36 protein-coding genes (2 of these 36 cut by a window edge) are annotated in these 42,329 nt (G+C 65.6%); 21 read left to right on the forward strand and 15 right to left on the reverse strand.

Translation table 11 applies throughout. The features are described from left to right. Nucleotides 1-504, forward strand: the 3' portion of a protein-coding gene (locus D3877_RS25800) for an AMP-binding protein (RefSeq protein WP_119834034.1). Its footprint begins 1,137 nt before the window's first position; the window shows 504 of its 1,641 coding nt (coding positions 1,138-1,641); its start codon lies beyond the left edge, outside the window; the stop codon is at nucleotides 502-504. A gap of 12 nt (nucleotides 505-516) precedes the next feature. Here the strand turns inward: D3877_RS25800 and D3877_RS25805 are convergent, their stop codons facing one another. After that, complete coding sequence (locus D3877_RS25805) at nucleotides 517-2,640, reverse strand: ATP-binding protein (protein ID WP_238475089.1); 2,124 nt, start codon at nucleotides 2,638-2,640, stop codon at nucleotides 517-519. A gap of 229 nt (nucleotides 2,641-2,869) precedes the next feature. On the opposite strand from D3877_RS25805, the gene D3877_RS25810 reads away from it, so the two are divergent. The 4 genes from D3877_RS25810 (at nucleotide 2,870) to D3877_RS25825 (ending at nucleotide 5,944) form a co-directional block, all read left to right on the forward strand. After that, on the forward strand, nucleotides 2,870-3,310 hold the full coding sequence (locus D3877_RS25810) for a response regulator (RefSeq protein ID WP_119833682.1): 441 nt from the start codon (nucleotides 2,870-2,872) through the stop codon (nucleotides 3,308-3,310). Nucleotides 3,311-3,461: 151 nt separating this feature from the next. After that, nucleotides 3,462-4,121, forward strand: coding sequence for an exopolysaccharide biosynthesis protein (locus D3877_RS25815; protein WP_119833683.1), 660 nt, complete (start codon nucleotides 3,462-3,464; stop codon nucleotides 4,119-4,121). 25 nt (nucleotides 4,122-4,146) lie between these two features. Then, a complete protein-coding gene (locus tag D3877_RS25820) occupies nucleotides 4,147-5,448 on the forward strand; it encodes a hemolysin family protein (protein ID WP_119833684.1) in 1,302 nt (433 codons plus the stop codon). Nucleotides 5,449-5,491: 43 nt separating this feature from the next. Then, nucleotides 5,492-5,944: a MaoC/PaaZ C-terminal domain-containing protein gene (locus D3877_RS25825; RefSeq protein ID WP_119833685.1), complete on the forward strand. Its 453-nt coding sequence runs from the start codon at nucleotides 5,492-5,494 to the stop codon at nucleotides 5,942-5,944. 14 nt (nucleotides 5,945-5,958) lie between these two features. On the opposite strand, the gene D3877_RS25830 is transcribed toward D3877_RS25825, so the two are convergent. From D3877_RS25830 to D3877_RS25840, 3 genes are all read right to left on the reverse strand, one after another. Next, a complete protein-coding gene (locus tag D3877_RS25830) occupies nucleotides 5,959-7,992 on the reverse strand; it encodes a methyl-accepting chemotaxis protein (protein WP_119833686.1) in 2,034 nt (677 codons plus the stop codon). A gap of 255 nt (nucleotides 7,993-8,247) precedes the next feature. Continuing rightward, nucleotides 8,248-9,174 (reverse strand): response regulator transcription factor, encoded by a 927-nt coding sequence (locus D3877_RS25835; protein WP_119833687.1) that lies wholly within the window; start codon nucleotides 9,172-9,174, stop codon nucleotides 8,248-8,250. 4 nt (nucleotides 9,175-9,178) lie between these two features. Then, nucleotides 9,179-12,574 (reverse strand): hybrid sensor histidine kinase/response regulator, encoded by a 3,396-nt coding sequence (locus D3877_RS25840; protein WP_119833688.1) that lies wholly within the window; start codon nucleotides 12,572-12,574, stop codon nucleotides 9,179-9,181. 200 nt (nucleotides 12,575-12,774) lie between these two features. Here D3877_RS25840 and D3877_RS25845 point away from each other — a divergent pair, with 200 nt between their 5' ends. Both D3877_RS25845 and D3877_RS25850 read left to right on the forward strand, forming a co-directional pair. Next, a complete protein-coding gene (locus D3877_RS25845) occupies nucleotides 12,775-13,176 on the forward strand; it encodes a DUF1636 family protein (RefSeq protein WP_119833689.1) in 402 nt (133 codons plus the stop codon). Between the two features lie 96 nt (nucleotides 13,177-13,272). Beyond that, a complete protein-coding gene (locus tag D3877_RS25850) occupies nucleotides 13,273-13,536 on the forward strand; it encodes a hypothetical protein (protein WP_199720994.1) in 264 nt (87 codons plus the stop codon). A 28-nt stretch (nucleotides 13,537-13,564) separates the two neighbouring features. On the opposite strand, the gene D3877_RS25855 is transcribed toward D3877_RS25850, so the two are convergent. Together D3877_RS25855 and D3877_RS30035 are read right to left on the reverse strand one after the other, a co-directional pair. Beyond that, the gene (locus D3877_RS25855) at nucleotides 13,565-14,593 is read right to left on the reverse strand and encodes a methyl-accepting chemotaxis protein (protein WP_119833690.1); all 1,029 of its coding nucleotides are present in this window, start codon (nucleotides 14,591-14,593) and stop codon (nucleotides 13,565-13,567) included. A gap of 44 nt (nucleotides 14,594-14,637) precedes the next feature. Beyond that, nucleotides 14,638-14,805, reverse strand: coding sequence for a hypothetical protein (locus D3877_RS30035; RefSeq protein WP_158600011.1), 168 nt, complete (start codon nucleotides 14,803-14,805; stop codon nucleotides 14,638-14,640). Nucleotides 14,806-15,080: 275 nt separating this feature from the next. Here D3877_RS30035 and D3877_RS25860 point away from each other — a divergent pair, with 275 nt between their 5' ends. The 3 genes from D3877_RS25860 (at nucleotide 15,081) to D3877_RS25870 (ending at nucleotide 18,852) form a co-directional block, all read left to right on the forward strand. Next, complete coding sequence (locus tag D3877_RS25860; RefSeq protein ID WP_238475090.1) at nucleotides 15,081-16,646, forward strand: DUF1800 domain-containing protein; 1,566 nt, start codon at nucleotides 15,081-15,083, stop codon at nucleotides 16,644-16,646. 15 nt (nucleotides 16,647-16,661) lie between these two features. After that, complete coding sequence (locus tag D3877_RS25865; protein ID WP_119833691.1) at nucleotides 16,662-17,921, forward strand: DUF1501 domain-containing protein; 1,260 nt, start codon at nucleotides 16,662-16,664, stop codon at nucleotides 17,919-17,921. A 181-nt stretch (nucleotides 17,922-18,102) separates the two neighbouring features. Then, on the forward strand, nucleotides 18,103-18,852 hold the full coding sequence (locus D3877_RS25870; protein WP_119833692.1) for a response regulator transcription factor: 750 nt from the start codon (nucleotides 18,103-18,105) through the stop codon (nucleotides 18,850-18,852). 51 nt (nucleotides 18,853-18,903) lie between these two features. Here the strand turns inward: D3877_RS25870 and D3877_RS25875 are convergent, their stop codons facing one another. The 3 genes from D3877_RS25875 to D3877_RS25885 are packed head-to-tail and all read right to left on the reverse strand — an operon-like array spanning nucleotide 18,904 to nucleotide 22,081. Continuing rightward, nucleotides 18,904-20,346, reverse strand: coding sequence for an aldehyde dehydrogenase family protein (locus D3877_RS25875; RefSeq protein ID WP_119833693.1), 1,443 nt, complete (start codon nucleotides 20,344-20,346; stop codon nucleotides 18,904-18,906). Nucleotides 20,347-20,348: 2 nt separating this feature from the next. After that, nucleotides 20,349-21,191 (reverse strand): NAD-dependent epimerase/dehydratase family protein, encoded by an 843-nt coding sequence (locus D3877_RS25880; protein WP_119834036.1) that lies wholly within the window; start codon nucleotides 21,189-21,191, stop codon nucleotides 20,349-20,351. 5 nt (nucleotides 21,192-21,196) lie between these two features. Further along, nucleotides 21,197-22,081 carry an SMP-30/gluconolactonase/LRE family protein gene (locus tag D3877_RS25885; protein ID WP_119834037.1) on the reverse strand — a complete coding sequence of 295 codons (885 nt, stop codon included), beginning with the start codon at nucleotides 22,079-22,081 and terminating at the stop codon, nucleotides 21,197-21,199. 269 nt (nucleotides 22,082-22,350) lie between these two features. Between D3877_RS25885 and D3877_RS25890 the strand changes: the two genes are divergently transcribed. From D3877_RS25890 to D3877_RS25900, 3 genes are all read left to right on the forward strand, one after another. Beyond that, nucleotides 22,351-23,280: a dihydrodipicolinate synthase family protein gene (locus D3877_RS25890; protein ID WP_119833694.1), complete on the forward strand. Its 930-nt coding sequence runs from the start codon at nucleotides 22,351-22,353 to the stop codon at nucleotides 23,278-23,280. A gap of 119 nt (nucleotides 23,281-23,399) precedes the next feature. Further along, nucleotides 23,400-26,267 (forward strand): DNA polymerase I, encoded by a 2,868-nt coding sequence (polA, locus tag D3877_RS25895; protein ID WP_119833695.1) that lies wholly within the window; start codon nucleotides 23,400-23,402, stop codon nucleotides 26,265-26,267. Between the two features lie 168 nt (nucleotides 26,268-26,435). Beyond that, a complete protein-coding gene (locus D3877_RS25900; protein WP_119833696.1) occupies nucleotides 26,436-28,604 on the forward strand; it encodes a malate synthase G in 2,169 nt (722 codons plus the stop codon). Between the two features lie 110 nt (nucleotides 28,605-28,714). On the opposite strand, the gene D3877_RS25905 is transcribed toward D3877_RS25900, so the two are convergent. After that, nucleotides 28,715-29,560, reverse strand: coding sequence for an MlaA family lipoprotein (locus D3877_RS25905; protein ID WP_158600012.1), 846 nt, complete (start codon nucleotides 29,558-29,560; stop codon nucleotides 28,715-28,717). A gap of 218 nt (nucleotides 29,561-29,778) precedes the next feature. Between D3877_RS25905 and D3877_RS25910 the strand changes: the two genes are divergently transcribed. Further along, nucleotides 29,779-30,450 (forward strand): TetR/AcrR family transcriptional regulator, encoded by a 672-nt coding sequence (locus D3877_RS25910; protein WP_119833698.1) that lies wholly within the window; start codon nucleotides 29,779-29,781, stop codon nucleotides 30,448-30,450. A gap of 51 nt (nucleotides 30,451-30,501) precedes the next feature. Here D3877_RS25910 and D3877_RS25915 read toward each other — a convergent pair whose 3' ends face one another. The 3 genes from D3877_RS25915 to D3877_RS25925 all read right to left on the reverse strand — a co-directional run bounded on the left by D3877_RS25915 (nucleotide 30,502) and on the right by D3877_RS25925 (nucleotide 32,765). Beyond that, entirely contained in the window at nucleotides 30,502-30,864 is a 363-nt protein-coding gene (locus D3877_RS25915) for a methylglyoxal synthase (protein ID WP_238475091.1), read from the reverse strand. A gap of 98 nt (nucleotides 30,865-30,962) precedes the next feature. Further along, a complete protein-coding gene (locus D3877_RS25920; RefSeq protein ID WP_119833700.1) occupies nucleotides 30,963-32,285 on the reverse strand; it encodes a class I SAM-dependent methyltransferase in 1,323 nt (440 codons plus the stop codon). 3 nt (nucleotides 32,286-32,288) lie between these two features. Further along, nucleotides 32,289-32,765 (reverse strand): class I SAM-dependent methyltransferase, encoded by a 477-nt coding sequence (locus tag D3877_RS25925; RefSeq protein ID WP_238475092.1) that lies wholly within the window; start codon nucleotides 32,763-32,765, stop codon nucleotides 32,289-32,291. A gap of 341 nt (nucleotides 32,766-33,106) precedes the next feature. Between D3877_RS25925 and D3877_RS25930 the strand changes: the two genes are divergently transcribed. Continuing rightward, nucleotides 33,107-35,257 (forward strand): methyl-accepting chemotaxis protein, encoded by a 2,151-nt coding sequence (locus D3877_RS25930; protein WP_147395299.1) that lies wholly within the window; start codon nucleotides 33,107-33,109, stop codon nucleotides 35,255-35,257. A 117-nt stretch (nucleotides 35,258-35,374) separates the two neighbouring features. Continuing rightward, complete coding sequence (locus tag D3877_RS25935) at nucleotides 35,375-36,196, forward strand: ParB/RepB/Spo0J family partition protein (protein WP_119833703.1); 822 nt, start codon at nucleotides 35,375-35,377, stop codon at nucleotides 36,194-36,196. Nucleotides 36,197-36,214: 18 nt separating this feature from the next. Here D3877_RS25935 and D3877_RS25940 read toward each other — a convergent pair whose 3' ends face one another. Beyond that, nucleotides 36,215-36,847 (reverse strand): MBL fold metallo-hydrolase, encoded by a 633-nt coding sequence (locus D3877_RS25940; protein ID WP_119833704.1) that lies wholly within the window; start codon nucleotides 36,845-36,847, stop codon nucleotides 36,215-36,217. Between the two features lie 196 nt (nucleotides 36,848-37,043). Between D3877_RS25940 and D3877_RS25945 the strand changes: the two genes are divergently transcribed. Then, complete coding sequence (locus D3877_RS25945) at nucleotides 37,044-37,496, forward strand: RrF2 family transcriptional regulator (RefSeq protein ID WP_119833705.1); 453 nt, start codon at nucleotides 37,044-37,046, stop codon at nucleotides 37,494-37,496. 22 nt (nucleotides 37,497-37,518) lie between these two features. Here D3877_RS25945 and D3877_RS25950 read toward each other — a convergent pair whose 3' ends face one another. Beyond that, nucleotides 37,519-38,655, reverse strand: coding sequence for a Fic family protein (locus D3877_RS25950; protein WP_119833706.1), 1,137 nt, complete (start codon nucleotides 38,653-38,655; stop codon nucleotides 37,519-37,521). A 294-nt stretch (nucleotides 38,656-38,949) separates the two neighbouring features. On the opposite strand from D3877_RS25950, the gene D3877_RS25955 reads away from it, so the two are divergent. The 4 genes in view from D3877_RS25955 to D3877_RS25970 are tightly spaced (at most 54 nt apart) and all read left to right on the forward strand, a layout consistent with a single transcriptional unit that may run on beyond the window. Further along, entirely contained in the window at nucleotides 38,950-39,963 is a 1,014-nt protein-coding gene (locus D3877_RS25955) for a sulfate ABC transporter substrate-binding protein (protein WP_119833707.1), read from the forward strand. Nucleotides 39,964-40,017: 54 nt separating this feature from the next. Then, nucleotides 40,018-40,854 carry a sulfate ABC transporter permease subunit CysT gene (cysT, locus tag D3877_RS25960; protein WP_274379649.1) on the forward strand — a complete coding sequence of 279 codons (837 nt, stop codon included), beginning with the start codon at nucleotides 40,018-40,020 and terminating at the stop codon, nucleotides 40,852-40,854. Then, nucleotides 40,844-41,698, forward strand: a complete 855-nt coding sequence (gene cysW, locus D3877_RS25965; protein WP_119833709.1) for a sulfate ABC transporter permease subunit CysW — start codon at nucleotides 40,844-40,846, stop codon at nucleotides 41,696-41,698. Before cysT ends, cysW begins: the two co-directional genes overlap by 11 nt. A gap of 13 nt (nucleotides 41,699-41,711) precedes the next feature. Beyond that, nucleotides 41,712-42,329: the 5' portion of a sulfate/molybdate ABC transporter ATP-binding protein gene (locus tag D3877_RS25970; RefSeq protein ID WP_119833710.1), read on the forward strand. 420 nt of this gene lie beyond the right edge of the window; the window shows 618 of its 1,038 coding nt (coding positions 1-618); its start codon is at nucleotides 41,712-41,714; its stop codon lies off the right edge, out of view.

Below are 42,329 nucleotides of genomic sequence, written 5' to 3' on the forward strand. Positions count from 1 at the left end.
GCGCCGTCGCAGATCCGGGCGTGGCACGGGGCCGATCCCGGCGGCAACCATCAATTCGCCCTGCGCATCCTGTCGGTGGTGGGCGAGCCGCTGCCGCCCGACCTGATCGCCTGGGCCAATCGGACGGTGCGCGTGCCGCTGCTCGACCAGTATGGCCAGCGGGAAACCGGCATTTTCATCGTCAACCGTTACGATCCCGACGCGACCAGCCAGCCGGGCGATGGTTCGTTGGGTCGCCCGATGCCGGGCTTTCGCGTGGTCGTGCTTGACCCGGACGGTCGCGAGGCGCCGGTCGGCGGGGCGGGGGAAATCGCCATCGACGTGGAAAAATCACCGCTCTTCTGGTTTGAAGCCTACGCCAACGATCCAGAGCGCACCGCCCGGCGGTTCCGCCACGGACGCCGCTATTACCTGACCGGGGATTGGGCGTTTTTGGACGCCGAGGGCAACATCCATTACCGTGGACGGGCGTCCGACGCGATTCTCATGCAGCAGGGGGAATAGCGCGGCCCAATGTCAGTCGGCGCCAGGATGCGCGTCGGGTTCCTGGAGGTGGCGGTTGGTCGCGGTGACGGCGGCCTCCAGCAAGGGCAGCAAGGCGGCGACCCGTTCGCTGTCCGTGTGCTGATCGTTGATGAGCTTGGCGATGGCGGCGACGCGCGGCGTGCCGAAATTGGCCGCCAGCCCGGCCAGCGTGTGGGCCGCTTGCTTCAACGCGCGCGGGTGGTTGTCTTGCAGCGCCGCCTGGATGGCGAAGACTTCGCGCGACGCGGTTTCTGGCAGAAGCAGCAGCATGCCGTCCAGGCTCTGGCTGCCCAAGGCCAGCCGCAATTCGGCCTGTTTGACCCGATCCACCAGCGGAAGCCGGGCGAAGGCTTCGCTTTCCGGGGGGGAGCGGCTGGGAACAGGGACGGCGCGCCCGTCGTCCGGGCGCGCGACAAGGTCAAGGATGACAGCGTTCAAATGGTCCCACTCAATCGGCTTGGTCAGATAAGCGTCGAGACCGGCGGTCATGTGGCCGTCGCGGTGTTCGGGCAGGGCGTCGGCGGAAATGCCGACGATGGGAATGCGGGAGACGGGGGAGTTCATGCAACGGATCGCTTTTGCGGTGGCGCGCCCGTCCATCACCGGCATTTCCATGTCCAGCAGCAACAGGTCATAGTCGGACTCTTGCAACGCCTCGACCGCCTCCAGCCCGTTGACCACCGCGTCGATCCGATGGCCCAACCGCGTCAGCATGGCGGTGATGAGCATGCGGTTGACGTCGTTGTCTTCGGCCAGCAGCAGGCGCAGGGACACCGTCGAAACGCTGGCCGATGGCGTCACGGTCAGCGTTGATCGCGCGCCCAGTTCGGGCGGCGGCGCGGCTTCGGACGCGCGCGTCAGGAGCGAAAAGCGAAAAATCGCGCCTTCTCCTGGCGCGCTTGAGAGGGAGATTTCGCCGCCCATCGCCTCGACCAACCGCTTGCAAATGGCCAGCCCCAGGCCGGTCCCGCCATATTTGCGGCTGGTGGACGCGTCCGCCTGGACGAAGGCGCCGAACAATCGGCCTTGCTGCTCCGGGGTCATGCCGATTCCGGTGTCGTGGACCTCGAACCGCAGGGTGATCGGCGACGCGGCGCCATCGCCTTTTGGATCGGAGATTGGCGCGTCGGGCGACCAGACGGTGATCTCGACGCCGCCGCGCTCGGTGAATTTGATGGCGTTCGACACCAGATTGAACAGAATCTGCCGCAGCCGCGTCGGATCGCCACGGACATGGCGCGGCGTGTCCTCGGCGATGGAGGCCGACAGACTCAACCCCTTGGCGGCGGCGCGCACCAGAAACAGTTGAACGACGTCGTCGATCAATCGGTGCAGCGAAAAGTCGATCTCCTCCAGCGCCAGTTGCCCGGCCTCGATCTTCGAGAAATCGAGAACGTCGTTCAGAATGCTCAACAGGGTTTCCGCTGACGAGCGCAAGGTCTTGACGAAGGTCTTTTGCTGGTCGCTGAGCGGGGTTCCCATCAACAGATCGCCCATGCCGATGACGGCGGTCATCGGGGTGCGCAACTCGTGGCTCATCATCGCCAGAAAGCGCGATTTGGCGCGGCTGGCGTTTTCGGCGGCGATGCGGGCCTCGTCCGCCTCTTCCCGCGCCCGGTCCAGATCCTCGGCCAGGGCGAAGGTTTCGGCGGCCAGCTTGGTCAATTGATTCTGAGCGTCGCGCAACTCCCGCTCCGACCGATGGCTACGGGTGACGTCGGTGCAGGACCCGGCGAACCAGCGCACGCCGCCATCCGGGCCAAAGATCGGACGCAGCGACAGCGCGTTCCAAAAGGGCGCGCCGTCCTTGCGGTGGTTGAGAATCTCGACCGAGGTCGGACGGGCTTCGGCCATGGCGGCGCGGATTTCGGCGATGGTGGCCGGATCGGTGTCGGGGCCTTGCAGGAACCGGCAGTTGCGCCCGACCACCTCCCTGGCCTCGTAGCCGGTCATCTCCAAAAAGGCGCGGTTGCAATAGACCAGCGGCATGTCGGGACGGGTTGGGTCGGCGATCACGATTCCCGCCCCGGTGGCTTCCACCACGGCGATGAGCATGTCGGCGGGCGGCAGGGGCGCGCCATCCTCAATCGTCGGCAGGGGGGGGAGCGTGGTCACGGCGGGGGAGCGGTCCAAAATGGTGAGCGTGAATCGCAGAATACGGCGTCCCGCCGGTCTTTTCCATCGCCGCCACATCAATTGCATCCGGTTTGGAGCCGGAAAAACGACGAAACATTGCGCCGCGAAAGTTACTTTGTTAACGAATAGTCAATACTGCACCACCGACACTGATTTTAATCAGGATGATCAGGTGGCGGACAGAACGCCGCACAAGGGGAGACGCGGGATGGGTCTGGAGGCTGGAAACGGAACCCGTCGCATTCGGACGATTCACGATCTGGGCGTCTTGTTGATCGAAGACGATGATTTCACCCGCAAGCTGATTTCACGCCTGCTGCACGACATTCGGGTCCGGCTGGTGTTCGAGGCGTCCGACGGCGTGCAGGCGTTGGACGTTCTGCGCAAGAATGGCCATGATGTGGACATCGCCATCTGCGATCTGGAAATGCCGCGCATGGGCGGCCTGGACCTGCTGCACGCCTTGCGAACCGCGACGGGAAACCCGCTGGCTGAATTGCCGGTGATCGTGCTGACCGGCCATCGCGAGGCCGACATGGTCAAGCGGGCCATCGCCTATGGCATTTCCGGCTATCTGGTGAAGCCGGTGTCCAAAACGGATCTGATGAAACGACTGGGCTTCGCTCTTCAGCAGCGGGCGCAGACCTAAGCCGGACAGCCAAGGCGTAGACCTCAACCCGTGCTGGCGCTTCCGGCCCGCATCCTGTAGAAAGAGCGTCATCGCCGCTGCGCTGCAAAAGGTCCATGGCTCCGCAACACCCGTCACCCGGTCTTCGCCGCTTTTGGAGCCGGGGACTGCCGTGAGCAAAGATCGACCTTCCGGGTCGTCTGACCAAATCCGTTCGGGCGATCCGTCCGGGCGGACGCGCGCTTCCGATCTTCTCAATGATTTTCTGACCACGGATCACCACCCCCGCATCGCGCTGGGCGATGTGTTGGCGGTGCTGGGCGACCGCGCCTTTGGCGCGTTGCTGCTGATCCTGTCGATTCCCAACATTTTGCCAGTTCCCGGCCTGTCCACGGCGACCGGCGTGCCGATGATTTTGATCGGCGCGCAGATGGCCTTTGGCCGTTCCGGCCTGTGGCTGCCGCGCCGGGTTCAGGCGGTCACGCTGGACCGTGACGCCTTTTTGGCCGTGATGCGGCGGGCGCGCCCTTGGGCGGAGCGGGTGGAGCGCCATTTGCGGCCCCGCCTGCCCACCATGGTCGGGGCGCGGGCCGAACGCGGTCTTGGGCTGGCGATCATGCTCTTGGCCGCCGCGCTGGCGCTGCCCATCGTGTTCGGCAATCAACCGCCCGCCTTCGCCATCGCCCTGATCGCGCTGGGTCTGATCGAGCGCGACGGGCTTTTCGTTCTGGCCGGGCTTGCGTCCGGCATCATCGCGCTGTTCATCGTCGCCGCTGTCCTCTTGGGTTTGGGCACGGCGGGCGGGGCGGCGTGGCACTATCTTTTCGGCTGAGGGAGCGCCCTTCGGGCATGACGCCATGATCTGGGAATTGCTGGTCATTCTGCTGTTGATCCTGCTCAACGCCTTTTTCGCCATGTCGGAAATGGCGCTGGTGTCGGCGCGCCGCGCCCGGCTTCAGCAGATGGCCGAAGGGAAGGGGGGGAAGGGCGCCCGCGCGGCCCTGACCCTGTCGGAGGATCCCAGCCGCTTCCTGTCCACCGTTCAGGTCGGCATCAGCGTCACCGGCATCGTCGCCGGCGCCTATGGCGGGGCCACTCTGGCGGATCGGTTGGGGCTGGTGCTGAACGAGGTGTCGTGGATCGCGCCCTATGGCCAGCCGGTGGCCTTCACTCTGGTGGTCGCCGCGATCACCTATTTCTCGCTCATCATTGGCGAGCTGGTGCCAAAGCGCATGGCGCTGGTGGACGCGGAGCGAATCGCCTGCCTGGTCGCCGGGCCGATGAGCACGGTGTCGCGGGTGTCCGCGCCGGTTGTTTGGCTTCTGGGCCTGTCGGGCGACGCGGTGTTGAAGCTGCTGCGCCTGCCCACCGTGCGCGAGCAGACCGTGACCGAGGAGGAGGTCAAGACCCTCATCAAGGAAGGCACGCAAACCGGCGTGTTCGATCCGGCGGAACGGCAAATGATCGAGGGCGTCCTGCATCTGGCCGACCGCAGCGTCCGCTCGATCATGACGCCCCGCCCGGACGTGATTTGGCTGGACGTCAACGATCCCATCGACATGGTCAGCCGCGAGATCCGCGACAGCGGCTATTCCCGCTTTCCCGTGTGCAGCGGCGACGTGGACGAGGTGCAGGGCATCGTCTCCACCAAGGCGCTGTTGGACCAGTCGCTGAACGGCAAACCCTTTGACCTGCGCGCGGCGCTGGCCAAACCCCTGGTGGTGCATGACGGCACGCCTGTGCTGCGCCTGCTGGAACTCTTCAAACAGGCCAGCGTCCATATGGCGGTGGTGGTGGACGAGTATGGCAGCGTCGAGGGCATCGTCACCATGACCGACATCCTGGAAGCCATCGCGGGCGAATTGCCCGAGTTGGGCCAGGACAGCGAGGCCGCCGCCGTGCAACGCGAGGATGGCAGTTGGCTGGTGGACGGCATGTCCCCGATCGAGGAGGTCGAGGCGCTGGTCGGCATGAAGAACATGAAGGGCGACGGCGATTTCCACACGCTGGCGGGCTTCCTGCTCAACCATTTCGGCCATGTCCCGACAGCGGCGGAGCATTTTCACTGGCGCGGCATCCGTTTCGAGGTGGTGGACATGGATGGCCGCCGCATCGACAAGGTGCTGATTCAACGCGACCCCGACGAAGCGGAAAGCTGACGCGCCGGGGGCGTTCCAAAAACAAAACGGGGAGGGGCGGCGCATGGCCGGGCGGTGGTTCGAGGATTTCCAGATCGGCGACGTGATCGAGTCGGAGGGGGCGACCCTGACCGACAGCATGATCATGGATTTCGCCCAACGCTTTGACCCGCAGCCCTTTCACATCGACGTGGTCGCGGCGGCGGCGGGACCGTTCCAGGGGTTGATCGCCAGCGGCTTTCACACCCTGTCGCTGACCTTCCGTCTGCTGCGCGACACCGGGATCATCACCGGCACCGGGCTTGGCGGCTCCGGCATGGATGAGCTGCGCTGGCTGATGCCGGTGCGTCCCGGCGACACCATCCGCGTGCGGGTCGAGGTGGTGGAGACCAAGGCGTCGCGTCGCGGCGACCGGGGCACGGTGCGGCTGGCCTACGCCACGCTGAACCAGCGTGGCGAGACCGTGATGACCTGCGTGATGAGCCACATCGTCGCGACCCGCGCGATTTCGGTCTGAGCGACCGCTCCCTCTTACGCCGCCAGCGCCGCGCCGCTGCGGTTCCGGTCGCGGATGTCGGCGACGAAGCCCTCCACGCTGCGCCGCAACTGGCTGGCCTCGCCGATCAGGGCGTCGGCGGTGGCGGCGACCTCGGCGGCGACCGACAGGGTTTGCCGGGCCTCGTCCGACACGTTGGCGGCGTGGGCGTTGATGTCTTCGGTTCCGGCGGCGGCCTGATGGATGTTGCGGCCAATCTCGGCCAAGGCGCCGCGCTGTTGGTCAATGGCGGCGGCGATGGCGGCGGCGGCCTGGTGCAACTCGCTGACGATTCCGACGATGTCGCGCACGGCGGTCACGGTGCGGTCGGTGTCGGTTCGCACCATGTCGATTTGCGCGGCGATGTCGTCGGTTGACCGCGCCGTCTGGCTCGACAACAGCTTGACCTCGTTGGCGACGACGGCGAAGCCTTTGCCGCTGTCCCCGGCGCGCGCCGCCTCAATGAAGGCGTTCAGCGCCAGCAGGTTGGTTTGCGAGGAAATCGCCCGGATGATGTCCACCACCTGAGAAATGCGAACCACGGCGGCGGCCAGCTCCTGGACATTGTGGTCGGCGCCGTCGGCCTGGGCGGCGGCGGACACGGCGACCTTGGCGGAATGGCCGATCTGCCGGGCGATTTCCTGGCTGGTGGCGTTCATCTCCTCCGTCGCGGCGGCGACCGAACGGACGTTGGCCGAGGCCAATTGGCTGGTTTCGGCGACCGACGCGCTGTGCGCGCTGGTCCGCTGGGCGTTGTCGGCCATCACAGCGGCGGCGACGCGCAACCCCTCGATCCGCTCGCTCATGCCGCGCACCATGGTTTGGATGCCGGTTTCGATACCGTCGGCCAACGCCAGCATGCTGGCCCGCCGGTCGGCCAGCGCCGCCCGCTCCATCTCTTCGCGCTCCGTCCGCATGCGTTCGACCCGGTCGCGATGCTCCTGAAAGACGGTCAGGGCGCGGGCCATCGTGCCGATTTCGTCGCGGCGGGCGGCGTCGGTCAGGATGATGGTTTCCCCGCCGCGCGACAGGGCGTCCATGATCCGGGTGATGCGCAGGATCGGCACGGCGATCATCCGGCCCATCAGGATGGAGGCGAGCAGCCCGACCACCACCAGCGCCCCGCCGATGGTGAAAACCGAGGCGACGGCCTCCGCCGCCTGGGCGACGGCGCTTTGGCCGATGCGGTCGCGTTCGGCGCTTTGCAGGGCGGAGAGCGCCTCCATCTCCTTGCCGATTTGCTGGCCGTTGGTGTCGAGCACGCCGGTGGCGATGCGCTGGCGTTCCTGCGCGACCTCCGACAGATCGGCGACGTTGCGGCTGTAGACGGCGGCGGTGCCGGAGACCCGGCCGACGATCTCGGCCAGCGGCGCGGCGTCTGGGCGAGCTTTCAGGGCGGCGAGCGCCTGCGTCAGCGATTCGATGGCCTTGGCCGCGCTCTCGGCGTCGCTGCGCTCGCTGGTCACGGCGAAGCGGCCAACGGCGAGTTGGGCGGTCAGCGACAGCTTCATCACGTCGCCCGCCGCGTCGGCGAGCGGCGGGGCGTCGGTCTTGCGCGCCGCCTCCATCAGGCCGGACAGTTGTCCGTTCAACGCCGTTCCCAACCCGCGCAGCAGCGCCACCGAGGCGTCCCGCCGGCCTTGCAAATCCAGCACGCTCTTGAACGCCTCGCCATAGCTGGCGACCAGGGCGCCGATGCGCTCCAACTCGCGGCCCTGCCGGGAATCGCCAGCGGCGGCGCCGGTCAGGGCGGCGGCGATGGCCTTCAGCCCCTGTTGAACCTCGTCCACGCTGGCGGCGTCGCCCTTGGCGAGGAAACGTTCCAGCGCCAGACGGATTTCCAACATGCCAACCCGCAACTGACGCAGGCGGATGTCCTGTTGGGAAATGCTTTCGTACTGGGACAGGGCGTCGCTGGTCGTCACGATGCCGTCATACCCCTTCCAGGCGACGACGGCGATGCCGACGGTCATCGCGACGCCCAGGCTGGCGATCTTGACGGTGATGGGCAAATCTCTGAGCCGGAGCATGGTTGTGCCTTCCTCCCCGGCGGATTTTTGGGTGTGGTTCGGCCCGGCCTGCGTCCCCTCGCCGGTTGGGGGCGGCCTTTTTGGGCAAGGATCGGTCTTTGGTGGTGTCTGAGATTGATAGTCTTACGAACAGTTCTGCCCGGTCAATAACTAATTCACAATGAGTTATTTAATTCAATTAAGGGGCGAGAAAATCAGACGGCGCGGCCAGCGCACGCGGGCGGCGCCGGGGGCGAGAAAGCGGATTGGCTGCAATCATCCCCGCGCGGCGAGCGCGCGGATGGCGAGCGCCGCCGCCGAGGCGCGGTTTTCAACGCCCAGCTTGGCGAAAACCTGTTCCAGATGCTTGTTCACGGTGCGCGGGCTGATGCCCAGAATCTCGCCAATGTCGCGGTTGGCCTTGCCGTTGGCGATCCACAGCAGCACCTCGGCCTCGCGCGCGGTCAGGCCCAGCGCGTCGCGCAGGATGGCTTCCTGCCGCCCGGCGGTGGGTTCGCTGAGCCGGAACAGGAATTCGTCCGGGTTGGCCGGGCTGAGATAGACGAAGTCCAACCGTCGCACGGCGTCGCCGTCGGGAACCTCCAGCCGAAAGCTGTCGTTCGATCCGGCGGGAACTTGGCGCAGCCGGTTCAAGCCCGCCGACAGGGTCGCCGCCAGCGGGGAGCTTGCGCCGTCCGGGCCGGGCAGCAGGCCGTTCAGCAGCCGTTCGGCCTGCGGCGTGCACCACAGCAACCGGCCCTCGCCGTTGGTCGCCAGCAGAAAGCGCCCGGTGGCGTCCAGCGCGGCGCGCGCGCCGTAGGACACCCGCGCGTTGGTCAGATGGACGCGGATGCGGGCGATCAACTCGTCCACGATGATCGGTTTGGTCAGGTAATCGACGCCGCCCGCCTCCAGCCCCTTCACCACATGCTCGGTGTCGCTGAGGCCGGTCATGAAGATCACCGGCAGATGGGACAAATGGGGAACCTGCTTCAGCCGCCGACAGGTCTCGAACCCGTCCAGGCCGGGCATCACCGCGTCCATCAGGATCAGGTCGGGGGTGATCTGGCCCAGCAGCTCCAGCGCGCTTTCGCCATCCACCGCGACCAGCACGGTCAGATCCGCCTGTTCAATGGCTTCGGTGAGGAATCCCAGCGTGTCGGGCGTGTCGTCCACCACCAGGATCATGTCGCGGCGCTTCATCGGCTCAACTTCCATCGCCGGGGCGGATCGTCGCGGCGATCTCGTCCAGACTTCGCATGTAACCCTTCAGATCGAAGGCGCGCAGCAGGGCGCGCAACCGCTCGACAACGGGGAGGGCGCTGGCGTCCTCGGCCTCGATCTCGCGCAGCTTGGCTTCGATCCCGCGAATGTAACCGATCCGCCCCAATTGGCGCAGGTCGTCGATGTGTCGCGGCAATGATTTTGGCGACGGGGCGGGAGCGGGCGGGGCGCTCGGTTCGGGAGTGTGCGGAGGCGGCGGATCGGCGGCGTGGATCCATTCCAGCCCGGTCAGCGCCTGGATCTGGTCGAGCAGGGCGTGGATGTCGATGGGTTTGGCGACGAAGGCGTTGTGCGGCGCCCGCCCATCCCCCGGCCCCTGCGCCTCATAGGCGTTGGCCGACACCATGATGATGCGGATGCGGTCGCCGAACAGGCGGCGCAGGCCGTCGGCGACGTCCCAACCGCTTTCGCCGGGCATGGAGATGTCGAGCAGAGCGACGTCCGGCATGCATTGCGCCGCCAGCGCCAGACAAGCGGCGGCGTCCGACGCGGTGAACAGCACGAAGCCCAACGGTTTCAGAATGTCGGTCATCAGCGCCAGATGATCCTGGTCGTCGTCGGCCAGCAGCACCTTGATCGGCGGCCCGGCGAAACCGCAGACGGCGCGGCGGGCGGCCACCTCCCCCGGCCTGTGCATCGCTTCGGACAGCAGAAGCCGCACGGTGAAGGCGCTGCCCTGTCCCAGCGCGCTGCGCAACGCAAGGTCGCCGCCCATGATCCGGGTCAGCAGCCGGGTGATGGTCAGGCCCAGGCCGGTGCCGGGAATCGTCCGCACCGCGCCGCCATGCCCGCGCTCGAACGGTTCGAACACGCGGTCGAGATCCTCCGGTCGGATGCCGATGCCGCTGTCGGCGATCTCAAACTCGGCGGTCTGGCTGCGGTAGCGCACGGTCAGCGAAACATAGCCCTTTTCGGTGTATTTCACCGCGTTGGACAGCAGGTTGATGAGGATTTGCCGGAGGATCTTGCTGTCGCTGTGGACGTAGGTCGGCAAATGGCGCACCCGCTCATAGCGGAACTCAAGACCCTTGGCGGTGGCCTGGATGCGGAACATGTCGGCCAACTGGTCGAGGAACTCGATCAGGTTGATCTTGTCGCGGCTGAGCCGCCGCAGGCCCGATTCGATCTTGGAGATGTCCAGCAACCCGTCGATCAGGTTGGACAGATGCTCGGCGCTGCGGCGGATGACGCGGACGGCGTCCTCCGGGCGGGCGGTGGCGTTGCGCTCCAGCAATTGGGCGTAGCCGGATATCGCGTTCAACGGCGCGCGGATCTCGTGGCTGACGCCGATGATGTAGCGGCTTTTGGCGGCGTTGGCGGCCTCCGCCACCTCCTTGGCCTTTTGCAGGGCGGCGTCGGTGCGCTCGTGCGCGGCGATTTCGTCCATCAGCATGGCGGTCTGGCGCCCGGTTTCCTCCTCCGCCTTCTGGCGGCTTTCATGGGCCAGAACCAGCAGCCACGCGGCGACGCCGGACAGAATGAACAGGCAGACGAACACGCCGAACAGGGCGGTGTGGATGGCCGCGCGCTCGGCGGCGTCGGTGTTGGCGTATTGGAAGTCGATGACCAGCAGCACCCCGCCGATCACCAGGGTGAACAGCGTCATCACCCCGATGAAATGGCCGGTGCGGCTGTGCACCCCCGCCGCGATCCGGCGCGGCAAAACCCCTTGCAGGAAATGGGCGATCTGGTCGGCAAAGCGGCTGTTGGTCTTGCACAGATCGTGGCAACGCGCCTCCAACGTGCAGCAGAGCGAGCAGATTGGCGCGTCATAGGCCGGGCAATGGGCCATGTCGCGGCGCTCGAACGGGTTTTCGCAGATGGAGCAGCGGATCTCCGCCGTCCCCTCCGGCAGCCCGACGGCCGGGCGGGCGAGGTAATAGCGGCCTTGCGTCTTCCAAGCGATCAGCGGCGCGGCGGCGAAGGCGACGACCAGCCCCAGAAAAGGGGCCAGCGCCTGCGCCACCGGGCCGAGCAGCCCGAAAAAGGCGGTGGTCGAGCACAACACCGACAGCCCCATCGCCCCGACCCCCACCGGGTTGATGTCGTAGAGATGGGCGCGCTTGAACTCGATGTGACGGGGGCTGAAGCCCAGCGGCTTGTTGATCGCCAGATCGGCGGCGACGGCGCCCAGCCAGCCGACGGCGACGTTGGCGTAGAGGCCCAAAATGCTTTCGATCACGCTGAGAATGCCGATTTCCATCAGCAGCAGCGCCAGCAGCACGTTGAACACCAGCCAGACGACGCGGCCCGGATGGCTGCGGGTCAGGCGGGAAAAGAAATTCGACCAGGCGATGGACCCGGCGTAGGCGTTGGTGACGTTGATCTTCATCTGGCAGACGACGACGAAAATCCCAGTCAGCGCCAGCGCCACGCCGGGCGAGCCGAACAGGTCGAGAAAGGCCAGATGATACATCTGGGTCGGCTGCGCCGCGTCCTCCGCCGACAGGCCGTGTTTCATCGCCAGAAAGGCCAGCAGCGACCCGGCGACCAGCTTCAGGCTGCCGATCAGCACCCAGCCGGGGCCGCCGATCAGCAGGGCGCTCCACCAGCGCGCCCGCCCTACCCGCGCCACCGAGGGCAGGAAGCGCAGGTAATCGACCTGTTCGCCGATCTGCGGCAGCAGCGACAGCAGCACCGACGCCGCCATGCCGAAGGGCAGCAGCGCCAAACCGTCGCCGCCGCCCAGCGTGCCGGGAACCGCCATCCATTCGGCCAGCGTCGCCGGATCCAGCAGGGCCAGCGTGGCGAGCGGCGCGCATTGCAGGACGATCCAGATCGGTTGCGTCGCCACCTGCATCCGGCTGATGAAGCGGATGCCGTAGACCGCGATGGGAATCACCGCCAGCGAGCTGATGACGTGGGCGATCCAGGCCGGAATCCCCAGCACCATCTGAAGCCCGGCGGACATGATGCTGGCTTCGATGGAAAACAGGATGAAGGTGAAGGAGGCGTAGACCAGCGAGGTGATGGTCGATCCCAGATAACCGAACCCGGCCCCGCGCGCCAACAGGTCGATGTCCACCCCGGCCTTGGCCGCGTGGTAGGTGATCGGCAGGCCGACCAGAATGCTGAGGATCCCGACGGTGAGAATGGCCGCCATGGCGTTGGCGAAGCCGTAGGTCAGCGTCACCGCCGCGCCAATCGCCTCGCAGGCCAGAAAGGAAATCGCCCCCAGCGCCGTGTTGGCGACCCGCCACGCCGTCCAGCGCCGCGCCCGCTCCGCCGTGTAGCGCAGGGCGTAATCTTCCAGCGTCTGGTCGGCGGCGAGCTGGTTGTACTGCCGCCGTTCGCGAACAATTCGTTGCCGTGCGCTCATGCCCGCCTGTCGTCTGGATCGCCGCTGTCGCTTGCCGCCGCCCCTGGGGCTGACGGGCATGGTCGGAAGTTTGCCGCCGCTTGGCAAGCTGTGTCGCAGGCGGGGCGGGTGATGGTTGACAAAGACGCTCGGTCATCGCTAGCACTGGGCGGTCGCGCGGGCCATTCCGCCCGGTCGGCAATCATTGCGAAAGCGGTTCCATGCCTGTTGATCTTCTTGTTTGTGACACCTGCCGCCGCGAGGGCGATTCGCCCGACGCCACGCCCCGCGCGGGCGCGCAATTGGTTGCGTTGATGGAACGAGCCTTGGCGGACAACCCGGATTTGGCGGCCAAGGTCCGGCTGCGCCCGCAAAGCTGCCTGATGAGCTGCCGCCGCGCCTGTTCGGTCGCGGTGCGGTCGCCGGAGCGGATGAGCTATGTGCTGGGCGATTTCCCGCCCGACGACGGCACGGTCGAAACCCTGGTCAGCTATCTGCGCGCTTACGCCGAGACCACCAACGGAATCGTTCCGTTCAAGCAATGGCCGCAAGGTGTCAAGGGTCGTTTCGTTTCCAGAATGCCGCCCTTCACCGACGCGGCGGCGGATCAAAGCAAGACTTAGGTCTTTGTTCGCATCAGCACAAAGAGCCATTTGACAAGCGGGCGTTGCGGTCGTCATATTGTTGACGTCACGAACAAACGCGCGGAGGCTCCGGCCATGAAGATCGAACAGGATGTCCTGGCGTTCGCCACGTCCCTGCTCCAGACCGCCCGCGACGCGGAATGCCGGAATGGTTGGGAGTCGGGCGACCTGCTGCGCACCACCCTGCGTCTGCTGGTGGTGGCCGGGGCCGACAGCCATGGCTGGACCGCCGACGAGTTGGCCGACGAGGTCCGCGATCTGGTCGAGGCGGTGGATCTGCGCAACGCCAGCGCGGTGTCCGGGGCCTTCGACTGCCACGGGATGACGGCGACCCACTGACCAAGCCTCATGTCATCGTGCAGGCGCGTCAGGGCGCCTGCACGATGACGCCGTACCAGCCCAGCCCCTTGTAGGTTTCATACCCCGGCGTCAGCGCGTAGCCGATCAGCTTCCCGCGCGGGTCGGTGTAATGGCCCATGCTGCCGCCGTCGCGGCGCAGAGGCACGGTTTCGGTCAGAACGCCGTGACCATCCGACGACGCGATCACCCGATGGCGGGCGTCAAGCAGCAGGCAGCGCGAGCGTTCGCGCTCCTCCTCTTCCAACCGCACCCCTTGCACCACGGCGGCGGCCTGCGGTTCCCAATCAAAGAAGATGCCCAGCACGCCCAGAACCTCGCCGTTCGCTTCGCCGTCGCGGCGGATGGCGGTGGCGTAGGTGGCGACCACCCGGTCGTCGAGAATCTTGTTGCGGGTGACGTCGCCGACGATGAATTCCCCGCCGTTGCGGGTGGCCAACGCCTGCCGGAACCATGGCTCGTCCGCCACCGTCGCGGTTTGGGCGTTGCGGTAGCGGTCGGGGCGCCCGTTGGCGATCACCCGGCCATCGCGGTCGGCGATCCACAGATCCAGATAGACCGTGTAGGATTCCAGAATCACCCCCAGCCGCCGGGTGGCGTGACGGCGGGCGTCGTCGGTCGGGGCGGCGGCGCAATCGACCATGGCGCGGTCGGTCGCCCACCAGCGCACATCACACGAGCGCTCATACAGATTGCGGTCGATGATTTCGATCATGTTCAAGGACAGGTCGGCCAGCCGCTTGCCGTGCATCTCCTGCACGATGGCGCTGCCGGTCGTGGTCAGGTGATCGACGCGGGCGACGATTTCCGACCGCAATTCCTTGGTGATTCCGTTCACTTGGGTGGAGATTTCCGACACCTCGTTCGCCACCACGGCGAAGCCCCGGCCATTGTCGCCCGCCCGCGCCGCCTCGATCAGGGCGTTCATCGCCAGCATCTTCATGCGGCGGGTGATCTCCTCAATCCGCGACACCTTCTGCGACGCGACGTCCAACACGCCGCGCGACAGATCGAACAGGTTGTTGCCTGGGTTGGTCATGAGCGTCCCCTTGCCGTGTGTGATCCGTTGGGCGATGGCGAGCGTCAATTTTGCGGGTGGAGACTCCAGGCCGCCTCACGGCGGAACAGGCGCCGCGTGTCCTCTCGCAGAGCGTCCCAAGACAGCCCTTGCCAGCGCGGGGATTGCTGGCTGTAACGGGCGAACAGCAGCCGGGCGTCCCGGTCTTGCGTTGCTGCGTCGTTGTTCGTCATCGCCGCCTCCGGTGGAAAAGCAGGGCCGCCATGCTGCGATGCAACAACTGTGACGCCAATCTTCTTTCCAAATCGTTACCAGAGTATGACAGTTATAACGAATTCCAACGCCCTATATTTGTTGCAAATTTATTGCGGGATACATTGGATTTGAGCGAATTTTTCATGGAACGCGGCTGCGGCCGTGGCGGGCGATGTCCTGAAAAGACAACATCCCATGGCGCGCGTCTTGTTCCATGATGCTGGTCTTCGCTGCGCCCACGGGAGTCCGATCAATGGATGACAGCTTTTCAACCCGCGCCCTGACTCGTTTGACCTTCGGCCCCAAACCGGGGGAGGCCGAGGTGTTGCGACGCACAGGCCTGCCGCGCTGGCTGGACGAGCAACTGTCTCCCGCTGACGGGCAGGACGAGGCGTGCCAGCGGAGTTTGGACGCCTGTCGGCTGCGCATCAAATACGGCGCCGGAGACGGTTGGACGGCGGTGGAGGAGATGCGCCCATTGGCCAGCCTGACCAAGCCGATTGACGATCTGTGGCCGCTGTCCGACGGCAAAAAACCCTTCGCCGGACCGGAACGCCAATTCCCCCGCCTGGAGGTGACGGCGGCGACGCTGATTCGCGCCGTTCACAGCCGTTGGCAATTGCGCGAGGTGCTGGTCGATTTCTGGCACAATCATTTCAACGTGAACGCGGGCGAGCAGGCGGTGGCGGCGGCCTTGCCCAGCTACGACCGCGACGTGATCCGCCGCCACGCGCTGGGCAATTTTCGGGAGTTTCTAGAGGCGGTGGGCGGCAGCGGCGCGATGCTGGTCTATTTGAACAACCGCTCCTCCCGCGCCGGAAGCGCCAACGAGAATTACGCCCGCGAGCTGTTCGAACTGCATGGTTTGGGCCGCGACGCCTATCTGAACGCCCTTTACAACAAATGGCGCGAGGTGCCGGGGGCGCAGGCGGGCAACCCCGCTGGCTACATCGACCAGGACGTCTATGAAGCGGCCCGCGCCTTCACCGGCTGGGCGGTGGAGGATGGCGCGGGGTTGGGCGGCGAGCAACGCTTGCCCGCGACCGGACGCTTCGTCTATGTCGAAAGCTGGCACGACAATTACCAAAAACGCGTGTTGGGGCGGGAGTTCGACCCCTTCCAAGCGCCGATGGACGATGGGAAGCGGGTGTTGAGCCTGGTCGCCGATCACCCGGCGACGGCGCTGCACCTCTGCCGCAAGCTGTGCGCCCGGCTGCTGTCGGATGATCCGCCCGACTCTCTGGTGAAGGCCGCCGCGCAGGTCTGGACCGAGAATCGCCGCAAACCCGACCAGATCCGCCGGGTGGTCCGCGCCATCGCGCTGTCTCGTGAGTTTGCCGACAGTCAGGCCAGCAAGGTCAAACGCCCGTTGGAGCTGGTCGCCTCCTTCGCGCGGGCGACGGCGGTTGATTTCACCGCGACCAACGGCCTGATCGGCGAGTTGGACGGCAGCGGCCAGCGCTTGTTCGGTTGTCCGCCGCCCACCGGCTACCCGGATCGGAATGAGGCCTGGTTGGGCGCGGCGGCGATCCGCCGTCGTTGGACCCTGCTGCTCGGGTTGGCGGAAAATTGGTGGAAGACCGGGCCGCTCGATACCGGCCTTCCCTTTCCCGGGCCGGTGACGGCGCAAGAGGCGACGGATGGCTGGCAACGCGCGCTGCATGGGGCCGCGCCTGATCCCGCTGTCACGCAAGCGATCTTGATCGGCATGAAGCTCGACCCGGCGGCGACGCTGACGCCGGGCGCCAAGGATGGCGACGCCAAGCTGCGCCGCCTTGCCGCCTACGTCGCCATGGCGCCCCGGTTCCAGGCGCGTTGAAGGGAGACATTGACGATGACCCATCCATCCTTCGCCGTCACCCGTCGGCTGCTGCTGCAAGGCGGTCTCGCCACCGGGTTGAGTCTGATTCCGGGTCTGCCGCATGTGGCTTACGCCGCCGGTGGGGCCGCTTCCTCCGCCGCCGCTCCCGGGGCGGAAACCCTGGTTGTGGTGTTTCTGCGCGGCGGGGCCGACACGCTCAACCTTGTCGCGCCGGTCGATGATCCCGACTACCGCGCCGCCCGTCCGCCTGAATTGCGGGTGGCGGAGGACGGGCCGATGGCGGGCGTCCGGCTGGCCCAATCCCTGGCCTCCGGCATTGATTTCCGCTTGCATCCAGAGGCGGCGCCCCTGGCGGAGCTGTATCAGGGCGGGAATCTGGCGATCATCCACGCCGCCGGTCTTTCCGATGGCACGCGCAGCCATTTCGTGGCGCAGGATCTGATGGAGCGCGGCGTCGGCGGCGAAGCGGAGTTGAGCCGTGTCGGCACCGGCTGGGCTGCGCGCTGGCTGGCGGAGAATGGGGTTTCCGGCGTTGGGGCGATTTCCGCCGCGTCCAACACCCCGGCGGCCTTGATGGGCTATGGGTCGGCTCTGGCGGTCGCCGATCTGCGGTCCGGCTTGGCCCCTCCCGGCGGCGCGCAGGCCGCCGATGTGTTGGCCGGGCTGTTTCGTGGGGCTGATGGTCCCTATGCGAGCGCCGCCCGATCAGCGTTGAGCGGCCTGTCCACCATCGACGGCCAATTGCCCCGACTGCCCGATGGCAAGGTCGCGCCCTACGCCGCCGAGGGCGGGGCGGTTTACGAGGAGACGGAGGCCGGGCGCGGTCTGCAAACCGTGGCGCGCCTGCTGAAGATGGACATCGGGCTGCGGCTGGCCTGGGTCGACGTCGGCGGTTGGGACACCCATGAACATCAGCCCGGACGCTTTTCCAACGCGGTTCGTCAGTTGTCCCGCGCGCTGGCGGCCTTTTACGCCGACAGCCACCGCGACCATGGGCGCGTGACCATGGTGGTGCTCAGCGAGTTCGGGCGGCGGTTGCGCGGCAACAAGAGCCAGGGCACCGATCATGGCCATGGCGGCGCCATGCTGGTCTTGGGCGGTCGGGTGGCGGGTGGGCGGATGCTGGGCCAATGGCCCGGTTTGGCCAGCCACCAGCTTGATCGGGGTGTCGATCTGGCTGTCACCACCGATTACCGCGCCGTGTTGGCCGAACTGGTTGGCGCGTCGGTTTTCCCCAATTGGACCGCGCGGCGGTTGGGGATTCTGGCCTGATCGAGCGATGCCGAAAGATGGGACGCGCGCTGTTTGAAATTTCAACTCAGAAGTGTCTCTCTCTGAACAAATCTTTGATCGAACACGGATTTCCTTTGCTGGCCGCCGCTTTGCGTTGGCGAAGGCGCGCGCCGATGGTTAGTATCGCTTCACAGAATTGGGCTGTGGGGTTGAGATCGCTGTGGCGCGCATCATCGTGGTCGAAGACGAGGCCGACCTTCGCGACGATTTGGTGGACTATCTGAGCCGCTGCGGGTTCCATGTGTATGGAGCGTCCAGCGGGGAAGAGATGGACGCGCTTTTGAACAGCCATGGGGCGGACGTCATTGTCTTGGACGTCAACCTGCCCAACGAGGATGGTTTTTCCGTCGCCCAGCGCGTGCGCGCGGTTTCCCAGGCGGCCATCATCATGCTGACGGCGCGCTCGGGGTTGATCGACCGGGTGATTGGCCTGGAATTGGGGGCCGACGTCTATTTGGTGAAGCCCATCGATTTCCGTGAGGTCGAGGCGCAGATCAAGGCCCTGTTCCGCCGTCTGCAAAAAAACGCAAGCTCGGCGCCGCTGCCGCTGCGTCGCGCGCCTCCGGCGTCGTTGGACGACAGCAAGAAGAGCTGGCGGTTCGACGAAACGGAATGGCGGCTTCAGGCGCCCGGCGGGGCTGCGGTGTCGCTGACCGCCACGGAATACAAATTCCTTTGCTTGTTGGTTGTCGCGCCGGGCGAAGCGGTGACGCGCCAAGCCATCGCCATGGCGTTGACCGGACGGGATTGGGATCCCTACAGCCGCTCCATCGATTCGTTGGTCCGCCGCCTGCGCATCAAGGTGGAGGAGCACACGGGCGTGGCCTTGCCGGTTCAGGCGGTTCACGGCGTCGGTTACGCCTTTGTCGGCGCGGTCGTCAGCGGTCCGGATGGAAACGGGGCGGGGTGAGTTCCCCGCCCGCGTTCCTCATGCGGCTTTCAAGCGATCAAGCGCGAGCGCTCAGCCGCCAAACACATAAGCGGTCTTGATCGTCGTGTAGAAATCGCGCGCGTAGGCCCCCTGTTCGCGCGCGCCATAGCTCGATCCCTTACGCCCGCCGAACGGCGCGTGCGGATCGACCCCGGCGGTCGGCAGATTGACCATGACCATGCCCGCCTGCGCGTGGCGCTTGAAATGGGTGGCGTGCTTCAGCGAGTTGGTGCAGATGCCCGACGACAAGCCGAATTCGGTGTCGTTGGCGACCGAGAGAGCCTCGTCATAATCGCGAACGCGGATGACGGAGGCGACCGGGCCGAACACCTCTTCCCGGTTGATCCGCATGCTGTTGGCGGTGTCGGCGAACAGGGCAGGGGACAGGTAATAGCCGTCGGTCTCGCGGGTCAGCCGCTCGCCGCCCGTGACCAGCCGCGCGCCTTCATCCTTGGCGATGGCGATGTAGCGGAGATCCTGTTCAAGCTGATCCTGCGACACCACCGGGCCGATGGTCGTGCCGGGCTTCAACGCGTGATCGACCGACAGCGCGTTCATCTCCTCGGCCAGGGCGGCGACGAAGCGGTCATGGATGCCCTCCGTCACCACCAGACGGGAGGACGCTGTGCAGCGTTGCCCGGTGGAATAGAAGGCGCCGGTCAGCGCGGCGCCCACGGCGAGGCTGAGATCGGCGTCGTCCAGCACGACCAGCGGATTCTTGCCGCCCATCTCAAGCTGAAACTTCTTTCCCGTTTCAAAGGCGCGCGCGCCGATGCGCCGCCCGGTGGCGACCGATCCGGTGAAGCTGATGGCGTTGACCTTGGGCGACGACACGATGGCCTCGCCCACCACCGAACCGCGCCCCATGACCAGATTGAACACGCCCGCCGGAATCCCGGCCTTGAGCAGGATCTCGGCCAGCGCCCAGGACGACCCCGGCACCATGTCGGCGGGCTTCATCACCACGGTGTTGCCATAGGCCAGGGCCGGGGCGATTTTCCAGGCCGGAATGGCGCTGGGGAAATTCCACGGCGTGATGAGGCCGATGACGCCCAGCGGTTCGCGGGTGATGTCCACATCGACGCCGGGGCGGGTCGAATCCAGCCGTTCGCCGGACAGGCGCAGGGCCTCGCCCGCGAAATATTTGAAGATCTGCCCGGCGCGCGTGACCTCGCCGATGCCTTCGGGCAGGGGCTTGCCCTCTTCCCGCGACAGCAGGCGGCCCAACTCGTTCTTGTGGGCCAGAATCGCCGACCCGGCGGCGTCGAGGACGTCGCTGCGGTGTTGGGGCGAGGCGGCGGCCCAGGTGGGGAACGCCGCCGCCGCCGCGTCGATGGCGGCGGCGGTCTGCGCGGCGTCGGCCTGCGCGTACTCCCCGACCACGTCGGACAGGTCCGATGGGTTGATGTTGCGGCTGGCGGTGGTGGTGGCGACCCATTCGCCGCCGATGAGGTTCGCGTAAACGTCGGCCATTATCAGAGGCTTCCCTGCTGCGGTTCGGCGCCCGTCGCCTCCCGCGCGTCGGCGGGGGGCAGGGCGCGGGTGTAATTGGCGCTGACGAAGGTACCGCCCTGATGCGTCTCGTCCAGCATGTTCGGCATCGGATCTTGCATACCGGGCAGACCGGCGTAATCCTCGGCGTTGTCCTTGGGGTGGTAGCCAATGGTGTCCGCCGAACGGTCGCGCCACCAGCGCCGCTCATTGGCCGACACGCCATAGAAAATCGCCGCGCCCAGCCCCTCGGCCCGCAGGCAGCGGTCGATGAGATGGGCGAGGTCGTCGTGGCTGAGCCAGGTGCTGATGTGGCGCTTCTGGGTTGGCTTGACCTCGCAAGAGCCGATGCGCAGGCAGGCGCTTTCCAGCCCATGCTTGTCCCAATACATCCGGGCCAGCAACTCGCCATAGGCCTTGCTCAGCCCGTAATAGCTGTCGGGGCGGGGCGGGGCGGTTTCGTCGAGCGTGACGCTGCGCGGGTACATGCCGATGGCGTGGTTGGAGCTGGCGAAGATCACCCGGCGGTTGCCCGCCCGCCGCGCGCCCTCGAAGACGTTGTGGGCGCCCCGGATGTTGACGTCGAGGATGCGGTCAAAGGAATCCTCCGACGAGATCGCGCCCAGATGCAGCACCGCGTCCACGCCGTCGCAGGCGCGGAACACGGCGGCCTCGTCGGTCAATTCGGCCAGGACAAAATCGGCGTCGTCGGGCAGCCCCGGCGGGCGGACCCGGTCGCTGAAGCGCAGGCGGTGGCCCAGCGCGGTCAGGCGCGGGGTCAGCGCGGTGGCGACGGCGCCGCCGGCGCCGGTCATCAGAATGTGCATGGGCATCACCCTTTGTGCTGAAAACGGCCAACCGGGACGCCTTCGACCTCGGTTCGCATCATGAAAACCCCGCCCGACAGCGGATGGTCGGCCAAAACGGCGTCGGACAGGCCCTCGCGCAGGCTGGTGACGAACAGGGTGCGCAGGTCCGGGCCGCCAAAGGCGCACATGGTCGGGGCGGGAACGGGCAGGGGATAGCGGGCCAACAGCGCGCCGTCGGGGGAAAAGCGGTTCAGGCAACCCGCCGAGACGCCGCAACTCCAGTAACAGCCCTCCACATCGGTCGCCGCGCCGTCGGGGCGACCCTCCTCGTTGGTCAGGGTGGCGATGCGGGTCCGGTTGGCGATGGCCCCGGTGGCGGGGTCGAAATCCCAGCGGTCGATCCAGGGGCCGCGCGAATCGGAATGGAACATGGTCCGCCCGTCGGCGCTCCAGGCCAGCCCGTTGGACACCAGCAGGCCGTCGATCTTGCGCTCCGCCCGGCCATCGGGGGTGACGCGGTACAAGGCGGCGACCGGCTCCTTCACCGGGCGGTCGTCCATGCTGCCGACCCAAAAGGCCCCGTCGGGTCCGGCCTTCCCGTCGTTCAGCCGGTTGGTCGGCTGGTCCGGTTCGGGATCGACCAGCAGGCGCAAGGCCCCGCTGGTCAGCGACAGGATGTGAACGCCGTTGGGCAGGGCGACCGCCACGTCGCCGTTGCGGCACAGCGCGATGGAGCCGACGGCGCCCGGCAAAGGCCAGGACTGCACCGCTCCGCTGCCCAGATCGACGGCGGACAGCGCCCCCGCCAGAATGTCCACCCAGAACAGGCGGTTGCTGGCCGCGTCCCAGACCGGGCTTTCCCCGACGCGGGCGCGGGCGTCCACCAGACACTGCATCGGGCCAAGCATGGGCCGATCTCCCTCAAATTCCAAGGCGAGCGGCCCAGCCGCGCCCAATGGGCGGCATGGCGGAACGCTGCGTTGGCGGAAGAATCAATTTGCGGGCCTATGTTGTCAAACAAATTTATGGATTGACCAGTGAGCGCGACGTTTTTTGCGCCGCAACACAGGAAAATGGCGGGTTGTCGCGCTTTTAACTTGTCAGACAACAAGGATGTTGTCATACCTTTTAACGCTTTGGACGCTGCTTTCACGACGTCGCACGTAGGAGGATTGAGGTGAAGACGACTGCCGTCACGCGGGCCGATCTCGAACGGTCGGTCATTGCGGTGCCGCCCTTGGCGCGCAACGCCGATCTGTCGCTGAACGCGGACGAAAACCGCAAGCTGGTCCGCCATCTGGAACAGGGCGGCGTCTCCACCCTGCTCTATGGCGGCAACGCCAACCTCTACAACACCGGCGTCAGCGAGTTTCCCCATCTGCTGGCGATGCTGCGCGAGATCGCCGGCCCCGACACTTGGATGATCCCCTCGCTTGGCCCTGATTACGGCAAGGCGATGGATCAGGCGGCCATCCTGCGCGAGTTCGATTTCCCGACCGCGATGATGCTGCCGATGAGCTTCGGCGCGACCCCCGCCGGGGTGGCGACCGCCATCGCGCGGGTGGCCGAACGCGCCCAGCGCCCGCTGACCGCCTATGTGAAGTCCGACAATTACATCGCGCCGGACTCGCTGGCCGCGTTGATCCGCGACGGGGTGATTTGTTCGGTCAAATACGCGGTGGTGCGGGAAAACCCGGCGGAGGATTCCTATCTCAGCCGCATCCTTGACGCGGTGGACAAGTCTTACGTCGTCAGCGGCATCGGCGAGCGTCCGGTCTTGGACCATCTGCCGAAGTTCGGCCTGACCGGCTTCACCTCCGGCTCGATCTGCGTCGCCCCCAACCTGTCGATGGCGATCCTGCGGGCGCTGAAATCCGGCGACGTCGCCCGCGCGGCGACCTTGCGCGAGCATTTCCTGCCCCTGGAAGATTTGCGCGACGGCTCGTCGCCGATCCGCGTTCTGCACGAAGCGGTGACGCTGTCCGGCGTGGCCGACATGGGGCCGATGCTGCCAATGTTCTCCAACATCACCGACCCGGCGTTGCTGGAGCAGATCCGCGTCGCCGCGCACACCCTGCTGGCCGCCGACCGCGCCTTCGCGGGCTGACGCAGGAACAGACGGGAGCGGTCGCGCCCTGGTCGCGCCCCGGTCGTTGGTCATAGCCGCTCGACTCCCGTGCCGCCTTCGGCGATGGTAACGCCCGCAAGGATGGACACGAGAGCATCATGACCGACAGCACCGGAACGACCGCCCCCGCCCCCACCGCTGACCTGGACGGCGCCGCCGCGCCTGACCGCAGCGGCCTGTATCTGGTGGACGGCTCGGGCTTCATCTTCCGGGCGTTCCACGCCTTGCCGATGATGACGCGGCCCGACGGCACGCCGGTCAACGCGGTGCTCGGTTTCTCCAACATGCTGCTGAAGCTGCTGGCCGACGTGAAGGCGGAGGCGGTGGCCGTGGTGTTCGACAGCGCCCGGCTGAACTTCCGCAACGAGTTCTACCCCGATTACAAGGCCCACCGGCCCGAAACGCCGGAGGAGCTGAAGCCCCAATTCGCCTTGATCCGCGAGGCGACCGACGCCTTTTGCCTGCCCAGCCTGGAGCTGGACGGCTATGAGGCCGATGATTTGATCGCCACCTACGCCCGTTTGGCGCAGGAGGCCGGGCGTCCCGTCACCATCGTGTCGTCGGACAAGGATCTGATGCAGCTCGTCGGGCCGGGCGTCGCCATGTACGACCCGATGAAGAACAAGCACATCGGCCCCGACGAGGTGTTCGAGAAGTTCGGTGTTCAACCCGACAAGGTGGTGGACGTTCAGGCGCTGGCCGGGGACAGCGTGGACAATGTGCCGGGCGTTCCCGGCATCGGCGTGAAGACCGCCGCCCAGCTCATCACCGAATATGGCGACCTCGACACGCTGCTGGCCAACGCCGAGAAGATCAAGCAGCCCGCCCGCCGCCAGAAGCTGATTGAGTTCGCCGACCAAGCCCGCGTGTCGCGCCGTCTGGTCCAGTTGGAGGCCAACGCGCCGCAGCCCAAACCGCTGGAGGATCTGCGCGTCCGCGAACCCGACCATCGTCGGCTCATCGACTTCCTCAAGGCTCAGGGCTTCCGCAGCATCGTCGCCCGCGTCGAGATGGAGATGAAGCGCGACGGGCGCATCGCCGACGCCGGTCTTCCGGCCTCGCCCGCCACCCCCGGCGCGGTGGATGCCGATGGGGTGGTCGCTCCGCAGCCGACGGCGACGGTCGAAAAGCGCTATGAATTGGTCCAGGATCTGGCGGCGCTGGAGGTCTGGGTGCGGCGGGCGCAAGCCAGCGGCGTCATCGCCGTGGACACCGAAACCAACAGCCTGACCCCGGCCACCGCGACTCTGGTCGGCGTTTCGCTGTCCACCGCGCCGGGACTGGCCTGCTACATCCCGCTCGCCCATGGCAGCGCGGCGGCCGCCGCCGGTCAGCTTGATTTCGACGCCCCGCCGCCGCCCAAGCAAATCCCGACCGCCGACCTGATGGCGGCGTTGAAGGGCATGCTGGAGGATCCGGCGATCCTCAAGGTCGGCCACAATTTCAAATTCGACCATCAATTGTTCGCCCGGAACGGCGTGACCGTCTCGCCGATCGACGACAGCATGTTGATCTCCTACGCGCTTGACGGCGGCGCGCACGGCCATGGCATGGACGAGTTGGCGGAACTGCACCTCGCCTACACGCCGATTTCCTTCAAGGAGGTCTGCGGGACCGGCAAAACCCAGATCACCTTCGATCAGGTGCCGCTCGACAAGGCGCTCGACTACGCGGCGGAGGACGCCGACATCACGCTGCGGCTGTGGACCCTGCTGAAGCCCCGGCTGGTCGAAGCGCGGATGGTCACGGTTTATGAGACGCTCGACCGTCCGCTGGTGCCGATCATCGCCGACATGGAACGGGCGGGCGTGCGGCTGGATCAGGACGCGCTGAAACGCCTGTCGCAGGATCTGGCGGTGCGGCTGGTCGAGATTGAAAAGGACGTCCACCAGCTCGCCGGGCAGAGCTTCAACATCGGCTCGCCCAAGCAGCTTGGTGAAATCCTGTTCGACGTGATGAAGCTTGGCGCTGGCAAAAAGGGCAAGACCGGGGCCTATTCCACCGATTCCAGCGTGCTGGAGGAGCTGGCCGAGCAGGGCCACAGCATCGCCCAGCGCGTGCTGGATTGGCGGCAACTCGCCAAGCTGAAAAGCACCTACACCGACGCCTTGCAGGAAAAGATCGAGGCGCTGACGGGCCGCGTCCACACCGCCTTCGCGCTGGCGGCGACCAACACCGGGCGCCTGTCCTCGACCGACCCCAACCTGCAAAACATCCCGATCCGCACCGAGGAAGGGAAAAAGATCCGGCGCGCCTTCATCGCCGCGCCCGGCAACCGGCTCATCAGCGTCGATTACTCGCAGATCGAATTGCGGCTGGTCGCTGAAATGGCCAACATCCAGGCGTTGAAGGACGCCTTCCGCGATGGGCTGGACATTCACGCGGCGACGGCGGCCCAGGTGTTTGGCGTGCCGCTCGACCAGATGACCCCGGACATCCGCCGCAAGGCCAAGGCGATCAATTTCGGCATCATCTACGGCATTTCCGGCTTCGGCCTCAGCCGTCAGCTTGGCATCACGCCGGGCGAGGCGAACAGCTTCATCAAGACCTATCTGGAGCGTTTCCACGAGTTGAAGGTCTGGATGGAGGCGACCAAGAGCTTCGCCCGCGACCATGGCTATGTCGAAACCCTGTTCGGGCGGCGCTGCTACATGCCGGGCATTCAGGACAAGAACCCGGCCCGCCGGGCCTTCGCCGAACGGCAAGCGATCAACGCGCCGATCCAAGGCACCGCCGCCGACATCATGAAGCGGGCGATGAACCGGGTTCCCGCCGCGCTGGCGGCGGCGGGCAGCCACGCGCAAATGCTGTTGCAGGTGCACGACGAATTGCTGTTCGAAGTCCCGGAGGCCGAAGCCGAACAGGCCGCCGCCCTGGTGCGCGCGGTCATGGAGGGCGCGGCCAGCTTCAGCGTTCCCCTGGTGGCCGAGGCGGGCATCGGAAGCAATTGGGGCGAGGCGCACTGAACGGCTTTTTATCGGCGACGCAAGGGCCGTTTGGGCGGGCGGTCTCATACTTTTTGCGCTGCGACATTCTGTTGACCACGCGAAGCGGATTACGCAATAACTTTGCGCAAAGGCTCCCACAGAGGGGCCTGCGAACCGAGCGCACAAGAGAATGGGACACGCAACGAGATGAGCACCTGGATCCGTCGCGGCGGCCTGGACGTCGCCCAAGCCCTGAATGATTTCATCGAGACCGAGGCGCTGCCCGGAACCGGGATCGACTCCGGCGCCTTCTGGGCCGGGGTGGACACGCTGCTGCATGATCTGGCCCCGCGCAACCGCGCGCTGCTGGCCACGCGCGACGCCATCCAGGCCAAGATCGACGCCTGGCACGTCGCCCGTCGCGGTCAGACGCTCGACGCCGCCGAGTATGAGTCCTTCCTGCGCGAGATCGGCTATCTGGTCCCCGAAGGGCCGGATTTCACCATCGACACCGCCAACGTCGATGACGAAATCGCCCGGCTGGCCGGGCCGCAGTTGGTGGTTCCCATCACCAACGCCCGCTACGCGCTGAACGCCGCCAACGCCCGTTGGGGCAGCCTGTACGACGCGCTCTATGGCACCGACGCCATTCCTGGCAAGGCGGCGGCGGGCGGCTATGACGCCGAACGCGGGGCCGACGTGATCGCCTGGGCGCGCCGCTTCCTGGACGACGCCGTGCCGTTGGCCGAGGATTCGCACGCCGACGTCAGCGCCTACGCCATCGTGGACGGCGCGCTGGTCGCCACGCTGAAGGATCACCGCACGGTTGGTCTGAAGGATCCCGCCGCGCTGGTCGGCTGGCAGGGCGACGCGGCGTCGCCCTCGTCGATCCTGCTGGTGCAGAACGGCACCCACATCGACATCCGCATCGACCGCAACCACCTGATCGGCAAGACCGATCCGGCGGGCGTCGCCGATGTCGTGCTGGAGGCCGCCCTCTCGACCATCCAGGATTGCGAGGATTCCGTCGCCGCCGTGGATGCCGAGGACAAGGTCGGCGCCTACCGCAACTGGCTGGGCCTGATGAAGGGCACGCTGGAGGCCAGCTTCGACAAGGGCGCCAAGACGGTGGTCCGGTCGCTGAACCCGGACCGCGTCTACAGCACGGCGACCGGCACGCGGACCCTGCATGGCCGCAGCCTGCTGCTGATCCGCAACGTCGGCCATCTGATGACCAACGACGCGGTCAAGCTGTCGGACGGAAGCGAGGCGCCGGAAGGCATCCTCGACGGCATTTTCACCTCGCTGATCGCGCTGCACGATCTGAAGGGAACGGGCAAACTGCGCAACAGCCGGGCCGGTTCGGTCTACATCGTCAAGCCGAAGATGCACGGGCCGGAGGAGGTCGCCTTCACCAGCGAGCTGTTCGGGCGCGTCGAGGATCTGCTCGGCCTGACCCGCTTCACGCTGAAAATCGGCATCATGGACGAGGAGCGGCGCACCACCGTCAACCTCAAGGAATGCATCCGCGCCGCCAAGGATCGGGTCGTTTTCATCAACACCGGCTTCCTCGACCGCACCGGCGACGAGATCCACACCTCGATGGAGGCCGGTCCCGTCGTCCGCAAGGCGGCGATGAAGGCCGCCAAGTGGATTGGGGCCTATGAGGACAACAACGTCGATGTCGGCTTGCGGGCTGGTCTGAAGGGCCGCGCGCAGATCGGCAAGGGCATGTGGGCGATGCCCGACCTGATGGCCGACATGCTGGTCGCCAAGATCGGCCATCCCAAGGCGGGGGCCAACACCGCCTGGGTGCCGTCGCCGACCGCCGCCATCCTGCACGCCACCCATTACCACGCGGTCAACGTCGCCTCGGTGCAGGACCAGCTTGCCGCCCGGCAGGCCGCCGCCCTGTCCGACATCCTGACCTTGCCGCTGGCCGACCGCCCCAACTGGTCGGAAGAGGAAATCCGTCAGGAGCTGGACAACAACGCCCAGGGCATTCTGGGCTACGTCGTCCGTTGGGTCGATCAGGGCGTCGGCTGCTCCAAGGTGCCGGACATCCACAATGTCGGGCTGATGGAAGACCGCGCCACCCTGCGCATCTCCAGCCAGCACATCGCCAACTGGCTGCATCACGGAATCTGCACTGAAGCCCAGGTGATGGAGACGATGAAGCGCATGGCCGCCGTGGTCGATGGCCAGAACGCCGGTGATCCGCTCTACACCCCGATGGCCGGGAATTTCGAGACCAGCGTCGCCTTCCAGGCGGCGTGCGACCTCGTGTTCAAGGGCCGCGTCCAACCGAACGGCTACACCGAGCCGGTCCTGCACGCCCGCCGCCGTCAGGTGAAAGCGGCGGCGTCAGCGGCGTAAGTTTCGTCTGTTTAGCATGATGTGGGACGCCCCTGTTCTTTGGAAGAAGAGCAGGGGCGTTCCTGTTTTTGGTGGCTCTGACGTATGGAGCGGCGGGGGCTGAAGCGGCTTCAAAGTTTGTCGGGGGGCAACATTTCAGGTGGCGTTGGCGTTACAGGGCCGACGTTCACACGCGGCGTCAGTTTCCCGGCTTTGCCGTCTTCAACAAAGGCGGCGCGGCGTTGGGTTTGCATGCTGCGCAATGTGGCGTAATAATCAACCGAGTTCTTTTCCAATCCATCGGTCAAGCTCAACGTTTCTGCCCTCTGGTCCACAACACCGACGCCCATGCTGGCCATCTGAACGGTCTGCAATGCGTTTCCGGGCACAAAGCCGAGCGGGTTTACGAAAAATCCGGCCACCATGCCAGCGGCGTCACGCGTGTTTGATGGACCGAACAGTGGCATTTGAACGCTTGGTCCTGGTCCCATCTCCCACACCCCAAAGGTTTGTCCAAGATCGGCGCTGTGATGAGGAAGATCCCAATCGGTCGCCACATCGAACAAGCCAGCACCACCGACTGTGGTGTTCACGGCAAAACGCTGTGTTGTGTTCCAAGCGCGGGTGAAGTTTGCCTGTAGCAAGTCATTCACCAAAACGCTTGGCTCCTTCAGATTGAGGCTGAAATTGCGAAAGCGTTTGCGGACATCGTTTGGAACATAATCCTGGTAGACTTCGGCTACGGGGCGCAACGCATTGCGGTCGACCCATTGGTTGGCGGAGAACACGGTTCGGTTGATTGGTTCAGCGGGATCATTTGCTTCATTGTAGGCGGCTAGAGCGGCCGGTTCAGTCGGGACTTGAGCGCAAGCGGCAAGGACCAAAAGCGATAGGAGCGTGGCGCTTCGGGGGATGTAGGCGGTCGCCGACAACAGCTTTGCTGTTGACGAAGAATCGCTGAAGATCCGTGGTTTCATTGGGAAATTCCTTTTCAACATGGGGCTTTGCGCAACTGGGTTTGTTTTGGTGTCGCCAACAGCGTCATCACAGACATGCCGACGAACGTATCGCGGACAAAAATAAAACGCAACGGTATCGTTTTGTTAATTGGGCTCGATATGCTCCCATGCTAAAAAGCAAGATGGAGAAGTCTGCCGGGCCGATATTCTGGAGCCGACCATGTTAGAGAGCAGCGATGAAGCAAGATAAGAAAGCGCGATCAGAAGATTTAGAGGGATCAAAGCGGCCCCATGGGGGACGGCCAACGCTCAAGGAGGCTGAGCAATTGCATGGCCGTATTCTTGATGTCGCCACCGAATTGTTCACGAAACATGGGTACGGCGAAACCAGCATTGAGGCCATCGCAGCAAGCGCGGGCATTGGAAAGCTGACTCTTTACCGTCGCTTTGGAGATAAGGACGCGCTGTTTCAGGCTGTGGCGCTTCGCATGAGTGAACAAAGCCGTTCCGCGATGGCGGCGATTGGCGAGAACAATCAAAACCCTTCGGACGCGCTTACGGAGGCAGGAAGCTTCCTGCTGAACGTTGTGCTTTCACCGCAGTCCGTCGCATTTCATCGCATTGTGTTTTCCGAGGCGGCTCGTCTGCCCGAATTGTGCGCGAGCATGCACCAGGACGCCCCTTCTGACCGGGGCCACCCCATCCGCCGCATCATCCTTCGTTTCGCGGAACAAGGGGTGTTGGACATCAATGATGTCGATTTCCTCACCCATCAATTTGTTCAAGCGGTGATCGGCAATCCGCTTCGCAAGGCTCTGCTCGGAGGGCCACCGATGAGCGCACAGGCTCGGCAGGACCATGTTCGCAAGACCGTCGCGCTGTTTTTGCGTGGTGCTGTCAGAGACTGAGCCGCTTGCTGCGGCAGATCAAAACATAGGACGGCGAGCGCAACCCTCTCATCAAAACCCAGCGATGACCCGATCCGCCGTCGCCTCGTTCAGCGCGGTTGGGATGTTGTAGAGCGCGGTCAGGCGGATCAGGGCCTTCACGTCCACGTCGTGCGGCATCGGGGTCAGCGGGTCGATGAAGAAGAACATGGCGTGGATGTTGCCCTCACAGATCATCGCGCCGATCTGCTGATCGCCGCCCAAGGGGCCGCTTTTCAACGGGGTCAGATTCAACTCCGGGCAGGCTTCTTTGATGAGGCCGCCGGTGGTGCCCGTGGCGAACAGGGTGTGCGGCTGCAAGGCCAGCCGGTGACGGACCACCCACTCGACGAATTGCGGCTTCAGACGGTCGTGGGAAATCAAGGCAGCCTGCACGGCGGGAATCCTCCAGCGAAAAACCGCGACAAACTACCGCATTCGGCAAGGAATGAGAAGTCAAAGGCTGGAAGTGGAAACTTTGTAACAGCGGGCTGCTACGCCGCGCCGCCGATGGAGAGAATCCGTATCGCGACCTGTTTGGTGAAGGGGCTGACGGCGAAACACTCGTAACCAACCCGATGGGCGGCGACGAACTCCTGGAAGGCGCGGTGTTCGTCCTCCCGCCAACTGTGGTTGCCGATATACTCGTCGAACACCAGAACGCTGCCGGGGCGAATGCGGTCGGCCAGCGCGGTCAGCACGGTGCATGCTGAACTGTAGATGTCGCTGTCGATGTTGACGAAACGCACCGGCCCCGGATGAGCGGCCAAAAAGGGCGGCAAGCTGTCGTCGAACCAGCCGACATGCAGGCGGGCGTTGGGCCGCACGTCCGGCAGTTGCAGGCCGGTGGTCAGCACGCCAGCGGGAGTGTTGACCCAACCCTCCGGCAGCCCCTCGAACGAATCGAAGCCGTGGACCTCCTGCCCAGCGGCGGCGGCGATGTGGTCCAGCGACGTGCCGCGCCGGACGCCGAATTCCAGCACCAGGCCGGGCGTCGCCGCTTGGGCCAGCGCGTGGCGCAGCAGGCGGGCGCTGCTGCCGAACAGCCGCAGGTCGGCGGCGCGGTGGGGCAACAGGGCGCGGACGCCGTCGACCAGCGGGCGGCGTTTGGGGTTGTCGCCGATCTGTTCGGCGGCGACGGCCTCCGCCTCCTCGGCGCGGTCCAGCAAAAGCAGCAGGGCGCAGACGAAGGCCCAATATTTGCCGTTGGCCCCGCCGCAGCGGGTGGAGCGGCGCAGGCGGCGCAACGCCTCCTCCGGGCCAAGGCTGTGCATCGCCTGGGCGTGGCTGCCGAACCAACCGGCGGCGTGTTCCGGGTCGTCGGCCAGCAGGGCGTGGAAGCTGGCCAGCGCCTCGGCGTCCTGGCCAAGGCAGGCTTGGCTGGTCGCCGTCTCGAACAGCAAATCCAGGCTGCGTTCGCCCTCGCTCAACGCCTGACGGGTGACGGCCAGCGCGTCGTGGTAACGGGCGTCGCGGCGGTAGGCTCCGGCCAGGGCGGCGCGGATGCCGGGTGTGCGAGGGGCGAGCCGGGCCAGCCGCTCGAACCACAAAACCGCGTGAAAGGGGGCGTTGGCGGCCTGTTGGGCGTGGGCCAGCGCGCGCAGCGTCTCGGAATCGTCCGGGGCGATCATCATCGCCCGGCGCAGATGCGCCAACCCGGCGGCGGGCGCGCGGTGGCCGACGTAAGCCAGCCCAAGCAGGCGGTCGCGCGTCACCCCGTCCGGGGCGTGGTCTTTCAGGCGGCGGATCGCCACCCGATGGCGGCGCGCGTCGATCAGGGCGCGCGCCTCGTCAAACACCAAATCAGCAGCGGTCACGGATCACGGCAAGCGGTGGAAGGTCCAAACGGAGGCCGGCGGCAGGTTCCGGGCAATCCAGCTGTGGCGGTGCGGTTTCAGGCGCAACCGCCGGATCAGTTCAGGATTGATCGGGGCAAACGGGCCGTAGGTGAATTGCACGAAAACCCCGCCGGGCGCCAGCACGGAAAAGGCCCCGCGCACGATTCGCGCCTGCACCGACAGCGGCATGGCGATCAACGGCAGGCCGGACACCACGCTGTCGCAATGCGACCAACCATGATCGTGAACGATCCGCTGGATCCGAGTCGCATCGCCCTGGATGACGCCAGCGCCGGGATGAAGCGCGGCGAGATGCCCGGCGAAGGCCGGATCCAGCTCGATCATCAACAAATTGTCGGCGGTGACGCCCTGGTCCCGCAGCGCGGCGGTGACGGGGCCGGTGCCCGGACCAAGCTCCACCACCCGGCGTGTCGGGCCGGAACCGGCGGCTTTCGCCATGGCGCGACACAATTCGGTCCCGCTTGGCGTCACCGACGCAACTTTCAGAGGAGAGCGAATCCATCGCTCGACGAAGAGCTTGCGGTCTGCAAGGGACATCGACTGACCTCCACCCCAGGGGAACCGGGTTTTCATTCCCCCTTTCTACCGACATGCGTTTCATTGCGCCAGCGCAATGGATTTTGAACGATCGTTTAACAAAACCGTCATGGGGTTGTCCGACCCCGCGTTAACGATTGGCTGACATGATTGTCTTCACTCTTTTCAATCCGCTCATGCAATGACAGACTGTTCACAAAACCGGGGCAGCCGGTGCAGTAATTCTCCGGGAGGGTGCAACCTTGAATAGCCTTCTTCTGCGGCATAAAATTCCCTGTGCTTTGGTTGCTTCGGCGGTGTTGTCGGCGGTTCTGTTGGGAAGTTTCGCCTATTGGGCGGCGACCGACCGCTTGCGCACGGCGGCGCAAGAAAAACTGGTGGCTTTGGCCAACGCGCGCGCGTCCAGCGTGCAATCCTACATCGAAGGGTTGGAGGGCGACGTCGTCTTGACGGCGAACACCCGTTCAATGCGCGACGCCGTGGTCGCCCTGAACAATGGTTGGCGGATCGAAGCCGACCGGGGCGAGCCGGGGGCCATGCTGCGCAAACGCTATGTCGAGGACAACCCTCACCCGGCGGCGGAACGCTACAAGCTGGAGAAGCCCGAAGGCAGCACCATGTACGACATGGCGCATCTTCGTCTGCATTCCTGGATGATGGATTTGATGCTGCGGCGGGGGCTGGCCGATGTGCTGGTTCTGACGCCCGACGGCACGGTTTTGTACAGCGCCGCCAAGGGCGATGATTTTGGCAAATCGGCGAATGACACCGCGCTTGGCCCGCTGTTGGCGGAGATGAAGCGCGAACCCAAGCCGGGTACGGCGCGCGTTTTGGATTTCACCGCCTACGCGCTGGCGGGCGGCATGCCGTCGGCGTTTTTGGCCAGTCCGGTGGTTTTGCAACAGCCTGACGGCGGCGTGCAGACGCTGGCGGTTCTGGCCTTCCGGCTTCAGCCCAACGGGGTTGACCGGATCATGCGCAGCACGGACGGCATGGGCGACACCGGCGACACGTTCCTGCTGGGAGCGGATGGCAAGCTCCGCAGCACGCCGCGTTTTTCCAGCGAAATGGCGGTGCTGAAGCCGTATGTCGGCGGCGCGGCGGCGGTCATCGCCTCAGACAGCGACCAGATTGGCGTGGTCGAGGCGGGGAACGTCAGCGGAACCGGCCCGGCGCTCACCGCCTATCACGCGATGAAGCACGGCGCCCTGCGTTGGACCGTGCTGGCGGAGGCGTCGGTGGACGAGATCCTGGCCCCCGTCGTCAGCATGCGCAACCAGATGCTTCTGGCGGGCGCCGGTCTTGTGCTGCTGGTGTCGTTGGGCGGCGTTCTGTTCGCGCGCGGCATCACCCGCCCATTGTCGGAGATGAGCGACGCGATGCAGCGTTTGGCTGACGGCGAGCGGCAGCTTGACGTTCCAGCGCGTGAACGCACCGACGAAATCGGTCGGATGGCCGGGGCCATGCAGGTTTTCAAGGACGCGCTCATCAAGGCCGACGCCTTGCACGCCGAGCAGGATCGCGTCCGCGCCCTGCGTGAAGAGCGCACCAAGCGGTTGGAGCATGTGACCCAGACCTTCGACTCGCGGGTTGGCGGCATCGTTCGCGCGGTGACGGTGGCGGCGGGCGGTCTGGAAACGACGGCCCGGTCGATGAGCGACGGGGCCGACAAGACTCTGCACGAGGCGACCAACGTCGCGGCGGCGGCGGATCAGACGGCGTCGAACGTCGGCACCGTGGCCTCGGCGGCGAACCAACTCCGCGCGTCGATTGGCGACATTGGGCGGCACATCGACGAATCCAGCCGGATCACCCAGGCGGCGGTCGGCGCGGCGGCGCAGGCGGGCGAAACCATGCGGGTGGTGGTGGACACCGCCAACCGCATCGGCGCGGTGGTCCAACTGATTCACGACATCGCCGCGCAAACCAACCTGCTGGCGCTGAACGCGACCATCGAGGCGGCCCGCGCGGGCGAGGCGGGCAAGGGCTTCGCCGTCGTGGCCAGCGAGGTGAAGAGCCTCGCCAACCAGACCGGCAAGGCGACGGAGGAAATCTCCGGCCAGATCTCCACCATGCAATCGGTCACGGAAGGGGCGGCGGCGGCCATCGGCCAGATCGTCACGGTGATCGAGGACATGGGCCGCATCTCCGGCGTCGTCTCCAACGCCATCGAGGAGCAGGGAACCGCGACGATGGAAATCGCCGCCAACGCTCAACAGGCGGCCAAGGCGACGCAATCCGTCACCTCGATCATCGACGGCGTGGCCAAGGCGGCGGACACGACCAAGACGGTGGCGAATGAGGTGCTGACCTCCTCGCAGGATCTGACCCGTCAGGCAGGCCACCTGCGCAGCGAGATCGAGCAGTTCCTGGCCGACATCAAGGCGGCGTGATGGGGCGGCGTGATGGAGCCGCGTGACGCGGTCCCCGTTGGGGGCGGACGGGTTGTTGACAGGACGGCGCCGGGCAAGGCACCGTCCCAGCCCGTTCGTCGGATAGGAACCGCCGTCATGCCAACGCCCGTCCCCAGCAGCGCCGATCTGTTCGATGACAAGAACAAGCCGCCTCGTCTGGTCGAGCTTGACGTCGCCCGCATCCTGCGCAACTCCAACCAGCCCCGGCAGCGTTTCGACGAGGAGGAGATGCGCAGCCTCGCCGATTCCATCGCCCATTACGGCTTGAAACAGCCGATTTTGGTGCAGGAGGTGGTCGGCGGCTGTCGCCTGATCGCGGGTGAGCGGCGCTTGCGCGCCCATGAGATGTTGGGGCTGGCGACCGTCCACGCCTTGATTACGTCGGGCAACGCCGATGAATTGGCCTTGGTCGAGAATGTCCAGCGGGTCGATCTTGACGCGCTGGAACTGGCCGAGGCGTTGGCTCGGCTGATGGACCGCTACGGCTACACGCAAGAGCAGCTTGGCCGCATCATCGGCAAAAGCCAGAGCAACATCAGCCACACGCTGCGCCTGAACAGCCTGCCCGAAGCGATCAAGCGCGATTATGCGACGTCGCATCGCGACGTCTCGCGTTCCACCCTCATCGAAATTGCCTGGATCAAGGATCTGGCCGATCAAATGGCCCTGTGGGAACAGGTGAAGGAGGGAAGCGACACGGTGCGGGAGGCGCGGGACCGCAAGGACACGACGAAGGAGCCAAGCCTGCGCGCGCTGTCGGCGGTTGGGCGCTTTCTCGACGCGCTGCGCCGGGCCACCCAGCGTTTGGGCGACCCGCGCGACCACCGCGCCTACATCGACGACACCCAACGCCGGGAACTGATGGTGCTGCGGCGTCGGATCGATCTGCTGCTGGGCGAGGATACCGAGATCGACTGATCGCGCGACGGGGCGCGGTCAGTCCGTTAGGAACGGGTTGTAGAGGCGTTCCTCGCCAAAAGTCGACATCGGCCCATGGCCGGGGATGAAGGCGATGTCGTCGCCGTAGGGGAACAGGCGTTCTTTGATCGAGGCGATCAAGTCGCCATGGTTCCCCTTGGGGAAATCGGTGCGCCCGATGGATCCCTGGAACAGAACGTCGCCGACGATGGCGAGCTTGCTCGGGCGGTGGATGAACACGACATGGCCGGGGGTGTGGCCGGGGCAATGGCGGACGTCCAGCGTCAGATTGCCCACCGTCACGGTGTCGCCATCCTCCAGCCAGCGGTCGGGCGTGAAGGAGCGCACCGGCGGAAAGCCGAACATCTTGCTTTGCATCGGCATGCCGTCGATCCAGAACTGATCCTCGCGCTGCGGCCCTTCGATGGGCAAGGACAGCTTGTCGGCCAGATCGGCGACGGCGCCGGCGTGATCGATGTGGCCGTGGGTGACGAGGATCTTCTCCAGCGTGACTCCCTTGGTCTCGGCGGCGCGGAGAATCCGGTCGAGATCGCCGCCCGGATCCACGGCGGCGCCCTTCATCGTTTCGGGGCACCAGAGAACCGTGCAGTTCTGTTGAAACGGCGTGACCGGAACGATGACGTATTGCATACCCGTGCCCTTTGTCGCTGAAACGCAGCCATGGAAGACGGCGGACCTTAACGCGCGCGCGCAAGCCGGGGCAAGGCGATGCGTGACGCTCGCCTTGCGGTTGGAAAGCCAGTATTGTCCAGAGGAAGGCTGCGCGTCGCGTGAGTTGACCTCCTTAATTCTGTGAAATCACTTTTTGGAAGCGGGTTCTGCCGGAATGCTGACGCAGAAAGCCAAATACGCGCTTCGCGCGCTCATCATGCTGGCCGAACAGCCGGATGATGGTTTGGTTCTGATCGCCGACATTGCGGAACGGGAAAACATCCCCCGCAAGTTTCTGGAAGCCATCTTGGTCGAGTTGCGCAAACACGGCCTGTTGTTCGCCAAGCGGGGCAAGAGCGGCGGCTATCGGTTGGCGCGTTTGGCGGCGGATATTTCCTTTGGCGAGGTGATTCGGCTGATTGACGGTCATTTGGCCCCGATTCCCTGCGCCAGCAAATTTTCCTTCAAGCCCTGCGATGATTGCGGCGATCCAGACGCCTGCTCGGTGCGTTGGCTGATGGTGCAGGTGCGCGACGCGACCGCCGACGTGCTCGACAATTGCACGCTGGCCGACGCGCTGCGGCACCGTCAAACGACTGGGGGGCTGGCGCTGAATTTCGACATTTGACCGGGAGGGGCCGAGGGCGGCGTCACGGCAGCAATTCGACCGCGACGAACACCCGGTCCAGCGCGCGGTTGGTCACTTCGCGCAAAACGCCAGCATCCTCCAGATCATTGACCAGCAGTTGCGCCCCCCGGAAGGTGGTTCCCAGCCGTTTTTGCAAATGACGCACGGTGAAGGCGGGGCGTTCAAACAGGCCGTCGATCACCATGGGCAGGCGTGAGTTGCGGCGGCGGTCGCCCAGACGGCGGCGCCAGGATTGCGCCGTCTGATCCAGCGTGGCCAGCCGTTGCCGTTCCCGCCGCGCGGTTTCGGCGATCATGTCGGTCAACCAGAGCCGCCAGCCGTCTCCGCTGTCGCGAACGGCGATGGCCGCCGCCGTCCGGTCGCTCCACACACTGGTGGACAGGGGCAGCCAGAGACCCGGCAGGCGGCAGTTGCGGGCGATGGCGAGCGGGGCCAGCAGGCGGGCCGTTGGGCGCAGCCAACCGGGCGTGCGCAAATCCGGCGGCGGGCGCAGCAACTCGGCCAACAGCCCGATCCCTCCCAACAAGGCCGGGGCCTCGCCCGCTTGATCCAGTCGGTTGAGCAGGGCCATGGCCTCCGCCTCCCGTTCGACGGACAGGCTGAGACGCATTGGATCGCGTCCGGACAGGTCCGCTTCAAGTATCCGCCAGGACGCCTCGATCCAGCCCAACGTCCAGGGGGCGGGCGTGGCGGAGCCGTCCGACTCCGGCGGGTCTTTCGCGTCGGGGAGCGTGTCGCTGGCGCTGTCCGTGTCGGCGTGACCTTCCAGGGCGGCCACCGCGCGCCAAGCGTCGGCGGCGGCGCTGCGGCTGGGACCACGGACCGGAGTCCGCGCGCGGGCGTGAAGGGCGCCGGCGTCCCGGACGCCTTGGGCGAAGCGTGCGCCTTGCCACAGCGCGTGGGCGCACATCGCGGCGGGGCGATCAACCGTTGGCGCCAGATCGGGATTCACGGTGGCGATGAGGAAATCGGTGGGATCAATCATGATCCCGTCCAGGCGGGCGGCGGCGCAGGCTTCACGTCGGGCGGCGTCGGCCCACAAGCGGCGGCGCCGTTCTGGTTCATGACAGGCTTCCGCCAAGCGGCCCAGAGCGCGCTCAGCTTCCAGAAGGGCGGTGAGAAGGGCAGGGGACAGCATCGTGGATTGGCCTGCGTGCGCCGACGATCCATCCGATGATACCAATTTCTTTGATAAGTTTCATTGTAAAATACAGCGTGCTGAAGGCCGTTCATCGCATTTGGCGGGCGTAAAATTTATATCCAATAAAAACAGCACCTTATGCCTGATCCTTGGTTTCTTCTCGCTTTTTTCGGAAAAAAGCGCTTTTCACCAACCCTGTGGTTTGGCAATGTCTACGGACGAAATAGAAATGAGCTAACGCACATTCCATGTAAATACTGTGGTCTGTGGGTTCCATTGAAGGAGACACCGATGTCGTTCCGTCGCCGCCTGTCCCTCCTCGCCGCAGGCTTGACGCTGGCTTGGCTGGGTGTTGCCGCCGCTGACGCCCAAGACACGCTGCTGAATGTGTCCTATGATCCGACGCGCGAATTGTACGTCGATTTCAACCAAGCCTTCGCAAAAAAATGGCAGAGCGAAACCGGCCAAAAGCTCCGCGTCAAGCAATCGCATGGCGGTTCCGGCAAGCAGGCGCGGTCGGTGATCGACGGGCTTGACGCCGACGTGGTGACGTTGGCGCTGGGCTATGACATTGACGCCATCGCCGACACCGGCCTGGTGGCGAAGAACTGGCAGGCGCGCCTGCCCAACAACAGCGCGCCCTACACCTCGACCATCGTGTTCCTGGTTCGCAAGGGCAATCCCAAGGCGATCAAGGACTGGAACGATCTGGTCAAGCCGGGCGTCGCGGTCATCACGCCGAACCCGAAGACGTCGGGGGGCGCGCGCTGGAATTATTTGGCGGCCTGGGCCTACGCGTTGGACAAGAACGGCAACGACGAGGCCAAGGCCAAGGAGTTCGTCGGCCAGCTCTTCAAGAATGTGCCGGTTCTCGACAGCGGCGCCCGTGGCTCGACCGTGACCTTCACCCAGCGCGAGTTGGGCGATGTTCTGCTGGCCTGGGAGAATGAGGCCTATCTGTCGCTTCAGGAATTTGGCGCCGACAAGTTCGAGATCGTCGTCCCCAGCCTGTCGATCCTGGCCGAACCCCCCGTCGCGGTGGTCGATTCGGTGGTGGACCGCAAAGGGACCCGCAAGGTGGCGGAGGCGTATCTGCAATTCCTCTACACCCGCGAGGGCCAGGAGATCGCCGCCAAGAACTTTTACCGCCCCCGGTTGCCGGAGTTGGCGAGCCAGTATGCGGGACGCTTCGCGAATGTTAAGCTGGTGACGATCGACCAGACCTTCGGCGGCTGGCGTCCCACTCAGGAGAAGCATTTCGCGGATGGCGGCGTCTTCGACCAGATTTATCAGAAGGGCCGCTGACCCGTGGTCGCAACCTCTTCTGCCGACGTCGCGTTCCCCGAAAAGGGGAGCGCGGTGACGTCCATCCTGAAGAAACCAAGCGTGCTTCCCGGCTTTGGCCTGACGCTGGGCTTCACGCTCAGCTATCTTGGCGTCATCGTGCTGTTGCCCTTGGGCGCCTTGATCGCCAAGGCCAGTGGTCTGGGTTGGTACGGCTTTTGGGGCGCGGTGTTGACCCCGCGCGTGTTCGCCGCGTTCGAGGTCAGTTTCGGCCTGTCGCTGGCGGCGGCGGCGGTCAACGCGGTGTTCGGCTTCATCGTCGCCTGGGTGTTGGTGCGTTACGAATTTCCGGGCAAACGGCTGGTCGACGCGCTGGTCGATCTGCCCTTCGCTCTGCCGACGGCGGTGGCGGGCATCGCGCTCAGCGCGCTCTACGCGCCGAACGGCTGGGTGGGCAAGCCGCTGAACGAGCTGTTTGGGCTGAAGGTCGCTTTCACCCCCATCGGCATCGCCATCGCCTTGACCTTTGTCGGCCTGCCTTTCGTTGTGCGCACGGTGCAACCGATCCTTCAGGAATTGCCGCCGGAGGAGGAAGAGGCTGCGGTCTCACTCGGCGCGACGCGCGGGCAAACCTTTTGGCAGGTGGTGTTTCCGGCTGTCCTCCCCGCACTGGTCACGGGCTTTGCCCTGTCCTTCGCGCGTGGCGTTGGCGAATATGGATCGGTGATCTTCATCGCCGGGAACATGCCCGGCCTGACGGAGATCCTGCCGTTGCTGATCGTCATCAAGCTGGAACAGTATGATTATGCGGGCGCGGCGGCGGTTGGCGCGTCGATGCTGTTGGTGTCCTTCGTCATGCTGCTGATTCTCAACATTCTGCAACATTGGATGAGGTCGCGTCATGCCCGCTAGCTCCTCGGCTTCGGCGCTGAGCGATCCGGCGTGGATGCGTCGGCTGTTGATCGCCACCGCCTTGGCCTTCCTGGCTTTGTTCCTGCTGTTGCCGTTGGTCGCCGTTTTCGCCGAGGCGCTGCGGCGTGGCGTCGGCGCCTATTGGACGGCGCTGGTGGATGAAGACGCGTTGGAGGCGATCAAGCTGACGTTGATCGTCGCGGCCATCGCCGTCCCGGCCAATTTGGTGTTTGGCGTTGCGGCCTCCTGGTGCGTCGCCAAATTCGATTTTTACGGGAAAAACCTCCTCATCACCTTGATTGACCTGCCTTTTTCGGTGTCGCCGGTCATTTCAGGCCTGATCTATGTGCTGTTGTTCGGCCTGAACGGGGCCATTGGTCCGTTTCTGAAGGCTCAAGGCATCCAGATCATCTTCGCCGTGCCGGGTTTGGTGCTGGCCACCATCTTCGTCACCTTCCCCTTCGTCGCCCGCGAGTTGATTCCGCTGATGCAGGAGCAGGGAACGGAGGAGGAGGAGGCCGCCTTGGTGCTGGGCGCCGGCGGTTGGCAAACCTTCTGGCGGGTGACGCTGCCCAACATCAAATGGGGGCTTTTGTACGGCGTTTTGCTGTGCAACGCCCGCGCGATGGGCGAATTTGGCGCCGTGTCGGTGGTGTCCGGTCACATCCGGGGCTACACCAACACGATGCCGCTGCACGTCGAAATTCTTTACAACGAATACAACTTCGTCGCCGCCTTCGCGGTGGCCTCGGTGCTGGCCATGCTCGCTCTCGTCACCTTGGTGGCGAAGTCGGCGCTGGAATGGCGCTTCGGGGCCGAGCTGGCGGCCACACGGCACAAGTAGGGGTTCGACGTCGATGGCGATCCAGGTTTCGGGCATCACCAAGCAATTCGGGTCTTATCGCGCGCTCGACTCGGTCGATCTTGAGGTGCGGTCGGGGGAGCTTCTGGCTCTGCTCGGCCCCTCGGGGTCGGGGAAGACCACGCTGCTGCGGATCATGGCCGGGCTGGAAAGCCCGGACGCGGGCAGCCTGCAATTGAACGGGGAAGAGGCGTTGGGGCTGAAGCCGCGCGACCGTCAGGTCGGCTTCGTGTTTCAGCATTACGCCCTGTTCCGCCACATGACCGTGTTCGACAATGTGGCCTTCGGCCTGAAGGTCCGCCCGCGCGCGCAGCGTCTGCCCAACGCGGAGATCAAGCGCCGCGTCTCCGAGCTTCTGGAATTGGTTCAACTCGGCCATTTTGCGGATCGCTACCCGGCGCAATTGTCGGGCGGTCAGCGCCAGCGCGTGGCGTTGGCCCGCGCCTTGGCGATTGAGCCGAAGGTCCTGTTGCTCGATGAGCCGTTCGGCGCGCTCGACGCCAAGGTCCGCAAGGAGCTGCGGCGTTGGCTGCGCAAGCTGCACGACGAGATTCACATCACCTCGGTCTTCGTCACCCACGACCAGGAGGAAGCCTTGGAGCTTGCCGATCGC

This window comes from Azospirillum cavernae (genome assembly GCF_003590795.1).
GTDB lineage: Bacteria > Pseudomonadota > Alphaproteobacteria > Azospirillales > Azospirillaceae > Azospirillum > Azospirillum cavernae.

Coding starts and splice junctions, on each gene's coding strand:
- D3877_RS25850 (WP_199720994.1), top strand. CDS start 13,273: ATGAAGATCGAACAGGATGTCCTGGCGTTCGCCACGTCCCTGCTCCAG.
- D3877_RS25905 (WP_158600012.1), bottom strand. CDS start 29,560: ATGAAACCACGGATCTTCAGCGATTCTTCGTCAACAGCAAAGCTGTTG.
- D3877_RS25845 (WP_119833689.1), top strand. CDS start 12,775: ATGCCTGTTGATCTTCTTGTTTGTGACACCTGCCGCCGCGAGGGCGAT.
- D3877_RS25935 (WP_119833703.1), top strand. CDS start 35,375: ATGCCAACGCCCGTCCCCAGCAGCGCCGATCTGTTCGATGACAAGAAC.
- D3877_RS25940 (WP_119833704.1), bottom strand. CDS start 36,847: ATGCAATACGTCATCGTTCCGGTCACGCCGTTTCAACAGAACTGCACG.
- D3877_RS25950 (WP_119833706.1), bottom strand. CDS start 38,655: ATGCTGTCCCCTGCCCTTCTCACCGCCCTTCTGGAAGCTGAGCGCGCT.
- D3877_RS30035 (WP_158600011.1), bottom strand. CDS start 14,805: ATGACGAACAACGACGCAGCAACGCAAGACCGGGACGCCCGGCTGCTG.
- D3877_RS25945 (WP_119833705.1), top strand. CDS start 37,044: ATGCTGACGCAGAAAGCCAAATACGCGCTTCGCGCGCTCATCATGCTG.
- D3877_RS25835 (WP_119833687.1), bottom strand. CDS start 9,174: ATGAAGCGCCGCGACATGATCCTGGTGGTGGACGACACGCCCGACACG.
- D3877_RS25810 (WP_119833682.1), top strand. CDS start 2,870: ATGGGTCTGGAGGCTGGAAACGGAACCCGTCGCATTCGGACGATTCAC.
- D3877_RS25885 (WP_119834037.1), bottom strand. CDS start 22,081: ATGCTTGGCCCGATGCAGTGTCTGGTGGACGCCCGCGCCCGCGTCGGG.
- D3877_RS25900 (WP_119833696.1), top strand. CDS start 26,436: ATGAGCACCTGGATCCGTCGCGGCGGCCTGGACGTCGCCCAAGCCCTG.
- D3877_RS25880 (WP_119834036.1), bottom strand. CDS start 21,191: ATGCACATTCTGATGACCGGCGCCGGCGGCGCCGTCGCCACCGCGCTG.
- D3877_RS25825 (WP_119833685.1), top strand. CDS start 5,492: ATGGCCGGGCGGTGGTTCGAGGATTTCCAGATCGGCGACGTGATCGAG.
- D3877_RS25860 (WP_238475090.1), top strand. CDS start 15,081: ATGGATGACAGCTTTTCAACCCGCGCCCTGACTCGTTTGACCTTCGGC.
- D3877_RS25925 (WP_238475092.1), bottom strand. CDS start 32,765: ATGGCGAAAGCCGCCGGTTCCGGCCCGACACGCCGGGTGGTGGAGCTT.
- D3877_RS25830 (WP_119833686.1), bottom strand. CDS start 7,992: ATGCTCCGGCTCAGAGATTTGCCCATCACCGTCAAGATCGCCAGCCTG.
- D3877_RS25875 (WP_119833693.1), bottom strand. CDS start 20,346: ATGGCCGACGTTTACGCGAACCTCATCGGCGGCGAATGGGTCGCCACC.
- polA (WP_119833695.1), top strand. CDS start 23,400: ATGACCGACAGCACCGGAACGACCGCCCCCGCCCCCACCGCTGACCTG.
- D3877_RS25855 (WP_119833690.1), bottom strand. CDS start 14,593: ATGACCAACCCAGGCAACAACCTGTTCGATCTGTCGCGCGGCGTGTTG.
- D3877_RS25840 (WP_119833688.1), bottom strand. CDS start 12,574: ATGAGCGCACGGCAACGAATTGTTCGCGAACGGCGGCAGTACAACCAG.
- D3877_RS25865 (WP_119833691.1), top strand. CDS start 16,662: ATGACCCATCCATCCTTCGCCGTCACCCGTCGGCTGCTGCTGCAAGGC.
- D3877_RS25910 (WP_119833698.1), top strand. CDS start 29,779: ATGAAGCAAGATAAGAAAGCGCGATCAGAAGATTTAGAGGGATCAAAG.
- D3877_RS25820 (WP_119833684.1), top strand. CDS start 4,147: ATGATCTGGGAATTGCTGGTCATTCTGCTGTTGATCCTGCTCAACGCC.
- D3877_RS25955 (WP_119833707.1), top strand. CDS start 38,950: ATGTCGTTCCGTCGCCGCCTGTCCCTCCTCGCCGCAGGCTTGACGCTG.
- cysW (WP_119833709.1), top strand. CDS start 40,844: ATGCCCGCTAGCTCCTCGGCTTCGGCGCTGAGCGATCCGGCGTGGATG.